Genomic DNA, 57671 nt, shown 5'->3' with positions numbered 1-57671 from the left:
CGAAAGCAACGTTTCGCGCTGGGCCGCAATCTTTTCCGGCAGGTCCGCCGCAGCCGCGATCTCGTCGCGAGCCTCTTTCAGGCGCCTGCTGAGGCTTTCGACCTGCGCTTCGGCGCTCGCTTGCCGCCCCTTCCAGCGCGCGATCTCGGCATTCGAATGCCGGATGCGTTCGGCACGGATTTGCTTGTCGCGATCGAGGCTGCCAAGCCGGATGCGGGACTCTGAAACATCGCGCCGTGCCTGCTCGGCTTCGGCTTGCGCGGCCTTCAGCTGCGGTTCGAGATCTTCGCCCTCGTTCATCGTCACAATGTGGGCTTCGATCTCGACATGGCGCGCCTGCGCCGTGGTCAGTTCTTCATCTGCGCGCGCTCGTTGCGCGACAACGGCGGCGAGTTTCGTCTCGCTCTCGCGCTGAAGTTTTTCCAGCGCCGTGAGCTGCTGGCGGACCTGAGCGAGTTCGTTCTGCTTTTCGCGATAAAGCTGACGCAGCCTCCGCTCTTCCGCTTCAGCCTGCTGCGCGGCTGCCGCCGCCGCGCGTTCGGCTTCAATCGTGTCTTTGGCTTCGTTGAGCACCGCCTGCGCACGGCGGTCGAGTTCCGCCAGCCGGTTCTTGTGCGCGAGGCGCTGGGCGGCAGGCGTCACGCCGTCCGACGCTGCAACAAAACCGTCCCACCGCCATAGATCGCCCTCCGGTGAGACGAGCCGCTGGCCGGGCTTCAAATGCGGCTGCAGGCGCGCACCGTCTTCACGCTCGACGACGCCGATCTGCCGCAGCCGCCGCGTCAGTTCCAGCGGTGCTTCGACATGCATATCGAGCGGCTCGGCGTCGGCGGGAAGTGCATGATCTTCCGCCGGCAGATCGAGACGGCGCCAGTGCACCGCCGCTTCCGGATCGATTGGCGCTTCGAGATCGTCACCGAGTGCGGCACCGAGCGCGGCTTCATATCCGGGCGATACGCGAATGAAATCGACGGCTGGCGGATAAACGTCTTCGTCTCCGCGCGCGAGCAGCTTGGCAATCGTCTCGCGTTCCGTTGAAAAAGCATTGGCCGCGAGACGCACACGTTGAGCTTCGTCGCGGCGCGCTTTCGCTTCGACCTGTGAAGTCTTGACGGTCTCCTCGGCGGTGAGCGCATCGGCCTCGATCTTGCTGATCTCTTGCGCCAGCGCCTGTCCGCGCTGTGCCATGTCGGCAACTTTTTCGCCGTCCGGCGCCTTCGCGGTAAGATCGGCGATCTGCGCATCGAATGCCGTGATCTGCCGCATGATTTTGGCGACGACGTCTTTGCGCTCGCCAAGGGCCGCTTCGAGGCTCCTGAGCTTGGCACGGGCTTCCGCCGCACGATGCGTGATGTCGGCGAAATGTGCATCTGCTGCGGTCTGCCGGGCTTCGGCTGCCGCGAAGCGGGCTTTCTCCGCCGTCTCTTCGTCGATCGCCTTGCTGTCGGCGTCCTGGATTGCTTTGAGGTCGGCTTCGAGATGGACGAGCGTTTCCTTGGCTTCGTGAATGAAGCCTGTTTCGCGCGTCAAATCCGTGTCGAGCTGTTTTGCCCGCGCTTCGAGTTCTCGAGCCCGCTCGGTGGCCCGAGTTGCTTCGCGTTCGAGATTTTCCTGCTCGATTTTGAAACGCGCCAACGCCGCGCCTTTCACGGCTTCTGCTTCCCTGAGCGCCGGCAACGCTTCGCCGAAACGAAGTTCATCGTTGAGGGACTTCGCTTCGGCTTCCGTCGCCGCACCGAGCCGCATCATGGCGTCGGCAAGTTGCGTCTCTTCGGCTTCAACGCTGTGCTGTGCGTCTTCCCACGTCAGATGCAGCGCCAGCGCTTCCTGCTGTCGGATCTCGGTTGAAAGCTCTTTATAGCGACGCGCTTGCCGCGCCTGCCGCTTCAGCGATTCCGTCTGCGATTGCAGTTGTCCCGCAACGTCGCTGACCCGCTCGATGTTGGCTTCGGCCGCCTTGAGCTTCAGCTCCGCCTCATGGCGGCGCGTGTGCAGACCCGCGATGCCTGCCGCATCTTCCAGAATGCGCCGCCGCTGTTCGGGCTTGGCATTGACGAGTTCGCCGATCTGCCCCTGCCGGACGAGCGCCGGCGAGCGCGATCCAGTCGCCGCGTCTTCGAACAGCACTTTGACGTCGCGCGCCCGTACTTCGCGTCCGTTGATGCGATAGGCTGAACCCGCCTCACGCTCGATCCGCCGCGTAATCTCGATGACGTCGCTGCCGTTAAACTCGGCCGGAGCCTTCCGTGCGCTGTTGTCGAGGAACATCGTGACTTCGGCGCTTTGCCGTTCCGGCCGTCCGCCGCTGCCGGAAAAAATGACGTCGTCCATTGCGGCGGCACGCATCGACTTATGCGAGCTTTCGCCCATCACCCAGCGAAGCGCTTCGAGAAGGTTCGACTTTCCGCAACCGTTGGGACCGACGACGCCCGTCAAACCCGGCTCGATCACGAGTTCGGTCGCGTCCACGAAGGACTTGAAGCCGAGAAGCCTGAGCCGGGTGATTTTCATGTCGGTCGCGTCAGTCCTCGATGCCGGTATTGCCGTGCCTCAGGACCGTCGCGACGCGCCCCTCAGGGACTTGCCGAGGCCGTCGGCGTATTCTGCGGCCGGGTCGCCTGTTCGACGTAATCGGCGATTTCGGCAATCGTCAGCTCTTTCTTGATGAGCTTGGTGCCGATGAAAAAATTCGGCGTTCCGATGATGCCGAGCTTGCGCCCACGATCCTTAACCCACTTCAACTTGGCGATCATGTCTTGATTCTGCAGACAAGCGTCAAACTGCGGGCGAGTCATCCCCACTTGTTTAGCGACCGCGTAGATGGCATCGAGCCGCACCTCTAGGCTTACCCAGGAAGGCTGCTGCTCAAGAAATTTCCCGTAGAGTTCCAGATACTTGTCAGGTGGCGCGCAACGCAGGGCAATGGTAGCGTTGCCGGAGCTTTTGCCGATCGGGAATTCCCGCAGAATATACCGCACGCGGCCTGTATCGATGAACCGCCGCTTGAGCTCCGGATATACCGTCAAATGGAAGTTCCGGCAGTGCGGGCACGTCAGCGAGGCGTATTGCACGATCGTGACCGGCGCATCCGGCCGCCCCCAGCTCATTTCCGGGAGCGGGCTCGGTGCCATGATGTCGGCAATCGTCGGGTTCTGGATAACCTGTCGCCCGGTGGTCGAAGCCGTGGCCGTCGGATCGCTAAACGGCGTCGGCATGCCGTCATCCGGCGTATCCGAGCTTGTCGATGGATAAGCACCGAGGCCGCTGCTATCGGACGAGATGCTTGCCGTCGCCGGTGACAGCGACGGCAGTGTCGAACCGCACCCTGCGAGCCAGCCGGTCAACAGCAGGGCGGCAGCAAGTTTGAGCGGTCGAGCGACAGACATTTGATTTCCCGGTTACTTCCCCGCCAGCAGCGGTTCGAGCACCTTATCAAATGCTTCCATCGTTGGCGCTTCTTGCAGCTTCTTGCCGTTGATAAAGAAGGTCGGTGTGGCATTGACGCCGAACGTCTCGCTGGCGCGCGACCGCTCGGCCGTGATCGCGTCAAGAAGTTTCTGATCTGTCAGACACTTATCGAAGCTCTCCTGCGTGAAGCCGGCCTGCTTGGCAATGTCGAACAGCTTCGGCACCGGGCTGCCTCCGGTGAACGCCCAATCCGACTGTTTTTCATAGAACGTCTCGATCATCGGCAGGGCTTTGTCTTTGCCTGCGCAGCGCGCCAGCATCGAAACGGCGGCGGCGAGATTATCGAGCGGGAAATCACGGAAGATGTACCGGACCTTACCCGTATCGATGTACTTCTTCTTGAAAGGCTCGAAGACTTCGTTGGTGAAGTGCGCGCAGTGTGGGCACGTCATCGACGCGTATTCGACGACCGTGACTTTGGCATCCGCCGAGCCGAGGGACAATTCGTCGAGCCCGTCCGGGGCCTTCATCAGTTCGGCGACCGGAACTTCTGCCGGGCCGTCTTTGCGCTGCGCGAAGCTCGGCTCGGCGCTCGTAAACGCAACGCCGACGACGGCCGCCAAAGCGAGCAGGCCTGGAATGATTTTTTTGAACGTGTTCAAGGTCCCAACTCCTCTGGGAATGCATCTCGCAACAGAATGGCGGTAAAAGAACGTCCGCCAGAAACCGTTCCGGCGCCCGAATAAGCCCAATCCCGGGTGAATAGCAACCGAACGGAGCGATCAACACTATGGGAAACTGGCCGTCTCAGCGCACGCTCGCCGCCGCGACACTTCTGCCGAGCGTCTGCAACGCCGTGTCGAAATCCCCCGACGCCGGGAGCACGGGTTCTTTTCGTTCGCTTTGAGCGATTAAGTCCTTGGCCGCAATCGGCTCTTCCATCCGCGGGACCTGCCGGATCTTGATCTGGGCAATGGCGCGATAACCGAAATACCGATTGATCCGGTCGATGATTTCCCCATGCCGGTAGGAAACATCCAGTGCAAACGCCGGGTCCGTCGCGACAATCAGCGTCGCGCCAGAGCTGCGGCCCTCGTCGTCGGCATCCACCGGCGCTTTGCCGCCCCGCGGCCATTTGATCGAGTCCGGTCGTGTCAGCCGGGCAAGGTCCTTCCCGACGATCGTCTCCCACGACGACATGATCTCGGCGCTGTGGAAGCCGAATTTCTGGAATACGGCCGATGTCACCTTGGGCACGAACGCGCCCACCGCTTTCGCAAACACACCTTTGGCCGGGCGCGTATCCGCCGGCAGCGCCTTCATCTGGGCTGTGGGTTCATAGTCTGACAACGGCGTTTCCCCCGCCTGGCGGTCTTGTGGTGACGTATAGGACAGATACCATTGTCGATGCGATTCGAGCTTCCCGCGCAACCGGAGACGCCAAGCGCATGGGCGCGGTCCAGGAAAATATCGCCGAGCGACGAAAGCAGCAGCAGCTTCCGCTGCGGCCCGCCGGTCCGTTGACGGTCAAGGCTCTTCTTGACTGGTACGCGGCCGAGAGGCGCGACCTGCCGTGGCGCTACGGCCCCCGCAAGGCCGCCGACCCTTATCGCGTCTGGCTATCGGAAATCATGCTGCAGCAGACGACGGTGAAGGCGGTCGTCCCGTATTTCCAGAAATTCGTCGCCCGCTGGCCGACCGTCACCGCCCTTGCGGCTGCCCCTCTCGAAGAGGTCCTGCAGCAATGGGCGGGCCTCGGCTACTATTCCCGCGCTCGCAACTTGAAAGCCTGCGCCGACGTGGTGGTACGCGATTACGACGGCGCGTTTCCCCGCGCTGAGATCGAGCTTCTGAAGCTCCCCGGTATTGGCCCCTATACCGCCGCGGCCATATCGGCGATCGCATTCGGCGAAAAAGCGACGCCGGTTGACGGCAACGTCGAGCGGGTGGTGTCGCGCCTGTTCGCTGTAAGGCAGCCCTTGCCCACCGCCAAGCCCGAGATCCGCAGGCTCGCTGCAACGCTTACGCCGCAGCGGCGGGCGGGAGACTTCGCCCAGGCGATGATGGATTTGGGTGCTGAAATCTGCACGCCGAAAAAACCTTCGTGCCTCGTCTGCCCGGTGCAGCAGGATTGCGCCGCGAGCGCTCAGAACCTCGCCGAGCTGCTGCCGCTGAAAGCCGCGAAAACGGCGCGCCCCTCACGCTACGGCATCGCGTTTCTTGTGCAGCGGGAGGACGGCGCAGTGCTGCTGCGCCAGCGTCCCGAGGCGGGCCTGCTCGGCGGCATGCTCGAAGTGCCCTCGACCGCGTGGGGAGACGCGCTGCCGACCAAGACGCAAGCGATGCGTTCGGCGCCCGTTTCGGCGTCATGGATGCCGGTGCCGGGTACAGTCGTGCACGTCTTCACCCACTTTCGTCTGGAACTCATCGTCTACCGCGCGCTCGTGTCGGTCGACGCCGGCTTCACGCTCTGGGCTGAGCCGGAGCGCTGCCGCTGGGTCCATCGTCGCGATCTTCACGGTCAAGCGCTGCCGAGCGTGATGAAAAAAATCATCGCGCACGGCCTTGCCGACAACTGAAGCGCCAGCCGCCTATATCAGGCGGAACTGGCTTTGCTGGTTGAGGGTGTCCAAGATCTCGGGCACTTCTGTCACCGGCCGCGCCTTGCTGTAGAGGAAGCCCTGGCCTTCGTCGCATCCGACGGCGCGGAGGAATTCCTGCTCGGATTCGGTTTCGATGCCTTCGGCCGTGATCGTCATGCCGAGGCTTGATCCCAGACCCATGATGGCGCGAATGATCGCCTGCGATTCATTGCCGAACCCGATGCCGCGAACGAACGATCCGTCGATCTTGATTTTGTCGAACGGGAACATCCGCAGATAGCTGAGCGACGAGTAGCCGGTGCCGAAGTCGTCCATCGAGATGCGGACGCCGAGACCTCTGATGGCATGCAGGATCGTCAGCACGCTTTCGGAATTTTCAAGCAGCAGCGCCTCGGTGATTTCGAGTTCCAGCCGGCCCGGTTCGAGACCCGATGAGCGCAGCGCATCCGACACCGCATTGAAGACGTTCCCGATGCGGAAGCGCTGGGGCGACATGTTCACCGCGAGCCGTGCCTTCTTCGGCCACCGGGCCGCATCGTGGCAGGCACGCTGCAGCACGAAATCGGTGATGGAGCCGATAAGCCCGCATTCTTCTGCAATCGGAATGAATTCCGACGGCGGGATATAGCCGCGCTCGGGGTGTGGCCAGCGCAGCAGCGCCTCGAAGCCGGACACCTCGCGCGAGCTTAGAGAAACGAGCGGCTGATAATGAATTTCGAGTCCGCCGTTGAGGAAGGCCTGGTGCAGGTCGGCTTCGATCTTGCGCCGCGCCTGAACGCGAACGTTCATCTCCGCTTCGAAATAGCGGTAGCAGCCTTTGCCATCTTCCTTCGCCTGATAGAGCGCAAGGTCGGCATTCTTCAACAGGACCTCGGCCTCCTCGCCATCGCTCGGGCAGAGCGCGATACCGACGCTCGCCGTGACGTTGATTGTGTGATCGTCGACTCTGAACGGCTCGCGCAGAACATCGATGATCCGCTGTGCAACTGAGCTCACCTCGACGGCATGATTGGCGTTGGCGAGCACGACGGCAAACTCATCGCCGCCCAATCGCGCAGCCATGTCGTCTTTGCGCAGCGTGCCTTGAATGCGTTCGCTCAACTGCTGCAGCAGCGAGTCGCCGGCGGCATGCCCCATCGAGTCGTTGATGATTTTGAAATTGTCCAAGTCGATGCAGAGCACGGCAACGCCGGTACCGGAGCGCTTCCTCAACATCAGCATGTCGTTGAGGCGCTTGCGCAGGAATACGCGATTGGCGAGGCCGGTCAGCGCATCATGGTGCGCAAGATAAGCAACCTTCGCTTCCGCCGCTTTACGCTCCGTAATGTCGATTGCCGCAAACAGGATCGCAGGCGTCTGCCCTTGCGTGATCGAGCTTGAATAGATGGCAACGTCGATCGACGTTTTGTCGGCTTTGAGATGACGCCAGGTTTGGCCTGCAAACTGCTCGGCCCTGCCGTCGTAAAGGCTATCTAGATTCTGATGATCGTCGGGATGATGAAGGTCGAACAGGGTTTTGGTGTGGAGATCCTCCAACGCAAACCCATAGTGTCGTAGCGCCGCTCTGTTGGCGCTGAGAATGACTTTGTCTTCCCGGCGCGCAACGAACATCGGCACGGGATTGGCTTCAAACAGCATCCGGAATGATGCTTCCCGCTCCTTGAGTTCGCTGATGTCGACGCGTAGGCCGACGACGCCGCCATCAGTCGTCAGTCGTTCGTCGATGAGAATGCAGCGCCCGTCGGAGATCCACTGTTCGTGCCGATCCTTCGGCTGAAACAGCCGTCGGACGCGTTCGGCGATCCACTGCTCTTCGCGGCCCCGTGCTTCCGGATAATCGCCCCGCGCGACGCCGATCCTCAGCGTGTCTTCGAGACGAACGCCGATTTCAAACAGGTCCGCGCTCTTTTTGTAGATGTCCGCATATTGCTGATTCCACAGAACGTATCGGCCGTCGCTGTCGAGAACCACAACGCCTTGCGGCAGCATGTCGATGGCTTCACGGAGCTGTCTGTTGGTGGCTTCGGCGCGTTCGAGCCGCTGCATCACGTCGTCGGCGTCCCGCTTTCGCCGCTTCGGCATCGCGGTCAGCCGGCGCCGTGTCCTGAGGCGTCCCGAGCTTGTCGAAACGTCCGGCGCCATAGAAATCGGAGACTTACGAAGAAGATCGTGAGCCATTGGTACCCCCACGCTAAAAATGTTGCGGAGGAGTATTTGCGCGGCCCGTTAATGGAGCTTCACCGCGTTCAGTAGAGAAAAACGCGGCGCTGCTCGTTATCTGGTCAGACTGTATGTGCGCTTGCCGAGGCTTGCAGCAAGCTGACTACTGAATAGTCACATTGAGGTTTTTGTCGATGAGTTTGGGAAATCTTCTGCCGAACTGACAGGCAGGACATTTCGTCGTGCATGGTTATGGATGTCTTAAATCGCGCGTATTTGCGCGGATCTGCGAGACGACGGCCGCCAACAGCGCCCGCCGTCGCCTCGCAAATGACTTCAGATCGCCATGCGGCCATTCAAGCCGAGCTGACGCTTAGCCTCGGAGCGGAGTGCGTCGATGGGCTTGAGTTTGCCTTCGACCTCGTAGTGCCAGAACGTCCAGCCGTTGCACGCCGACTTGCCTTGAACGATGGCGCCAAGCCGATGAATTGACGCCTGCTGTCCGGCATAAAACAGCGTGCCGTCGGCGCGGACTTCGGCGCGCACTTCGCGGCGCGGATCGAACAGCTTGCGGCCGGGTTCGAGAATGCCGAGTTCCAGGATCTGCCCGAACGGAATGCGCGGCTCGTTGCGCTTCGACGGGATCGCTTCGATCGCGTCGAGATCGAGCGGCCGCACCTTCGCGATCCGCTCGTCCGCCGCTTTCGCATAATCCATGTCGCGCTCGATACCGATGAACTTGCGGCCGAGCCGCTTGGCGACGGCGCCGGTCGTGCCGGTGCCGAAGAACGGATCGAGCACCGTATCGCCAGGCTTCGTCGAAGCGATCAGAATGCGATGAAGCAGCGCTTCCGGCTTTTGTGTCGGATGCGCCTTGCGGCCACCGTCGTCCTTCAGGCGCTCTGGGCCTGAGCAGATCGGAAACAGCCAATCGGACCGCATTTGAACGTCATCGTTCGATGCTTTCAGACTTTCGTAGTTGAACGTCACGCGCGATTTCTTATCGCGGCTCGCCCAGATCATTGTTTCATGCGCGTTGGTGAAGCGTTTGCCGCGGAAGTTCGGCATCGGGTTCACTTTGCGCCAGATAACGTCATTCTGAATCCAGAAGCCGAGGTCCTGGATCGCGACGCCGAGGCGGAAGATGTTGTGATAGGAGCCGATCACCCAGATCGCGCCATCCGGTTTCAGCACGCGGCGGCATTCGGCAAGCCAGGCGCGGCAAAAGGAATCATAGGCGGCGAAGTCGTCGAATTTGTCCCACTGATCGTCGACGCCGTCGACTTTCGTGTTGTTCGGTCTGAGGAGGTCGCCCGCAAGCTGCAAATTATACGGCGGGTCGGCGAAGATGAGATCGACGCTGGAGCTTTCGAGCTTCTTTAGCTCAGCAATGCAATCACCAATAAGAATCTTTCCGCTTTCCGAGCGGCCCTTGACGCGACGCGAACCCATGAACTCGAACCTGTACGCTACTATGAACTGAGCGCCCGCCATGAACTTACGCAACGGGCTGCCGAGCTTTGTACATCATGGGAATCGGGCTTGGATACGCTCAAAAGACGCGCAAGCGATTTATATTTTTTGATTCGATCTGCAACCTGATCCGTTTACGGAAAACATATCGTTCAGACGAGGGCGCCGAGGCCGAGCGCGAGCTGCACGGGCTTGAATGAGCGCCGGTGTAGCGGCGAAACACCGAGCTTGTTGATGGCAGCCTGATGTTCCGGCGTGCCGTAACCCTTGTGACGCTCGAAGCCGTATCCCGGATAATCGCGCGCCATCTGCACCATGATGCGGTCGCGCGTGACTTTCGCGATGATCGACGCCGCCGCAATGGACAGACACTTCGCGTCGCCTTTGACGATGGTTCGCGTCGTCATCGCGACCCGCGGCGCCTTATTGCCGTCAACCAGCACAAGCTTCGGTGCGTTGGCAAGTTGCCCGATGGCCTGCGCCATCGCCCACAGCGTTGCGGCAAGAATATTGTCGCGATCGATGCGATCGACCTCCGCGACGCCGACGCCGACGATGGCGACCTTCATAATGCGATTGAAGAGATAGGCGCGGGACTCTTCATCAAGCGCTTTGCTGTCGTCGATGTTCGCCGGAATTTTATCTGGATCAAGAATGACGGCCGCCGCAACGACCGGTCCCGCCCACGGGCCGCGCCCGGCTTCGTCAACGCCCGCGATCGGCCGAAACCCGAGCTGATGTTCGGCAGCTTCGAGTTCGAACGTCGGCTTGATGCGCGAATCGGCGATTTTCATTCGCCAGTTTGGTCATCGCGCAGATCAAGCTGTCAAAGCAGGGAGAGCTGTTGTCCACCGTTACCGGGACGCAGGAAGAGATCGGTTCGCAAGGCAACTCGTTCTCCGCCGAAACCGAGTCGCTTCTTGGCCAGCCGAAAGCGCAGCGCGATTTGCGTCGCATATGGTCCGCGCCCGACTTGGCGCACTCCGAAGTCCGGTGTGTAATCTCGCCCGCCGTGCATCGATCGCAAAAGCGAAATGACTCTGTCGGCACGGTTTGGAAATTCTTCCGCCAGCCATTCGCGAAAGAGATCTTTGATTTCGAGCGGCAGGCGCAGAAGCACATATCCAGCATTGCAGGCACCGGCCTCGCGCGCCGCTTCCAGGATGGGTTCGATCTCGTGGTCGGTCAACCCGGGAATGATCGGAGCGACCATGACTGTGACGGGTATCCCGGCGTCGGCGAGCTTCTTCACGGTTTCGAGACGCTTTGACGGCGTCGCAGCGCGCGGCTCCATCGCGCGTGCCACGCGGCGGTCGAGCGTCGTGATCGACACCGCGACGCGAGCGAGATTTTTCTCGGCCATCGGTGCCAGGAGGTCGATGTCGCGCGCCACCAGCGCCGACTTCGTGATGATGCCGACCGGATGGTTGGTCTGCGCCATCACCTCTAGGATCGAGCGCGTAATCCGCCGCTCCCGCTCGATGGGCTGATAAGGGTCGGTGTTGCCGCCGAGCGCAATTGTGTGCGGTCGGTAGCTCGGCTTCTTGAACTCACGCTCCAGCAGAGCGGCGGCGTTCGGCTTGGCATAGAGCTTCGTTTCGAAGTCGAGGCCCGCCGAATGTCCCAGATAGCAATGGCTCGGACGTGCGTAGCAATAGATGCAGCCATGCTCGCACCCCCGATACGGATTGATCGAGCTTTCAAACGAAACGTCCGGGCTGTCGTTGTGAGAGATGATCGACTTTGCGGCTTCTTCGATCACCTCGGTCTTGAAGGCGTCGAGATCGCCGAGGCTTTCCCAGCCGTCGTCGAAGGCTTCGTGGACCTCGGCTTCGAACCGTCCGGTTTTATTCGTCCGCGCGCCGCGCCCGCGCCGCCGCTCCGTATCGACGGCATGCGGGGCGGGAAGCGGGTTTTGATGGTCTCGGTCGGGCGCCATTGTTCGCGGTCGTTGCTGAGGATGTTCAGCCAATAGCATACGGCGCGGAACAAATAAAGAACATGCGGAGAGCGAACCGTGCCATGGCGATTGGTTAAGCCCCGCGACGTGGCGCGCCTTGCCGTGCGCGGATTGACGTGTCAGGAAAAGAGAATGATCTCAGTAATCATTCCCGCTCGGAATGCTGAACATACGTTACCGGCGACGCTATCTGCCCTGGTTCCGGCGGCAGTGGACGGACTCGTTAAGCAGGTCATCGTCGTCGATGGCGGGTCGACCGACAAGACTGCTGAGGTAGCCGATCAGGCTGGGGCCGATATCGTCAAGAGCGCGCCCGGACGCGGCGGCCAGTTGGCCCAAGGCGCTGAAATTGCCCGCTTTCCTTGGCTCCTTTTTTTGAATGCAGATACCGTCTTGGAAGACGGCTGGGAACGCAGCGCAACGTCGTTCATGCGCCGGGTCGATTTCGGCGAACGGTCGATGGCCGCGGGCGCCTTCACGTTCCGCCTCGATGACAAGGGTCTGGCACCGCGGCTGCTCGAACTGGTCGTTCAGTTGCGCTGCAAGCTCCTGCGCGTACCGTATGGCGATCAGGGCCTGCTGATCCCGCGCCGCCTGTTCGATGACGTCGGCGGCTACCGCAATTTGCCGATCATGGAAGATCTGGACTTGGCGCGCCGTATCGGACGCCGCCGCCTCACGATTCTCGATGCCAATGCCGTGACGTCGGCGGAGCGTTATCGGCGCGACGGGTATCTCTCGCGATCGTTCCGCAACCAGATCTGTCACATGCTGTATGGCGCAGGCATTCCGGTCAGCATGATCGCGCGCCTTCAGGGCAAGGTCGAAACCGGCGCTTAAGCGCGCCCGTCTCACGCCGACGTGCGATGCTCTTCGAGCCGCGGCAGGATTTCGATGAAATTGCACGGCCTGTGGCGCATATCGAGCTGGAGCTTCAGGATGCCTTCCCAGGCGTCTTTGCATGCGCCCGTCGAGCCGGGCAGACAGAAAATATAGGTCCCGCGCGCCACGCCCCCGCACGCGCGCGACTGGATCGTCGACGTGCCGACCTTCTGATACGACAGCATGTGAAACAGGATCGCGAACCCTTCGATCTCCTTCTCAAACAACGGCTTCACCGCTTCCGGCGTAACATCCCGTCCCGTGAACCCGGTGCCGCCCGTGGTGATGACGCAATCGACGGACGCGTCATTGATCCATCCCTCCACGATGCCGCGGATCTGCGCCTTGTCATCTTTCGCAAGCTTGCGGTCCGCGAGTTCGTGGCCCGCTTCGCCAATGGCGCGCTCGAGATAGGCGCCAGATGTATCTTCCGCGAGCGTGCGGGAATCCGACATCGTCAGGATTGCGATGCGGATTGGAACGAATTGGCGTTCGGCGTCGATGCCGGCCATGGCAAGCCTCGTTGTGTTGTCTAAAGCTTCGACTTGATTTGTAGCAGATCCATCCACGCGAGCTGCTTGGCGGCAGGCGTTCGCAGCAGATACGCCGGATGCAACGTGGCGATAGCCGGGATTTTTCGCTCCCCGACTTTAACCTCGCACCACTTGCCCCGAAGCCGCATGATGCCTTCCGTTGCGCCAATCACTTCCTTCGCCGCCGCGCCGCCCACGGCGACCAGCATCTTGGGCGCGACAAGCTCGATCTGCCGTTCGAGAAACGGCCGGCAGGAGAGCGCTTCCTGTGGCGTCGGCGTGCGGTTTCCCGGCGGCCGCCAATAGACGATATTGGTGATGTGCACGTCACCTTCAGACAGCCCGATTGCGGCAAGCATCTTGTCGAGCAATTGCCCCGCACGCCCGACGAACGGCTTACCTGCCAAATCCTCGTCGCGTCCGGGTGCTTCGCCGATGAACATAATGTCGGCCTGCGGCGCGCCGCGATAGAAGCACAGCTTCGTTGCCGTCGATTTGAGGCCGCAGCCGTCGAAAGCCTGCAGCGCTGCTTCCAGCCCTTCAAGCGATGTCACGGCGCGCGCGATGCGGCGGGCGCCCGTTTCAGCTTCGCTGGCGCCGAGCGGCGTCGCGGCGCGTGGTCGGCTCGGATCGAGCCCCGGCGCACTTTGCGCGGGCCCTGGTCGCGCCGATTGTGACGGTGCTGCCGGACGGGCGGTCGGCGCGGCCTTTTCACGCTCCGGCGCGTCGCGTTCCGGCCACGAAAAACCGGCCCCTGGCGCCTCGTCTCCGCGCGCCAGCCAGTCGTGCGCCGTTTCGCCAACGGCCGCATCGACGCCCATGGCTTGAAACCAATCGAGCAGCGCCAGCATTTCGTCTTTATCGTAAGAGTTCGTCATTGGGGCCGACAATAAAGATGCGCGCCGTCAATTGCACGCATCGGCAACAGACTGTGGCGCGTTATTGGTCAACTTGACGCTTTCCCTCCCGCAACCTAATCGAAACCGATGGACTTTCGAACATCCAAAAGAGGTGATGATGGCCGTTGACGCCGCCGACCTGCCGGCCCGCGAGGCAATGGACTTCGACGTAGTGATCGTGGGCGCTGGCCCTGCCGGGCTGGCCGCAGCGATCCGCTTGAAGCAGAAAGCGGCCGAAACAGGGTCTGATATCTCCGTCGTGGTGGTCGAGAAAGGCTCCGAGATCGGTGCCCATATTCTGTCCGGCGCCGTCATCGACCCGATTGGTCTCAATCGTCTCATCCCCGATTGGAAAGAGCGCGGCGCGCCCGTTGAAACGCCCGTTACGGAAGACGTGTTCTTGGTCCTTGGTCCCGCGGGCAAATTGCGCCTGCCGAACTGGCCGATGCCGCCGCTGATGCACAACCACGGCAACTACATCGTCAGCCTCGGTGCACTGTGCAAATGGCTTGGCGATCAGGCGGCGGAACTGGGCGTCGAGATCTATCCGGGCTTTGCTGCGAGCGAAGTGCTCTATGATGAGAAAGGCGCTGTCGTCGGCATCGCGACGGGCGATATGGGCGTCGGCCGGGATGGTGAGCCGAAGGACAGTTTCGTGCGCGGCATGGAACTGCGCGGCAAGTACACCTTGATCGCGGAAGGCGCGCGCGGATCGCTGGCCAAGGACCTCATCCGCCATTTCGACCTCGCCAACGATCATGAGCCACAGAAGTACGGCATCGGCCTAAAGGAACTGTGGCAGGTCGCGCCGGAGAAACATCGGCCGGGCTACGTTCAGCACTCGTTCGGCTGGCCCCTCGACAACAAGACCGGTGGCGGATCTTTCCTTTATCACTACGGCGAAAATCTCGTCGCGGTCGGCTTCGTCGTTCACTTGAACTATGCGAACCCTTACCTCTCGCCGTATGAAGAGTTCCAGCGCTTCAAGACACATCCCGCCATTCGCGAAACATTCGAAGGTGGCAAGCGGATCGGCTATGGCGCGCGCGCAATTACGGAAGGCGGCTGGCAATCGCTGCCCGATCTCGTCTTTCCGGGCGGCGCGCTTCTGGGCTGTGCAGCCGGCATGGTCAACCTGCCGCGCATCAAAGGCAGCCACAACGCGATCCTGTCCGGCATCGCTGCAGCAGATGCCGTCACGGCCGCGATCGCGGCAGGCCGCGCACATGACAAACTCGATGCCTACGAGACCGAGGTCCGCACTGGCGACATCGCGCGCGATCTGAAGCGCGTACGCAATATGAAGCCGTTCTGGTCCCGCTTTGGAACGGTGCTCGGCGTGCTGCTGGGCGGCACGGATCTTTGGCTCAACACCATCATTTCCGGCGTCGGCCTCGGCTTCACGTTAAAGCACGGCAAGAACGACGCTTTGGCGACAGGCAAGGCCAAGAATTTCAAGCCGATCGCCTATCCCAAGCCCGACGGCAGATTGACCTTCGATCGGCTGACGAACGTATCATTCTCGGCGACCAATCACGAAGAAGATCAGCCGGTTCACTTGAAGCTTCTCGATCCGACCGTGCCGATTGCAGTCAATCTGCCAGAATACGCAGAGCCCGCGCAGCGCTATTGCCCTGCCGCCGTTTATGAGATCGTACAAGGAGATGGCGGCGAGCCGCGATTCCAGATCAACGCGCAGAATTGCGTCCATTGCAAAACCTGCGACATCAAAGACCCAAGCCAAAATATCAATTGGACGTGCCCCGAAGGTGGCGGCGGGCCAAATTACGCCGGAATGTGACGATGTAGTTCAAATGCTGGTAATCCTGCGTCCGAAAATTCGGCGCCGTTCCAGCATGCGGGGGCTTAATTGCTGCGCTGGCTGAGCGTTATGCCGATAGGCGTTGACGGTTGATAACAGTTAGCAATTTCGGCTCATGTCTTATTTTTCACGTAAAGCTTGTCGCCAAGCTTGCGATATCTTTGCTAGGCTCGCCGCCGCAGGAATCGAATTGGCTTCCGGCAGCAAAGGGAAAAAGTCGATGCGGGGACTCCTCGGGCGTGGGCTGAGTGTATGCCTAGTAGCGGTCGCTCTGACGGTTGCCGGGTTTTTCAGCGAGGCTCCGGCCCGCTCGCAAGACCAGGAACCTGGTCAGGACGAAGTTTCAAATTCCATTCTCGGCAACTACCTCGCGGGACGTTTCGCGCGCGCAGCGCAGGACACCGAAGAAGCCGCTGAATTTTACGGCCGCGCCCTTGAGCGTGATCCGGACAACGAGGTGCTGCTCGAGCAGGCCTTCCAGATGGAAACGATGTCCGGCGACTGGCCGAAGGCCATTCCGCTTGCGGAGCAACTCTCTGCCTCGCAGGGCTCGCATCGCATGTCGCAGTTCCTTCTCGGCGTCACTGCGTTCAAGGCCGGTGACTACAAGAAAGCCGAGGAGCGTTTCGCAGCAGCATCCGAAAACCCGATTGGCGAACTCACCAGCGCAATTGCCATCGGCTGGACGCGTCTCGCCGCCGGAGATACGGACGGCGCGTTGAAGGCGCTCGATCTTCCCAAGCAGCCGGACTGGGCGCAGTTCTATCTGCGCTATCACCGTGCGCTGATCGCCGATATCGCCGGCCGCAAAGCTATCGCGCGCGCATCGTATGAAAAGGTTTTCCGTCAGGACAGCCGCACGCTCAGAACGTCGCTGGCCTATGCTCAGTCGGCGGCCCATTACGGCGACTTCAAAACGGCGCGCATGGTCATCAATAAACAGCTCGCCAAGAGCCAGGGCGACCCACATCCCCTCGCCAAGGAGATGCTGGATACGATCAAGCAGAAAAAGAAACCGCCGTTTCTCATCGCCAATGCGACCGACGGCCTATCGGAAGTCTTCTATGGCCTGGGCGAAGCCCTGGCCGGTGAGGGCGGAGTGAGCCTGGGCACGATTTATCTGCAGCTCGCGCTCGACGCCAAGCCCGATCACATCTTTGCACTCGCTGCGCTCGCCAACGCGCAGGAAGCTGTGAAGCGCTACGACGAGGCGCTGCAAACGTACGACAAGATCCCCAAAGGCACGCCGCTGCAGAGCGCGATCGACATTCGCCGTGCGTTCGATCTGAACTCGCTCGACAAGACGGACGAGGCCAAGGCAATTTTGGTCAAGCTGTCCGAGGAAAATCCGAAAGACGTTCGGCCATTGGAAGCGCTCGGCAATATCATGCGTGCGCGCAAGGATTATGCCGGCGCCGTCACGTATTTCACCAAGGCGCTCAAGGTCATCAACAAATCCGACCCGCGCAACTGGGGCTACTTCTATGCCCGCGGCACGTCCTATGAGCGGCTGAAGAACTGGCCCGCCGCCGAAGCGGATCTGAAGCGTGCTTTAGCGCTCGCTCCCGACCAGCCTCTCGTTCTGAACTATCTCGGCTACTCCTGGGTCGATCAGGGTAAAAACCTGAAAGAGGGCACGCGCCTGATCGAGAAGGCCGTGCAACTCAAGCCGGACGATGGCTACATCGTCGATAGTCTTGGCTGGGCGCACTACAAGCAAGGCAACTTCAAGGAAGCCGTCCGCTATCTGGAGCGCGCCGTTGAGATCAAGCCGGAGGATCCGACCCTGAACGATCATCTGGGCGATGCCTTCTGGAAGGTCGGCCGCGAGCGCGAAGCGCGCTTCCAGTGGGCGCAGGCTTTGTCGCTCGACCCGGAGCCGGAGGACGTCGATAAGATCAAAGCCAAGCTTGAACGCGGTCTGGATTCGAAGGGCGAAGCCAACGCGTCCGGCAAGACGCGTCAGGTTCAAACCGAGACATCGCGCCGACGCAGCGAAAACAAGACAGGAACTTCCGGCCGAGCAGTTGAGTAGTAACTGCGCGTCAATATTAATCGTAGAAGACGGGCGCTTGAGCGCCCGTTTTCGTATCGTGGAATGCATGTCGAAATTGGAATTCGCACCAGCCAAGATCAATCTAACGCTTGAAGTCTTAGGGCGCCGTTCTGATGGCTATCATGAGCTGCGCAGCCTCGTCGCCTTTGCGGCCGACGTCGGCGATCGCCTGACGCGCGAAGCTGGCCCCACGTCTAAAACCGAAATTACCGGACCGTTCGCAGCTGGCCTCGGCGATGGCAATCTTGTCGATGAGGCCGCCGCGGCGATCTCGCGCTTAGTGCCGGATTTCGTCGCCGGTCGTCTGACATTGGAGAAAAATCTCCCTGTCGCGAGTGGCATTGGTGGCGGATCGGCAGACGCGGCCGCGGCGCTGCGCCTTCTCAGTGCCAGCCGTTCCGACTTGGTATCGCGTGATCTTACTGACATCGCCCGCGCACTTGGCGCAGACGTTCCGGTCTGTCTGAAAAGCCAAAGCGCCGTGATGACGGGAACTGGCGAAAACATCGCCGATATCGTCCTGCCGGCCGAGCTTTACGCCGTGCTCGCCAATCCTCTCGTTGAGGTGCCCGCTAAGAAGACGGCCGAAGTTTTTCGCCTTCTCAATGCCGGGCCATTGCCCGCAGATCTGGCGCCGGAAAATCCGCCGATGTTCTCAAGCATCGGCGACGTGATCCGTTACGCGGCTTTGCGCGGCAACTCACTCGAAGCGCCTGCGCGCCGGCTTTTTCCCGAAATCATCAACGTGCTGTCGGAACTCGCGAAGCTGCCGCGGTCGCGGGTCGCGCAATTGTCCGGCGCTGGTCCGACGTGTTTCGCTCTGTTCGAATCCGAATCCGCGGCGCAGACGGGCGCGCGTATGCTCAAGACGCGCCAGCCAAACTGGTGGGTCGCAGCCTCAAGGTTGACTTGAGGCCACTGGCCGCCGCGTTCGAGCACCGATCAGTGTGAACGGCCGATACAGAACTCGATGACTTGTTCGAGCGCGTCTTTTTCGCGGCTTTCCGGGAAGATCGCCAGCGCGTCACGCGCAATTGCGCCATACGAACGCGCCCGCTCGAACGTCGCCTCGATCGCCTTGTGACGGCGCATCAGGCTGATCGCATGCTCCAGATCGCCGTCGGTGATGTTGCCCTCGGCAATCGTCCGGTTCCAGAATTGTCGCTCATCGTTCGATCCCCGCCGGAACGACAGGATGACGGGCAGCGTGATCTTGCCTTCGCGGAAATCGTCGCCGACCGACTTGCCGAGCCGCGTGCTGTCGCCCGCGTAGTCGAGCGCATCATCGACGAGCTGGAACGCCAGCCCGAGATTTTTGCCGTATGATCGCAGCGCCGCCTGCTCTTCGGTTGGTCGCTGCGTCAGCGCCGCGCCGGACTCCGCCGCCGCCGAGAAGAGCGCCGCCGTCTTGGAATTGATGATCGTGAGGTAGTCGTCTTCCGTCGTCGACGTATTCTTCGCCGCCGCAAGCTGCATCACTTCGCCTTCGGCAATCGTCGCCGCGGCATTCGACATGATGCGCAACACCGAAAGCGATCCGACGTCGACGAACATCTTGAAGGCCTGGCCGAGCAGAAAATCGCCGACGAGCACGCTCGCCTGGTTGCCCCAGATCATTCGCGCGGTTTTGCGTCCGCGCCGCGTCGCACTTTCGTCAACGACGTCGTCATGCAGCAGCGTTGCGGTGTGCATGAATTCGACAGCCGACGCCGTGCGGATGTGGCCGTTGCCCGTGTAGCCGCACAGTTTCGCCGCCGCGAGCGCCAGCATCGGCCGCAGCCGCTTGCCGCCGCTGTCGATCAGGTGGTGCGCGAGTTCCGGGATCATGTCGACATCGGACACGGCCTTGTCGAGGATGATGCGATTGATCGCTTCCATGTCATCGGCCACGAGATCGAGAAGCGGCTGCAGCTTCTGGCTCGTTTCGCGGACGTCTTCGAGCGGTATTACGCGACCCAAGGTGGCCCCCAATGTTCTAGACCATGCTAATATAGGCAGTCGTCTTTAGACCGTCACGCGGCATCGGGCGTGGCAAAAATTATCGTTCATTTTGGGAATTGCCATGCGCGAGTTAATTTTGACGAACGACCTTGTGCTTATCAGTTATGTCGAGGCTCTGCTCGCAGGCCAGGGCATCGAAGCGGTCATATTTGATCGAAATATGAGCTTGATGGAAGGGTCAATCGGAGCATTCCCGCGACGTCTTGTCGTCACGGACGACGATTGGAACAAGGCAAGTCGGGTTCTGAGGGAGGCCGGACTTGGTGAATGGGTCGTGGACCATGAGCGTGCTTGAGACAGATCTGCCGCAAAGCGAAAACGTCAGTGAGGACCTGTTTCTTGGCGATGCGTTGACTGTGCATCAGCCGCGAAGCGGTTATCGCGCTGGGACCGACGCGGTACTACTGGCCGCCACCTTGGCTCCGGAATTGGTTGGTGAAGAGACGGTTTTGGACGTCGGCTCGGGGGTCGGCGTCGTCGGGCTGTGCGTGGCGGCACGTTGTCCCGGCGCCAGGGTCGTTCTGCTCGAACGCGAGCCAAAACTCGCGGCGCTTGCCCGCCACAATGTTGACCACAACAACTTGAGCGCACGCGTATCGGTTGTCGAAACGGATATTTCGCGCGCAACAGGTGCGTTGGATGCCGCCGGAATTGCGTCCGAAACATTCGCCTTTGTGCTCGCCAACCCGCCCTACCACGAAGCCGGACGCAGCACCGCGGCGGGAAACCATCTTCGCGCCGCCTCCCATCAGATGCCGCAGGACGCACTGGAAATTTGGGCGCGGTTCATGAACCGAATGGCCGCTCCTGGAGGCCGCGCCGCGATGATCCATAAAGTGGAGGCACTCCCGCGCATTCTCTCGGCTTTCGAAGGCCGGTTTGGCGGCGTGAACATCTTGCCCATTTATGCGCGCACGGACGAACCGGCCATCCGTGTGATCGTTTCCGGCATCAAAGGCAGCCGCGCTCCGATCTCGATCAAACCAGGACTCATATTGCATGGACCCGATCAGGCGTTCCTGCCTGAAATCGAAGCCGTTTTTCGCCACGGCGCAGCGCTGCCGTCGCAAATTGGCGGCCGATAGCCACTGGCAGCAGGTCCGTGATTGCACTAGACAATCCGCTCTTCATGTCGCGCAAACCAATCCTCCCAAAGTCGCCCGCAGGAGTTTGAATTTATGTGGCCGTTTTCGCGCACGCCCGTCGTTCCAGTTCTTCGCTTCAGTGGCCCGATCGGCATGGCGACGCCGCTACGGCCTGGACTGTCGCTTGCGAGCTATGCCGCCGCCATCGACAAGGCGTTCTCGCTGTCGAAGCTTCCCGGCGTTGCGGTGGTCATCAATTCGCCGGGCGGATCGCCGGTGCAGTCCAACCTGATCTTCAAGCGTCTTCGTCAGTTGGCTGCCGAAAAAGACAAGAAAATCTATGTTTTCTGCGAAGACGTAGCGGCATCGGGCGGATATTTTCTCGCCATTGCGGGTGATGAAATCTATGCCGACCCATCCTCGATCGTGGGCTCCATCGGCGTCGTATCGCGCAGCTTCGGCTTCGTCGAGCTGATCGACCGGATGGGTGTCGAACGCCGCGTCTACACGGCCGGAGCCAATAAAAACCAGCTCGATCCTTTCCTGCCCGAGGATCAAGATGACATCGCGCGCCTGAAAGCCATCCAGAAGGACGTGCACGACGTCTTCATCGGCCTCGTCAAGGAACGCCGCGTAGGCAAGCTCAAAGCCCCAGATGACGAGCTTTTTTCCGGCGCCTTCTGGTCGGCGGCCAAAGCGGTTGAATTTGGCCTCATCGACGGCATAACAGACATCCGTTCGAAGATGCACGAGGTGTTCGGAAGCAAGGTGCGGCTCAAGGTCGTCGAGCCGGACCGTGCAGGGCTTTTGTCGCGCCTCCGCCGTGTGCCTGGCGCATCCGGCCTAGGCGATGGCGGTCTTGCTTTTGCCGACGATCTGGTGTCGGCTATCGAGGCGCGCACGCTCTGGTCGCGCTTTGGGATTTAGGGCCCGGAGGGCCGAGCAATGCCCCCAGTCATATTTCTAGCCGTTGTCGGTGCTGCCGGTCTGGCCGGATACCGTTTGCTATCTGCCCTGGCCCGCCAAGGCCAGGCCGTACGCAAGCAGGAAGCCCGCATGCGCCGCGCCACCGCGCCAGTCCGCGACCTCGGCAATCTCGAATGGGATGAAACGGCCGGCGTTTATCGTCCCCGCCAGCAGCGCGACAATTGAAGGCCCTGTCGCCTCCACTATCGCGTTTCCGTCCCTCGGCGTGGCACCGCAGCATTCTCGGCGCCGTGCCGTCCGTGTCCGTCTTTCGACCGGCAAGCCCGTAAAATCGCCTCAGCGATGCGTGACAAGGGGCCCTTAACGCGTATATTGCGGCCGAAAATTCAGCCGGAATGAGCCAAAAGACATGCCCCAGACGTCGGTTGCAACGAAAGCCGGACGCCTTCCCGCGTTGCGCCCTAAAGCTGCCTTCCAGGACCTGATCCTGACCCTGCAAAGCTTCTGGAGCGCCGAAGGCTGCGTCATCCTCCAGCCCTACGACATGGAAGTTGGCGCCGGCACCTTTCACCCGGCAACGACATTGCGCTCGCTCGGGCCGAAACCCTGGTCCGCGGCGTACGTCCAGCCTTCGCGCCGTCCGAAAGACGGCCGATATGGCGAAAATCCCAACCGGCTCCAGCACTATTACCAGTTCCAGGTCATCATGAAGCCGTCGCCTGCGAATATGCAGGAGCTCTACCTCGCGAGCCTCGACGCCATCGGCATCGACACTGCGCTGAACGACATTCGCTTTGTCGAGGACGACTGGGAAAGCCCGACGCTCGGCGCCTGGGGTCTCGGCTGGGAAGTCTGGTGCAACGGCATGGAAGTTTCGCAGTTCACATACTTCCAGCAGGTCGGCGGCTTCGACTGCAATCCCGTAGCAGGTGAAATCACCTACGGACTTGAGCGCCTCGCCATGTACGTTCAGGGCGTCGACCGCGTCTTCGATCTGAACTTCAACGGCCGCGATGACGAAAAGCGCCTGACCTACGGCGATGTCTTCCTGCAGGCCGAGCGCGAGTACTCCCGCTACAACTTCGAGCACGCCAACACCGAGGCGCTGCTCCGCCATTTCAAAGACGCCGAAGCCGAATGCGTGGCCTTGCTTGAGGCCGGCGCCAAGAATGGTGAGGAGCACTTGCTCGCGCTCCCCGCCTACGACCAGTGCATCAAGGCGAGCCACATCTTCAACCTGCTCGACGCTCGCGGCGTGATCTCGGTCACGGAGCGTCAGAGCTACATCCTGCGCGTCCGCGAGTTGGCGAAAGCCTGCTGCGGCGCCTGGCTAAAGACAGAAGGAGGACGCGCATGAACGACACCACGCTTGGGATAATCGCTTTAGCCGTGCCGCTGATCATTATCGGCTTCTTCGCTCTTCGACGGCTGCCTTGGGTTTTCGCATTTTTCGTTGCGCTCGTTGCCGTTGGCATCGGCTATCTGCACACGACTGGCGCAATAAAGGATATCGGCCACCAGGTGCGCCTAGCGCTGCCCGCTGGCATGATCCCGGAGCACAAAAAAGCTGAAGAAGCCGAGCCCGCCGAAGGCGGGGCGATGAAGGCGCTCCCGCCACCGGCCGAGCCTGCTCCAACGCCACCCGCGCCGCCTGCGTCTTCGGCTCCTGAAAGCACGCCACCAGATGGCGGTGCCATGAAGGCGCTTCCGCAGTCGACCGAGCCCGCAACGCCAGCACCGGAAGCGACGCCGTCAACGCCGTCGACGACGGAACCGGCGCCTGCTGTACCGGAAACTGCACCCGCTCCGGAAAGCAAACCGGAAGAATCCACGACGCCGCCAGCAGCTCCTGCTCCGGCGCCGACGAACCCATAACGCAACCGCTCTCCCCGTTGCGGCTTCGCGGCGGGGAGAGACACAGGGTGAGGGGGCGAAAGCAGCACCCTGCAATTCCACCCCTCACCCCACTCTTTCCTGTATGACTGGGAAAGAGCCAGTCTCGCGAGATCGATCCTGAATGTCTGAACTTCTACTTGAGCTTCTGTCGGAGGAGATTCCGGCGCGCATGCAATTGCGTGCGGCGGATGATTTGAAGCGCCTCGTCGTTGAAGGCCTGAAAGCACGCGGCCTCGACGTCGGCGAAGCGCGCGCCTTTTCGACGCCGCGCCGCCTGGCGCTCGTTATCGAGAACGTTCCTCACGGCTCGCCCGCCATTTCTGATGAAAAGAAAGGCCCGCGCGTCGGCGCGCCTGAGCAGGCTGTTCAAGGTTTTCTGAAGTCCGCCGGTCTCGCGTCGATCTCCGATGCGACCGTCGTCAAGGATGAGAAGAAAGGCGACTACTACGTCGCCAAGATCGAAAAGCCCGGCCGCGCCGCGCCCGAAATCATCGCCGAAACGGTGACGGACGTTGCCGCAAAATTCCCCTGGCCGAAGTCGATGCGCTGGGGCTCCTCGACCTTCCAGTGGGTGCGCCCATTGCAGTCGATCCTCTGCCTGCTCGGCGGCAAGGTCGTGCCGTTCGAGATCAACGGGATCGCTTCAGGTCACGAGACGCGCGGCCATCGCTTCCTCGGTCCCGGACCGTTCAAGGTCAAAAGCTTCGCCGACTATCAGGAGAAGCTCGAGAGCCATCACGTCATTCTCGATCCGGCAAAACGCGCTGCGGCTATCTCCGAGCAGGCGCACGCGCTTGCGAAAGAAGCGAAGCTCGAACTCGTCGAAGACGATGCGCTGATGGCCGAGAACGCCGGCCTCACCGAATGGCCGGTCGTGCTGATGGGCTCATTCGAAAAAGCGTTTCTTGAAGTGCCCGGCGAAGTTCTGATCACGTCTATGAAGACGCATCAGAAGTGCTTCTCGGTGCGCGATCCGAAGTCGAAGAAGCTCGCGAACAAATTCCTGCTCGTCTCGAACCTCGTCGCAAAAGACGGCGGCGCGCAGATCGTCTCGGGCAACGAGAAGGTCATTCGCGCGCGCTTGTCGGATGCGAAGTTCTTCTGGGAGCAGGACCTGAAACATCCCCTCGGCGAGATGGCAGGTAAGCTCGCTCACATCACGTTCCACGAGAAGCTCGGCAGCCAGAAAGATCGCGTCGAGCGCATCGAGCAGTTGGCGTTTGAACTCGCTGGCGCATGCGACGCCGACCCGCAAGACGCGCGCCGCGCCGCGGGTCTGTGCAAAGCCGATCTCGTGTCGGAAATGGTCGGCGAATTCCCCGAGCTTCAGGGCCTGATGGGCCGCTACTACGCCGAGCACGTCGGTACCAAACCCGAGATCGCCCGCGCGTTGGAGCTGCACTATAAGCCGAAAGGCCCGACCGATACGGTGCCGCGCGAGGATCAGGGCGACGCCGTCGCGGTTGCCGTCGCGCTCGCCGACAAGCTCGATACGCTCGTCGGCTTCTGGGCCATCGGCGAAAAACCAACCGGCTCCGGCGACCCCTATCAGCTCCGCCGCGCCGCCCTCGGCGTCATCCGCATCGTGCTGGAGAATGATCTTCGGCTCGCCCTCCGAGGTATATTGGCGAAGCACGCAGCATGGATTTTTGACTGCATAGAGGTGATTAAATTACGAAAAAAGCAAACCGTTGCTGCCTCGTTGCGCCCTACAGGCGTCAGCGCGGAGGACGCGCGGGCGATCCAAGACTTAATTGCGACTGAACATAATAAGCCTTTCACGCCCGAAGAAATCCCTGGAGTTTATCGGCAGGTGATAGGGACCGCTGATGACCTCCTCTCCTTCTTCGCCGACCGCCTCAAAGTCTTCCTCAAAGATCAAGGCAAGCGCCACGACCTGATCGACGCCGTGTTCTCGCTCGGCGGCCAGGATGACCTCGCCCTTATCGTAAAACGCGTCGAAGCCCTCGACGCATTTTTGAAAACCGACGACGGCACAAACCTGCTCGCGGGCGTCAAGCGCGCCGCAAACATCCTCTCGATCGAAGAGAAGAAGGACAAAAAATCCTACGCCGGTCCATACGACTTGGCGCTTCTCAAAGAGAAGGAAGAGATCGCGCTCGCGGCCGCCATCGAAGCGGTGAAGCAGGACACGACGTCGGCCATCCAGGTGGAAAATTTCGCTGGCGCCATGCGCGCGCTGTCGGAACTTCGCGCGCCGGTCGATGCGTTCTTCGAGAAGATCCTCGTCAACGCCGACGATAAGCAGGTCCGCGAAAACCGTCTGCGCCTCTTGTCGGAAATCCGCGCAGCGACGCTCACCGTCGCCGACTTCTCAAAAATCAGCGGCTGACATCCCATCGCAAGCGCTTCAAAAAAGTCCTCGGGTTTAAGCCCGAGGATCAGGATTACGAGGCGTGGAGGAACAACAAACTCAATGCGCGGAAATCATTGCGACCTTCGCGGGCGCGAACGGCTTCACATCGGTCTGTGAAACCGGCTGCGCCTCCGACGTAAAGAAGCCAGGGCCGTTCATGATGTGAAGCCAATGCACTGTGACGTTCGCGGCGTAAGCGAAGGTAATGATTGCAATAACGACCGCCGCGGAAAGCATCGTGACGTACGCAAGATACTCAGAAACGACCAACTTCGCGCTCGCAACACGGGCGCGCGGCGCATTCGTGCGATTGAGGGGATGGTAGACGAATTTCTGGTCCATGATCGTTCTCGCTTGCGCAGTACGCGGGGGAAATGGGGGGAGCACTTAGCCTGCGCGTTCCATTGAACTTCTGGATCGTGAAATGGGTTCCGAAATTCGTTTCGTCCAGATGTGGATAGGCGCGGCGATTTCGCAAAATCGCCCATCTTTTTCGAATCGCACTGAAAAATTGGGGTGCTAGCTGCTTGGCCTACGCCTCCGCGGCGGCCGAAGCTTCTTCATAGGCTTCCGTGGCCTCCAGCCAGGCATCCTCGGCGGCCTGCAGGTCGCGGGCGAACTGGCCGCGCTGCTGGGCGGCCGCCTGCGCTTTTTGCGGGTTGGAGGAATAAATCTCCGCGTCGCCCAGGAGCGCATCAAGCGCCGCAATCTCCTTCGCCAGCTTATCGACGTGCTTTTCGGCCGCCTGCATGGCTTTCTTGAGCGGCGCCAACTCGGCCCGCTTTTCGGCGGCGGCCCGGCGTTGATCCGTACGCGACGTCCGCGCATCGCTTCCGTTTTCGTCGCGCCGTTCTGACGTTCGCGCCCCACGCTCTTCGAGCAGCAACGCGCGATAGCTTTCCATGTCGCCGTCGTAAGGCTTCACCGTGCCGTTGCGCACCAGCCAAAGCCGGTCGGCCGTCGCCTCGATCAAATGCCGGTCGTGGCTGATGAGGACGACAGCGCCGTTGTATTCCATCAGCGCGTGAATGAGCGCTTCGCGGCTATCGACATCGAGATGGTTCGTCGGCTCGTCGAGAATGAGAACGTGCGGTCCATGGAATGCTGTCAGCGCCAACAGCAGCCGCGCTTTCTCGCCGCCCGAAAGCTTTCCGCACGCCGTATCGGCTTTGGCGGCGCTGAAGCCGAACGTGCCGAGCTTGGTGCGCCGCTGCGCTTCCGTCGCCTCCGGCATCAGTTTGACCATGTAGTCGTACGGCGTCGCGTTCGGCAGCAGGTCGTCGAGCTGATGCTGCGCGAAATAGCCGACGTCGATTTTCTGCGCGCCGAAAACCTCGCCCGACAACGGCTTCAGCCGCCCCGCGATCAGTTTCGCGAGCGTCGATTTACCGTTGCCGTTCTGGCCCAGCAGCGCGATGCGGTCGTCGTTGTCGATGCGCAAGTCGATGCCCGACAAAATCGGATGATCGGCTTCATAGCCCGCGCTCGCTTTTTCGATCCGCAGCAGCGGACTGGCGATGATCTTCTGCGGATCGGGAAAATGAAACGGCACGACGCGATCATCGACCTGCGCCGCGATCGGCTGCATCTTGGCGAGCGCCTTGACACGGCTCTGCGCCTGCGCGGCTTTGCTCGCCTTCGCCTTGAAGCGGTCGATGAATGCCTGCAAATGCTTGCGCTGCTCGTCCTGCTTCTTCTTGAGCTTCATTTCGAGACGCTGCCGCTCGCGGCGCGTTTCCTCGAAATCGTCGTAGCCGCCCGCATAAAGCGTCAGCTTACCCTTGTCCAAATGCAGGATCTCGGTCACCGCGCTGTTCAACAGATCCCGGTCGTGGCTGACGATCAGCACCGTGTGCGGATAGCTCTTCAGATGGTTTTCGAGCCAGAGCGTGCCTTCAAGATCGAGATAGTTCGTCGGCTCGTCGAGCAGCAGGATGTCGGGCTTCAGGAACAGGATCGCACCGAGCGCAACGCGCATGCGCCAGCCGCCGGAAAATTCCCGGCACGCGCGCCGCTGCGCCTCTTCGTCGAAACCGAGGCCCGATAGAATGCGCGCCGCCCGCGCCGGTGCCGAGTGCGCGTCGATGTCGGTCAACCGCATTTGAATTTCCGCGATGCGTTCCGGATCGGTCGCGGTCTCCGCCTCGGCCAGCAGGCTCGCGCGCTCGGTATCGGCCGACAGCACCCAGTCGATCAGGCTCTCGTCGCCGCCCGGCGCTTCCTGCGCCACATGACCGAGCCGCGCATTCTTCGGAATGGAAATCGAGCCGTCGTCGGGCGCGATCTCGCCTTTCAGCAAACGCAGCAGCGTGGATTTGCCCGCGCCGTTGCGGCCGACGAGCCCGACTTTGTGGCCTGACGGAATGGCGGCTGTCGCCTGATCCAGGATCGGCCGGCCTTCGATGCGATAGGTGAGATCGTTGATATGCAGCATGGCATCGCGATAGCCGGTCCGCCGCCCGCTGTCACCGGGTCAGAGCGTAACGCCGAAGCGGGCGAGCGCTGCCGTCATCACCAGATAGGCCGCGAACGTCAGCGCCGAGGCGATGGCGAGGCTTAACCAAAAGCCGAATCCCTGCCCGAGCAACATCGGCAGCGCCAGAAACAGCACGAGAGACGGCAGCACATACCAAAAGATGCTCGTCGAAAGGCTCGCGATCTTGGCCGTATCGCCGGTCTCGCCGTAGAGCCAAATGAAAGCCAGCAGCGACGTCAACGGCAGCGAGGCAACGATGCCGCCAAAGACCGTCGAGCGCTTCGCGATTTCGGAGATTGCGACAACCAAACCCGCGGTCAAAAAAACTTTGAGCGCGGTGTAAAGCATCAGCCGGACACCACAGGCTTCAGCGTTTCGTAGAGCAGGCGGTCGCGGACAGCTTTATCCTGCACGGCCAAGTGCGCGATGAACCATTCCTGCACCATCTTGCACACTTGCTCCGGCTCGCGCTTCGCGAGCAGCGTCGGATTGGAGAACACCTGCAGGTCTTCTTCCTTCCAGCCGAGCTTGCCGAGTTCCTTGATCAGGATGTCGTAGTCGCTCTTGACCGCCGAGTCGTGCTTGACCGGATTTTTCGATCCCTCGGAGATGGCCTCGAAAATCGCGTCGGTTTGGGCGTTAAGCGCCGTCGCGGTCTCTGGATGTTCCATTGTCTGGATCACCGCCGGGCTCATCTCGCCCTTTGAGATAAAGCCGAAGCAGGCGCTGACGCTTTGCGCCCTGAGCGCCTTGAGATGATTGAGGAACGCTTCCGCGATCGCTTGCAGCTTCTCTGGGCTTGCCTCAAGGGCCTTTTCCGCATTCTGGCGGCGAAGCGTAACGAGACCCTGCGCTAAGAGCGTCGCGACATCGCTATCGGGCTTGTTGTCAGCAACGAGCTTGTTGGCCGATGAGATTTCGTTCGAATACCAATCCGGGTATTCGCGCTTGATGAGTGCCCACACCGGAACGGTCTGCAGGCGCAGATCGAGCGGCGAGCCATCAACGGCAGGCGGCGAAGGTGGGGTCGGCGATTGTGGCTCGACCGCGGCAACTTGTGTCTGCGAGGACGGCGGCGGAGAAGAAGACGCGTCCGTCGCGGATGGTGAGACCGACGACGTCGTCGTTGCGTCGGCCGGCGGCGCGGACGAAATCACGTCGTTCGTCGGTGTTGCGGACGGAGCGCTTTCATTGGACGCAGTCTGCGTCGTATCAGTGGCTGCGGGTTGGGCCGATTGATCGGCGGAAGCCGCCGCCGTCGTCGCAGTCGACGATGGATCGGATGGCGCAGCGACGACCGGCGCATTGTCCGCGGTCGTGCCATTCGAGCCGCCGACCATACCCATGATGGCGCCCCGATAATTCGTGAATGCGAACGCGCCGCCGCCAATGACCATGATCGCGACGCCGGCAAGCGCCAGCCGTTTGATGAGATTGCTGCGGTCGGGCCGAGGTGCCGCGTCGCTCTCATAGTCGATGCCACGCTGATCATGTTGCGCTGTTGCTTGCCCGTAGGACACCGCCTGTGGCTGAGCGGCTGGCGCGGACGGCGAAGCAGCGATCTGCTTCGGCTCTTGTCCGAGCGCCTCGAATGCCGTCGGAAATACGTTCGGCGCCGATTGCCATTCCGGCATTCCGGGCCGCCAGATCAGATCGCTGATACGCAGATAGTTATGCGCGACGAATGTGCGCATTTCGATATCGGTCAACGGCCCGTGCTGCTTACCGTCGCGGGCGATATACCACTGAATGTCGTTGGCCTGTGCCGTCATCATCGCTTCTTCGCACACGTAGGCATCGCTGCCTAACCCCCAGACCGTGCGCTCTTCGCCGGCCCACACTGTTCATACGTAGTTGCGCGCGTCAATCGGGCGATTATGCGGTAAAACTCCACTTTCGCGTGTGACGTGCAACCGAATGCTCTGCGGGGCGACGGTCCAGCGCTTGCTGGCGGCGGTGCGCGTCGCTATAAGCCCGCGGAACCCACATAAAATCCGTAAAGCGAGACAGACTTATGGCCATCGAACGCACGTTTTCCATCATCAAACCCGACGCCACGCGCCGCAATCTTACCGGTAAGATCAACGCCGTGATCGAAGATGCGGGTCTGCGCATCGTGGCTCAGAAGCGCGTCCGCTGGACCCGCGCCCAGGCCGAGAAGTTCTATGAAGAACACAAGGCACGGCCTTTTTACGGCGAACTCGTGGATTTCATGACCTCCGGCCCGATCGTTCTGCAGGCGCTGGAAGGCGAAAACGCCATCGCAAAGTATCGTGAAGTGATGGGCGCGACCGACCCGAAGGAAGCCGCCGAGGGCACCATTCGGAAGCTTTTCGCAGAGTCGAAGGGCTCCAATTCGACGCACGGATCTGACAGCCCGGCAGCCGCCGAGCGCGAAATTGCCTTGAATTTCCGCCTCGACGAGATCGTTGGTTAAAAATCTTGGCCGGAGCGCCGCGTGCGCTCCGGCCTCTGCAATGCCAAGGAAAATGGCGATGATTTCGCCGTCCTACCTCCGCACAATGGCCCGCTACAACAGTTGGCAGAACGCCAGCGTCTACCGGGCCTGCGAACAACTGACGGACGCCCAGCGGAAAGATAATCGCGGTGCGTTCTTCAGCTCGATCCACGCCACGCTGAACCATATTCTCTGGGCTGATCAGATGTGGCTGTCGCGGTTCGATGCAGCTTCGCCGCCAGCCAAGCCCGCTCTTTCCGATAGCACAACATTATTCGAGGACTGGGACGCTCTGAAAGCCGAGCGCCAGCGCTTCGACCGCGTCATTGAAGATTGGACCGATCGCTTCGAAGCATCCGGCTGTGAAGGCGATTTGACCTGGTATTCAGGTTCGGCCGGGCGCGAGATGACCCGTCCGAAAGCCCTGATCCTCATGCACATCTTCAATCACCAGACCCATCATCGCGGTCAGGTGAATGCGGTGCTGACAGGCTTCGGCATCAATCCCGGCGTGACGGATCTGCCGTTTTCGCCCGATTCCACCTAGACGGCGTCGGCGATAACGCCGCCGTTTCCGCCCAGTTCCCGCTCGAACGTCTCCTCATCGATCGCGCCTTCGGACTTGGCGATCACGATGGTCGCGATGCCATTGCCGATCAGGTTCATGAGCGCCCGGCCTTCCGACATGAAGCGGTCGATCCCGAGGATCAGCGCCAGTGACGCAACCGGAATATGCGATGTCGTGCTGAGCGTCGCGGCCAATGTGATGAAGCCCGATCCCGTAACGCCTGCAGCGCCTTTCGACGTGAGAAGCAATACGCCGAGGATCGACACCTCATGCCAGATCGTGAGCTCGGTGTTCGTCGCCTGTGCCAGGAAAATCGCGGCCATCGTCAGGTAAATGCAGGTGCCGTCGAGATTGAACGAATACCCGGTCGGTACGACAAGCCCGACCACGCTTTCCTCGCAGCCGGCCTTGCGCATCTTGGCAATGAGGCGCGGCAGGACGCTCTCCGACGATGACGTTCCCAGAACGATCAGCAACTCGTCCTTGATGTAGGCGAGATAGCGCAGGATCGAAAAGCCTGACAGCCGCGCGATTACGCCCAGCACGCCAAAGAGAAAAATCAGACACGTTAGATAGAAGGCGAACATCAGAAAGGCGAGGCTCGACAGCTTGTCGATGCCGTATCGCCCGACCGTGAAGGCCATCGCTCCGAACGCACCAATGGGTGCCAGCTTCATGATGAAGCCGACCATCTTGAACAGCACGTCGCCGATCTGTGCGACCAGATCAAGCATGGGTTTGCCGCGCGGCCCAAGCGATTGCAGCCCGAACGCAAAGAGCATGGCGACCAGCAAAACCTGCAGGATATTGCCGTCGACGAAGCCGCTGAGAAACGTGTTCGGAATGATGTCGAGAATGAAGCCGACCGCCGACTCTTCCTTCGATTTCGCAACGAAGCTTGCGACGGCCTTCGCATCGAGCGACGCGATATCGACGTTCATGCCGGCACCGGGCTTCAGAACGTTGACGACGACCAGACCGATGACGAGCGCCAGCGTCGTGAGGACCTCGAAGTAGATGAGGGCTTTAATGCCGACCCGTCCGACCTTTTTCAGGTCGCCCATCGACGCGATGCCGTGCACGACCGTAACGAAGATGATCGGCCCGATCAGCATCTTGATGAGTTTGACGAAGCCGTCGCCCAGCGGCTTCATGGCCTCGCCTGCGGACGGATAGAGATGCCCAAGACCAACGCCCAGAGCGATCGCCGTCAGGACCTGGAAGTAGAGATGGGTATAGAACGGCTTCCCTCGTGGCTCCGCGAGAATGGTTTCGTGGTCTTGATGCATGAGGGATGTGCGCGCCTTGTTCGATTGAGTGGCGGCACACTAACGATGACATTCCGGGCGCGATAGTTTCCGGCCGCAGGAATTTCTCGTTCGATGGTTGAATGCGAAAGCCGGTGGCAAAGGCAAATGTGGAATTCGCCGCGAGGGTCGCGCCGAATGCGGCGGAACTGACCCTCGTGGCGCTTCGTCCGGTTGCCAAAGATGCACACCGACGCATCCGCAGGCCGGACGGTGGACGGCGCTCAGGCGGCCGCGACCCAACTTCCCGCGACGAACCCGAAGGCAACGGCATCGGGGTTGCGGCGTGCAGTTTCTATCAATTTCTCGGGCGCTTCCACGTCTAGCGCAACCGCGACGTTCTTTTCTTTCGATCTGCGCGGTTTTGCACCCGTCAACAAGAAGACGGGCTTGCCAAGTACGACGGTTCTCACGGACTCCATGGTGAGGGCCTCCTGGAGTTTGGAACGTAGGCGTTTCGGCTGTGTCTGGACGACACGGGGGGCAGTGACATCCAGAATGTGCTATTAATTCATTAACGTGCAGAGACTATGACAGCATTAACCAGTGCAGGAAACCCGGCACTCTCGCGTATGCGAGCCGCTCTACAACTCGAATTTGCACTTTCCTGAGCACTTTGCGGGCGTAAAAGCCTGTATCGCGGCGCGATATTGCCTGTGGAAAACATTGCGAATGGTATTCACGAACAAGGAATCAAATTGAGTAACGCGATGTTACGCGCACGACTTGAGTGCAAATCCGGCTGAAAAGTTCTGAAAAAGAAATGGCCGGGACGATTTCCCGGCCATTCTGCATCTCAACGTCAATTCGCTGGCAACAAGCGTCAGCTCAGCTCGTGGATTTTGAATTTCAAGCCGCCCTTCGGCGTCAGCGTCACCGTCGCGTTGAGCCCAGCCGGATCCTTGCCGACATACTCGGGCCGGAAGCGACGCAGAAGACGCGACAGCGCCAGCGTGTTCTCGACTTGGCTCATCGCGCCGCCGATGCACGAACGCTTGCCGGCACCGAACGGCAGATAGCTGTACTTCACCTGCTTCTTGGCGTTGCCCGCCATCCAGCGCTCAGGCTGGAAGGATTCGGGTTCGGGCCAGAATTTCGGATTGTGGTGCGCGCCGTAGCTGAAGATCGACACGCGGTCACCTGGGTTGATCTTCACGCCGCCGATTTCGTCTTCGGCCGCTGCGATGCGGATGAGGCTCCAGACCGGCGGATAGATGCGCATCGTTTCCTGGATGACAGCGCGCGTATAGGCGAGGCCGGAATAATCCGCCGCCGTCGGTTCGCGATCGCCGTAGACCTGCTCGCCTTCGCGACGAATCCGTTCGGCCATTTCCGGCCGCCGCGATGTCTCGTAAAGCGCCCACGCCAGCGTCAAAGCCGTCGTCTCGGTGCCGGCCCACAGATACTGTTTCAGCTCGTCGATGGCCTGCTGCTGGTCGAATTCCGGAACGGAAGGATCGGCAACCGTCTCCTCGATCATCTTCAGCAGCGTCCGCTCGCGCATTTCGCGCGGATCGGCGCCCATGACGGCCGGGGGCACGCTCGCCCACACTTCCATCGCCTTTGCGGGATCTTCGTCGGTCAACTCGAAGACCTCACCCGCCTGTTTGCGCAGACGAATGTCACGATGGTTCATGACGTCGGTATAGGTCTTCACGCACTTGAACACGACGTGCGGATTGAACGGCATATCGCGGTCAAACAGCGCCTTGCAGATCATGTCCGCAGCAAGAGTCCACGTCTGTTCGACCATCTCGACCGTCTCGCCGCTTTTCGCAAGGTCGGCCCAGAGCGCCATCTTCGTATCGATCGCGCGCAGGAAGTACGGAATGTACTCGGCGAACATGTCGGGGTGGAACGCGGGCTGCTGCGGCATCCGGATCTTCTGCCAGAGCGCACCGTCGTTCGTGATCATCGACTTGCCGAAGATCGGCTTCAGGCCGTCGAAGTATTTGATGTAGTTGTCGGCTTTAGTGACCAGCACGTGCTTGAAATATTCGGGCTCTGAAATAAGCACGACACGTTGATTGGCCATATTGACCGGCAGGACAGGACCGTAACGGTCCATCATCTGCATGAGGATGCGCATCGGGTTATCCGGATCGCCGCGCAGTAGCGGCGTCAGGTTGAACCAGATGCTAGATTCGTCGCCGAGACCCAGGGTGTGGCTGGGGGTCGTTTCCATAGGCATTCTCCATTCGGGACCGGAGGAGCGGTGCGCGTATCAGCCTTGCGGGCGCTTCGTGCGCCCATAGGGCTCGCGCTGCACTTCGGTCGCCGGATCTCCCTCTCCGGAAGCCATAGAAATACCACGGTTTGGGGGGTGCCTGTCCATGCGACGGCCAGTGCAAGGTAACCAGCAAATGACGCTGTGGATCAGATCACTGGAGAGTACAGAGGGTTTGTTTGGCTAACTTCCGAAGATATAACAATTTTCTCCCCTTCGCAGCATACCTGCCCTGCGGCGACAAGTCTTAACGCTGCCGGGTAAACTCGGTGTTCCACTTTGAGGATCTTGGCCGCGAGTGTCTCCGCGGTATCACTCGATAGGACTGGAACTGCCGCCTGCGCGATGATTGGACCGGCATCCATCTCCGGCCGGACATAATGAACCGTGCAGCCCGCGATCTTCACGCCAGCCGCAATCGCCTGCTCGTGCGTGTGCAGGCCCTTGAAGCTCGGCAGCAGCGACGGATGGATGTTGATCATCCGATTCTGCCAATGCGCGACGAATTCGGGCGTCATCAGCCGCATGAAGCCCGCAAGCGCGACAAGCTCGACATGGTGCGTATCAAGCGCCGACTGGAGCGCCCGCTCGAACGCCGCGCGCGACCCGTAGCCCTTGTGGTCGATGATGACCGTCGGCAGCCCCTGCTCCACTGCCCACGCGACACCCGCGGCATCAGGCCGGTTCGAAGCGACAAGCACGATCTCGGCCGGATAGTCGGGGGCGCGTGCAGCGGCCACCAGCGACTGCATGTTCGAGCCGCGGCCGGAGATCAAAATGGCGGTGCGTTTCTTGGTGCTCATGGCCGCCCGGAATAGCAGAGCAGGCTTCGGTGCGCGAGTGCATCTGAGGTGAGACATGAACGCCACGAGCCGCAGGGTTTGTTAGCCATGGTTGACGACCGTTGTTGCAGCAGGGTGTCACCTTACGCATTCTGAAAGGGATCGGGGGCCACGATCGCAGAAATGGGCGACTGATACGTCAGCGGCGCTTCTGCCGCGCGGCGGTCAGTTATCTGCAAAATCGGGTCGAAATGGCACGCCGGATTTCATTGCTTACCGTTGGAACGCTGGGCGACGTCGGGCCGATGGTTGCCCTCGGCTTGGCGCTCAAAGAGGCTGGCTACGAAGTCAGCGTCGCAGCTCCCGAAGACTTCATGGACTACGTCCGCAGCAAGGGGCTCGAAGCGCGCCGCTGCGGCACGGATTTTTCGAAGTTCATGAAAGAGGGCGAGATGGCGGAGATCGCCGGCGCCCATACGCTCGTCACGGTCAAGAAATGGCTGAGCCCCGGCCCCGACATGCGATCGCTGTTCGAGAGCATCCTTCTCGATTCCGTCGCGGCCACGGCGGATGCCGATGCCATGATCTTCCATCCCGTCATCTCGGTCGCCGGTGAAATCGCCGAAGCACGAAACATCCCCGCCGTCATGGCCGGTCTCGGCTCCGTTTCGCCGTCGGCCGAAAACCTGTTGTCGGTCATTCCCGGAACCGGCATCCCAGCCTGGAACCGGTACGGCTACAAGACGCTCGGACTGCAGCGGCTGGCCTATCGGCGTGTCATCGGCGAGATCCGCAAGTCGCTGGGCCTTGGCCGGTCGTTCTGGATGAAGCATCCCCATCGCGTCCACGGCAAGCGTGCATCCGTCCTCTACCCCGTCAGCCCCGTTCTGCAGCCGCGCGCGAGCACGGAAGGCGACGAGATCTACTTCACAGGTTACTGGTTCCGCGATGAGGCGGCGAATTGGCGTCCATCCGGCAAGCTCGCGGAGTTTCTGGCCGCCGGACCGCGTCCGATCTACGTCGGCTTCGGCAGCATGCCCGCGCTTGGCCTTGAACGCACCGAGATGATCTTGCGCGCCTGCGAGGCGGCCGGACAGCGTGTGATCCTCGGCAAGGGGCGCGGCGAGTTCGATCGCGTGCCATTGTCCGCCAACTTCCATCTGATCGACCAGTTCGTGCCGCACGATAAACTGTTCCGCGAAGTCGGCGCCGTCATCCATCATGGCGGCCTCGGCACGACGACGTCGGCCTTGCGTGCCGGACGTCCAAGCTTCGTCGGTCCCTTCATGATGGATCAAAAATACTGGGGCCATCGGATCTTCCAGCTCGGCGCCGGGCCGGACCAGCTCCCGATCCAGGACTGGACGCTTGAGGCGCTGACAGCCCGCATCCGCGACGTGGCGACCAATCCATCATATGCGCTGAGGGCCGCCGAGATCGGCCGAGCCATGGAGCAGGAAGACGGCGCCGCCAACGCCGTCGAGATTATCAAGAAGCTCCTCGGCGGGCCGGCAGGCGACGCCGCGCACACCGGCGCTTCGCAGGTCGTCGCCGCTTAAAGTGCGCAACGAAGACGTCAACGGATAAATGCGAGATCGCCCGCAATCGGCAGTGAACTTCGTTTTCGATGCGCACCGCGATGACGCCATGTTAGCGCAACAGTCAGGCCAAATTCTCCTCGTATAGGCGCGAGCGTCAAAGAACGAGGAGAAAACATGCTCAGCTCAAGGATCATCCTGGCTGCTATCATCATCGCAGGAACTGCCGGGACCGCCACATCTCAGACCATTCGGCTGGATGATCGCGGCTTCAGCTTCCGCTTCGGCAAGGACGATCGCCGCGGCGATGTCGAAGGCAAACGGGCGAGTTGCGAAGTCTATGCCCGCATCGCGCAGGTTCAGGCTGATGCCAATATCCGCTATCGTTGTGGTTTCCGCGGTCCGCAATGGGATACTGATACCCGCAACCATTTTCGCTGGTGCAGATGGGCTCGGCGCGCCGACTTGGCACGCGATCAGCTCTTCCGGTCTCAGGGACTTCAGGATTGCTTCAATCGTCTGGGCGACTTTGACGACCGTCGCTGATCGCACGGCACATCAGGATAACGGAAGGCCGGAGCATTGCTCCGGCTTTTTTGTTTGCACCGCGCGAGAAACGATCAGCTGATCGGGCGCGCCGTCGCCCGCGGCTTGATATGTAGGTGTTTCGCCGCGTGTGCTTTGACAAGACGCTTGCCAAGCCCTGCTGCCCGTCGCGCCTGATAGATGTTGGCGAGGAAAAGATTGGCGACGCGCGACCAGTCGTGCTGCATGGCCTGCACGCGTACCTGATCGCGTTCGAGCTTCAACGCCGCAAGTGCCGCCGCCCGCAGGTCTTCATCGAGGCAGCCGGTCACGCCGGGCGTCACGACGTCGATCGGCCCGGTCACCGGATAGGCCGCAACGCCGAGGCCTGAAGCCATGGCTTCGAGCAGCACCAGGCCGAACGTGTCGGTGCGGCTCGGAAACACGAACACGTCGGCGTTTGAATATTCCTGCGCCAGGTCTTCGCCCGTCTTAGCGCCCTTGAAGACGACATCGGGATACCGGCTCCGCAGAAGTCCGAGGATCGGCCCGTCACCGACAACGACCTTTCGGCCCGGCAGATCGAGATTGAGGAACGCCTCGACATTCTTTTCGCGCGAGACGCGGCCGACGTAGAGAAACGTCGGTCCGGCTTCGGCGGCGGCGTCATCAGCGTCGCCCATTTTCGCGCGCGGCTTGAATTGCGCAGTATCGACGCCGCGCGACCACAGCATCAGCCGCCGGAACCCGCGTCCCGACAATTCCGTCTTCAGCGATCGCGTTGCGACGAACATGCCGATGCCGGGCCGGTGAAACCAACGCTGAAACGCGTAGCTGATCCACGCCGGCAGGCCGGTGTAGGCCTCGATGTATTCCGGAAACCGCGTATGGAACGACGTCGTGAAGCGAATGCCCTTGCGCAGGCAGACGCCGCGCGTAGCAAGCCCGATCGGCCCTTCCGTCGCGATATGCACGTGATCGTAATTGCCCTCTTTCAGCAGCGCGGCAACCTGAGACCGCCGCGCCAGCGCCAACCGGATCTCGCGATAGCCGGGACACGGCAGCGTCGCGAAATCCAACGGCGATAGGATCGTGACCATGTGGCCCGCGGCTTCAAGCTCGCGCTTCAGGTTCTCGTAGGTACGCACCACACCGTTGACCTGCGGCTTCCAGGCGTCGGTGGCGATGAATATTCGCATCACGCTACCTCGATGTTGGGGCGCCGCGCCGATGACAGACAGGAAGCGGCGCGATCCGCAAGGTCGCCGGGCGGGCCAGAGAGCATGACGAGAAGCAGGTCCGAATCTATCTAGCGGCGTATTTTAATCCGCTTCTGACCTCAGCATTTTTCGATTGTGTGACAGTTGGCGGGAATTGCACGAACAATCTGCAATTTAACCTCTACGAAGCCTCAAGACTTGCATCGTGCAACGTCAGTCGCGCTGAGCTGGGCGATCCGGCGCCACGTCATATAGGCGCGGATATCGGTAAACTGCCCGTCGGCGAGACGGGCGATCGGCGGCGCGTCCTCATCCCGATGGATGATCTCGGCCATGATCCAGCGGTCGGAAAATTGCTCGTCCGCCAGCCCGTCGAATGCCGGACGCGGCACGCGATATTTGATCTCGATGATTTCGCCCACAGCGAGGTCTGAGGTACGGCCAGCCATGTGGGTGCTCCTGTATAGTTTACGGAGCGGCGTGAGTAGACGCGGAATTTTTCAGTTCCGTGGCAGTTCGCTGACCGCCGGATTGCAAGTCGTTAATGCGCGACGCGAGTAACAGCGCAATTCCGGGATTTTCCCCGTCGGCGCTTCAGCTTGCCGCGTTTTCATCTCTGGCCGACAAAAGTCTGGTACGCCCGGGTCTTGGGTCCTGATATGCCGGGCCCGAGACCAAGCCGGATCTCGGGAGGAATTGGAATGACGAAGTGTTTGGGCCTCGTGGCCGTCTTGGCGGCATTGGGCTTCGCGACCCAGGCGTCAGCGAACCAGGATGTCCAAACGCTCGCCAGCGATCCCGCCAACTGGGCGATCCAATCGGGAGACTACAGCGGCCACCGCTATTCGAAGCTCGATCAGATCAACGCCTCGAACGTCGGCGACCTTCGCGTCGCGTGGACGTTCTCGACCGGCGTGTTGCGCGGCCACGAAGGCGGCCCGTTGGTCATCGGCGATGTCATGTACCTCGTGACGCCGTTTCCGAACGTCGTGATGGCGCTCGACCTCGCGCATGAGCAGAAGATTCTCTGGAAGTACCAGCCCAAGCAGGACCCGTTCGCCGCTGCCGTGATGTGTTGCGACACGGTCGACCGCGGCGTGCAGTATGCCGAGGGCAAAATCCTCGTGCATACGGCCGATACTTCGCTCATCGCGCTTGACGCCAAGACCGGCATGGAAATCTGGAAGGTCAAGGAAGACGATCCGAAGAATGGCGCGTCAGGAACCGGTGCGCCGCTCGTCGTGAAAGACAAGGTGATCGTCGGTGTCTCGGGCGGCGAGTTTGGCGTCCGCTGCTACATCACCGCCTACGATTTGAATTCCGGCCATCGCGTCTGGCGCGCCTATTCGATGGGACCGGACGCCGACATGCTGATCGACCCCGACAAAACGACATCGCTCGGCAAGCCGGTCGGCAAGGATTCCTCGCTCAAGACTTGGAACGGCGACCAGTGGAAGATCGGCGGCGGACCGGTCTGGGGCTACATGGCCTACGATCCGGCTCTCAATCTGATTTACTACGGCTCCGGCAATCCTTCGACATGGAACCCAGTGCAGCGCGCAGGGCCCGGAGGTAAGCGCATCGACCAGAAATGGTCGCAGACGATTTTCGCCCGTGACGCCGACACCGGCATCGCCAAGTGGGTCTATCAGATGACCCCGTTCGATGAGTGGGACTATGACGGCGTCAATGAACCTATCTTGACCGACCTCGATATTGATGGCGTCAAGCGCAAGGCGCTGACCCACTTCGACCGTAACGGCTTCAGCTACACGTTGGATCGCGTCACCGGTGAGCTGCTCGTCGCAGAAAAATTCGAGCCGGACGTCAATTGGGCGACGAAGGTCGTGACGGACAAGAACGATTCACAATACGGACGCCCGCTCATCAATAAAAAGTTCTCGCCCTTCGAGACGGGAACGGACGATGTGACGAAAGGCATTTGCCCGTCGTCGATGGGCGCGAAGAACCAGCAGCCCGCCGCCTATTCACCGCTGACGAACCTGTTCTACGTTCCGGTGACGCGCCTCTGCATGGATATGGAAGCCTTCAAGGTGTCGTATCAGGTCGGCCAACCGTACGTCGGCGCGACGTTGACGATGTTTCCCGCGCCCGGCGCCAACGGCGACACTGGCGCCTTCATCGCCTGGGACGGCGCCAAAGGCAAAACCGTGTGGTCGAAGCCGGAACGCTTCGCCGTGTGGTCGGGCGCTCTGACAACTGCCGGCGGCATCGTCTTTTACGGCACGCTCGAAGGCTATCTGAAAGCGGTGGACCAGAAGACCGGCAAGGAACTTTTCAAGTTCAAGACGCCGTCCGGCATCGTCGGCAATCCGATGACCTACATGCACGACGGCAAGCAATATGTCGCCGTCCTCTCAGGCGTCGGTGGATGGGCGGGCATCGGCCTCGCCGCCGGATTGACCGATCCGGAAGACGGTTCCGGCGCAGTCGGCGGCTTTGCTTCTCTATCGAGCTATACAGGTCTCGGCGGCACACTGACGGTGTTCGCGCTGCCGTGAAAGGCGGCTCAAGCCTCGGCGATCCATCGGCTCCACGATCAGGAAAACCGCAGCTTGCCGTCGTACTTCACGGCCCAGGCTTCGCCCTTACCTTTGGCTTCCGATTTTTCACCCGTCGGCGGAATAACGTCGCCGATGACGACAGGCTCTTCACCCGCCGATGTCAGCGCCGCGATCACATCGTCGGCGCGCGCCTTCGACACGATTGCGATCATGCCGATGCCGCAGTTGAACGTGCGCAGCAGCTCCGCGTCCGGAATGTTGCCCGTCTTCGCCAGCCATTCGAACACCGCCGGCGCTGTGAATGACGACAGGTCGATCCGCGCCGCAACGTCCTTCGGCATGACCCGTGGCACGTTCTCCGAAAGTCCGCCGCCGGTGATGTGCGACAGCGCCTTGATCGCGCCCTTCAAGCCCGAGCCGCCCGTCACCCGGATCGCATTGATGAGCGGTTTGACGTAGATCCGCGTCGGCGTCAGCAGCGCTTCCGACAACGTCTCGTTTTGCGAATGGGCAAACGGCGCGGGCGCGTCCCAGTCGAGCTTGGCGTGTTCGACGAGCTTGCGCACGAGGCTGTAGCCGTTCGAATGCACGCCCGACGATTTAAGGCCGATTAGAATATCGCCGACGCCGACATCGGCGCGGGGCAGAATTTCGTCGCGTTCGACCGCACCGACCGAGAACCCTGCGAGATCATAGTCGCCGCCTTTGTAGACGCCGGGCATCTCCGCCGTCTCACCACCGATCAGCGCGCATCCGGCAAGCCGGCAACCTTCCGCTATTCCCGCGATGACATCGCGCGCGACGTTCACGTCGAGCTTCCCGACCGCGAAATAATCGAGAAAGAAAAGCGGCTCGGCACCCTGCACGACGAGATCGTTCACGCACATCGCGACGAGGTCGATGCCGATGGTCGCGTGCCGTCCCGTGTCGATCGCGATCTTGAGCTTCGTACCGACGCCGTCGTTTGCAGCGACCAGGATCGGATCGCGAAAGCCGGTGCGCTTCAGATCGAAGAGGCCGCCGAACCCGCCGAGGTCAACGTCGGCGCCCGGACGGCTTGTGGCCTTCGCCAGCGGTTTGATAGCTGCGACAAGCGCATTTCCTGCGTCAATATCGACACCCGCGTCGGCGTAGGTGATGGGTTTTTGCGAATTTTCGTCAGCCGCGGACATCAATCCTCGTGGTCGTTTGGAATGCCGGATGCAACAGGGTGAGCGGTCGTGCAAGCATCGCAGCGGGGAAAGGTTCGGTTAAACTCACTTTTGCCCCATTGCCAACCCGTCATGGGGGTCGTAGCAGCGACTGGACCTGAGAGCAAACGAAGCACTGATCTCTGGGTTCCACGGGATGTCGCAGCGCTGGTCTTGCCGGCTTGAGTGGCCCTGCAACACGACAAATATGGGGGATTAACGGTGCTTGCGAGCCGCTGCCTCGCCATTGCTGTTCTGATTTCGTCCGTTCTGGCAGGCTTTGATGTCGCGCCTGCCCGCGCCAATGCCGACGCGCCGTACACGGTCGGGAACTACCCTGTCGAGGCGACGGCCGCCAATGCGGTTGCCGCCAAGGAGCAGGCTATGAGCGAGGGCCAGCAGGCCGCGTTTCGCTCGCTGTTGAAGCGCTTGGTTCCTGTAACCGCGTATAAGCAGTTGGATCGGCTCCGCGACGTGAAGGCAGGCGATCTCATCTCAGGCATTTCGGTGCGTTCGGAACGCAATTCCTCGACGACCTACTATGCCGGCCTCGATTTCTCGTTTCAGCCGGACGGCGTGCGTTCACTTCTGACGCAGCAGGGTATCCCCTTCGTCGATCAGCAGGCCCCGCCGGTGACGGTCGTAACGGTGCTCTTGCAGGGCACCCCGCCAACGGCGAGCAACGACAGAGGCCTGTGGCACCGCGCTTGGTCGAGCCTCGATCTCACGCACACAATTACGCCTGTCGTCATGAAGGATTTAAAGCCCTCGATCCAGACCGACACGATAACCGCGCTGATGTCCGGCCAGGACAGCGCGCTGCAGAAGCTCAAAGCCGAGTACGGTGAGGGCCTAGTCGTTCTCGCCATTGCCGAGCCGGACATGGCGGCCAAGCGGCTCAACGTAACGATCGCGGGCAGTGACGCCGTCGGCGGACTTTTGTTGAAGCGGGTGTATCGCATTAACGACGGTGATCTCGATTACGCCTCGCAGTTGGCGGCTGTCATCTCGCTCGGCATCTTGGAAGGACGCTGGAAGGCGGTCAAAGCCGGCGTCCTCGACACGGCCGCTGCGCCGCCTTCGAATATGCCTGTCTGGGCCGCCTCGACGACCGGCAGCGGAGAAGACGTGAGGTTGACCGTGGTCTTCGGCAATTCCGATCAGTGGGACGAGATGCGTGGGCAACTTCTCGATACGCCCGGCGTCGATGCCCTGAATATCGGGTCTGTGTCGGACCGAAGCGCCGACGTGTCACTTAAATATCCCGGCGGCGCTGCAAGTCTTGCGAACGCGCTGGGCGCTCGTGGGTTAAGCCTCGCCAACACATCCTCCGGTTGGGTTCTTCGCCCAAGTTATTGAAAAGCATAGAAAATATAAAACTCTGACCTGCCGCAGATCGCGTCGTCACCCGCCAAACGATGCGTGTTCCTCCCTTTTGTTTTACCGCACTGCAAAGGAGGTTGTTCTCGACGAGACAAACGTCGAGAGGGTAGGTTCGCGCCGCCCGGATATCGAGACGGCCGGGTTGCAGGGAGAGACGGGGACAATAACGGCGTGAGCATTCCAAATTTAATTACGCTCGGTCGGGTTATCCTCGTACCTGTGGTCTTCTGGCTTTTGCTGACCGGCGAGCTGCAAGCGGCATTTCTGGCATTCGTCGTCGCCGGTATTTCCGATGCGGTCGATGGCTTCTTGGCCAAGCGCTTTAATTGGGAAACCGAGCTTGGCGCTTATCTCGATCCGCTAGCGGATAAATTGCTGATCGTCTGCATCTTCGTGGCGCTGGGCGTGACGGGCCGCCTGCCATCGTGGCTCGTGATCCTGGTCGTATCGCGCGACGTGCTGATCGTCATCGCCGTCGTCCTGTCTTGGCTTCTCGACCACCCGACGCCGATGAAGCCACTCGCCATCAGCAAGATGAACACTGTTGCTCAAATCGTGCTAGCCGGAACCGTGCTTGCCGATGAAGCGTTCGGTCTGAGGCTGAAAGGGCCGGTACAACTACTAACCCTGCTCGCCGCCGCCACCACGGTTGCCTCCCTCGTTGCTTATTTGCGCGTCTGGCTGCGGCACATGACGGTATACGAAACTCCCGGCTCGAAAAGCTGAGCATTTAAGGCCATGCTGTTTCGGGGTGCTTCGGCAATTGGGTGAGGATCGGGACCTATGCATTTTGAGCGGCACGCGCTGTTCTGGACGGCGACGGCGTTGCTGTTTGCCTATATCGTGCAGCTCATCGCTCCGGCATTGCTGCCGTTCGCCATCGGTCTGACGCTCGCCTACTTTCTGAGTCCCGTCGTCGATGCGATGGGCCGCATCGGTATTCCGCGCTGGATCGCGACGATCCTGCTGCTCGCGTTTTCGACTTTGCTGATCATTTTAGCGCTTGTCTTCGTCGTCCCCATTCTCTTTCAGCAGGCAGCGGGTTTCATCGAGTCTGCGCCAGGAGCAATAGACCGCCTGAAGTCACTGATTGAGACCACTGCGCGCGACCATCTCGGACCCCGCTATCCTGAGGCTGAGGCAACGGTTCGCAACGCTCTGGACAGCCTCAGCAAGGCCGTTCCATCATTGCTCGCAAGTTTTGCGGGAAGCATCTGGACTCAAGGCACCGCCGCATACAACTTTTTTACGGTCGTCCTCATCACGCCGGTGGTGTTCTTCTATGTGTTGCTCGACTGGCCCAGCATCGTCGCGAAAATCGATTCCTGGCTGCCCCGCGACGGAGCCGATGAGATTCGTGGACTCGCCACTGAAATCGATTCACGCATCTCGGCTTTCATCCGCGGCCAAGGCGTCGTTTGCATTCTGCTCGCAATCTACTACGCGGGCGCCTACAGCGTGGCTGGACTGAATTACGGCCTTCTCGTCGGCGTGGCGACAGGGCTCGCGTCCTTCATTCCTGTATTCGGATGGTCGATTGGCGCAATAACGGCCATGCTGCTTGCGATAGTTCAGTATTGGCCCGAGTTCACGCCCATCCTGGTCGTCGTCGGCATCCTACTCGTCGGACAGGCGCTCGAGTCTGCGATCCTGAGTCCCTACATCATCGGCTCCGAAGTCGGGCTTCATCCTGTCTGGGTAATTTTTGCGCTGTTGACCTTCAGCTATCTGTTCGGATTTTTAGGTCTTCTCGTTGCCGTGCCGGTTTCCGCCGCAATCGGCGTGCTCGTACGTTTCGCGCTCCGAAAGTATCTCGACTCCTCTGTCTATCAGGGAGAGGTCGAAGCGGCGCCAAAGGATCCGCAGCAACCCTAATCCATGACCACGACGCCACAGCAGCTTGTCTTTGAACTTCCGCACCGCGCGGCAATGGGACTTGAAGATTTTCTCGTCTCAGAGTCGAACGCGGCCGCGGTGAGCCTTGTCGATCGTTGGCCCGATTGGCCCATCGGCGCGGCGGTCATCGCGGGGGCCAAGGGCAGCGGGAAAACCCATCTTGCGAACGTCTGGCTGACGCGCGCCGGCGCGACGGCGGTCGAGGCGTCCCAGATCTCGCGCGAAACCGTTCCCAAGGTTGCGGCAGCCGGCGCGGTTCTGATTGAGGACATCCAGAACGCCGCTGACGAAGCTGCGCTGTTTCACCTCTTGAACCTTGTGCGCGAGCAGCGGCTGCAGATCCTGCTGACGACGGATACTGCGCCGGGCGATCTCTCGATCACCCTGCCGGACTTCCGCTCCCGTCTGAAAGCTCTGCCGCTCGCGACCATCGATCCGCCGGACGATGCGCTGTTGCGCGCCGTCCTCGTCAAGCTCTTCGCCGACCGGCAGTTGAGCGTCGAGCCGCAACTCGTCGATTACGTGCTCGTTCGCATGGAGCGATCGATGCTGGCGGCAGAACGGTTCGTGTCGGCGGCTGACCGCCGGGCGCTCGCCCTGCAGCGGCGGCTGACGCGCGCGATTGCCGCTGCCACGCTCGACGCACTGGGCTATTGAATCAGCTTAAGAATCGGCTGTCACCCACCCATTCGTCATTTGGGTGTAAACCTACTATATGGATTTCTTGAACCGGATTTCGGAGCATTTCCCCATCATGGCGACCGTGAAAAGCAGAAGCAGCAAGGCAAACGTTCCAGACGTGCCCGAGGGGCCGGACCGCTTCTACAATCGCGAGCTGTCGTGGCTCCAGTTCAATCGCCGTGTTCTTGAAGAAGCGGGCAATCGGCAGCACCCGCTTCTCGAACGGTTGCGCTTCCTATCGATCGCCGCTGCCAACCTCGATGAATTCTACATGGTGCGCGCGGCCGGCGTGTATGGCCAGATCCGCGCCGGTGTCACGACGCTGTCACAAGACGGTATGACGCCGATGCAGCAGCTCGCCGCCATCAATAAGTTTGTAACAGGCCTCGTTGCCGACGAGCAGTTGAATTGGCGAACCATCAAAGACGAGCTTAGCGCAGCCGGGCTGCATGTTCTTCAGCCGAAAGATTTGACGGATGGCGAACGCGCCTGGTTGGAAAAGCTCTTTCTGAGTCACATCTTTCCGATCCTGACGCCCATCGCCGCCGATCCTGCGCATCCGTTTCCGTTCATCCTCAACAAGGCCATGACAATCGCGGTGGAAATGGTGCGCCCGGTCGACGGCAAGACCATGAACGGCCTGATCCCCATTCCCGGTCAGCTCGAACGTTTCATTCGTCTCGAAACACATCCCGACAAGCCGCACGACGTGCGTTTCATTCAGCTCGAAAACGTCATCGGCATGCATTTGTCTGAACTGTTCTCAGGCTTCGAAATCAAGAGCCAGGGCACGTTCCGCGTGCTGCGCGACAGCGATATCGAATTCCAAGAAGAAGCCGAAGACCTTGTCCGATCCTACGAAAGCCAGTTGAAGCGCCGCCGCCGCGGCAACGTCATCCGGCTCGAGATCGATTCACGCATGCCGGAAAAGCTTCGCAAGTTCGTCATCGATGAACTCGAAGTGCGCGATGAAAGCGTTTTCGTGAAGGAAGGTATTCTGGCGCTCGCCGATACCACCCAGCTCATTGTGTCCGACCGACCGGAATTGCTGTTCAAGCCGTTCACGATCCGCTTTCCCGAACGCATTCGCGAATTTTCCGGCGACTGTTTCGCTGCGATCCGCAACAAGGACATCCTCGTTCATCATCCCTACGAAAGCTTCGACGTCGTCGTGCAGTACCTGCGCCAGGCCGTTGCCGATCCGAACGTCATGGCGATCAAATGGACGCTCTATCGCACCTCGCGCGACAGCCCGATCATTCAGGCGCTGAAGGAAGCCGTGGAAGCCGGTAAGTCGGTAACGGCCGTTGTTGAGCTCAAGGCGCGCTTTGACGAAGCGGCGAACATCCGCTGGGCGCGCGATCTCGAAAGTGCAGGCGTCCACGTCGTCTACGGCTTCACGGAATTGAAGACCCACGCCAAGCTCGGCTTCGTTGTCCGCCGCGAAGGTACCGACCTCACGACCTACTGCCACATCGGCACCGGCAACTACCATCCGCAAACGGCGCGTGTGTATACGGATCTTTCCCTCTTCACGACCGACCCGATGGTCGCACGCGATGTCACGCGCATTCTGAACTTCGTCACGGGCTACGGTGAGCCTGTGGAACTAGAATGCATGGCCGCGAGCCCGCACGGCATTCGCAACCGCATCATGACGCACATTGCCGAAGAGATCAGGAATGCGAAGGCGGGCAAACCGTCCGGCATCTGGTGGAAAATGAACGCGCTCGTCGATCAGCAGATCATTTCTTCCCTTTATGATGCCAGCAACGCCGGTGTGCCGATCGATCTCGTCGTGCGCGGCATTTGCTGCCTGCGTCCGGGGATTCCGGGGCTATCGAGCAACATCCGCGTAAAAAGCATCGTCGGACGGTTCCTCGAGCACTCGCGCATTTATTGTTTTGCCAATGGAGAGGCCTTGCCTTCCCCCAAGGCCGCCGTCTACATCAGCTCCGCCGATATGATGCCTCGAAATCTTGACCGGCGCGTCGAAGCCTTGGCGCCGATTAAAAATCCGACAGTCCACGAGCAAGTGCTGAACCAGATCATGGTTGCGAACCTGAAAGACAACCAGCAGAGCTGGCGGATCAATTCCGACGGCAGCGCGACTCGGATGGAACCGGGTCCGGGGGAGGAAGCCTTCAATGCCCATAAGTACTTCATGACCAATCCTTCGCTTTCGGGCCGCGGACAGTCTCTGAAAGAGAGCTTCCCGCAACGTTTCCGCCAGCCTGGTTAGGCCCGGAGCTTGAATGACACGGTGGAAAGAAATCTCGGGCGCGAATGAGCGCACCGCAGAAATGGAGCCTATCGCCGTTGTCGACATCGGCTCCAACTCCGTGCGCCTTGTCGTCTATGAAGGCGCGGTGCGAGCACCGACGCCGGTCTTCAACGAAAAGATCCTTTGCGGTCTCGGGCGCTCGGTCGCAACGACCGGCAGTCTCGCGGCCGATGCCGTCGAACGCGCCATCGCGGCCCTGTCGCGCTTCCGCGTGATCGCGCATATCCTAAGCGTCAAGAACATCATGGTGATCGCCACCGCGGCCGTTCGCGACGCTCAGAATGGCCATGACTTCATCACCCGCGGCGAAAAGGCGATCGGCGCGAAGATCGAAGTCCTCTCCGGCGAAACGGAAGCCCGCCTCGCCGCCCAGGGCATCATGATGGGTTTCATCGATGCCGACGGCGTCGCGGGCGATCTGGGCGGCGGCAGCCTCGAATTGATCGATCTGGAGCAGGATCGCCTCAAGGAAGCCGCGACCTTGCCGCTCGGCGGTCTGCGCTTGATCGACACCACCGGCAACAAGATCGAACGCGCGACCGATATCATCGACAATGCGCTGGCAAGTTTGCCCTGGCTCAGAAACGGCACGGGGCGCACGTTCTATGCCGTCGGCGGCACGTGGCGCGCGCTCGCGAAAATGCAGATGGACCGTGTCGATTATCCGTTGCGCGTCATGCAGGGTTATCGGTTGACCACGCGCGAAGCGCTCGACCTGTGCGAGCAGTTCCGCAAGGTCAAGAAGCCGCTCGATCTGCCCGGCATCACCGGCGTCGCCCGGGCCCGCCGCGAAGTCCTGCCGTTCGGTGCTCTCGTGCTGGAGCGCCTGTTGCGGCAGATGGAGCCGCGCCAAGTCGTATTCTCCGTGTTCGGTATCCGTGAGGGCTTGATCTACGGACTTCTGCCGCCCTACGAGAAAGCACGCGATCCGCTGATCAGTTTCTGTGAGGATTACGCCGCGCTCCGCTCCCGTTCGGTCGAGCACGCTTACGAGCTTTGCGCCTGGACCGACCAACTCTTCTCCGATCCAACCCTCGAAGAAACGGCTGATGAACGACGCCTGAGACACGCAGCCTGTCTGTTGTCGGATGCCGGCTGGCGGGCCCATCCCGACTATCGTGGCGAGCAGAGCATCAACACCATCGCCCATGCCGGTCTGGGCGGCGTGGACCACCAGGGGCGGATATTTCTGGCCCTCTCGGTTTTTCACCGCCACGAGACATCCGAGGATAGCAGCGCTGGGCTTTCCGACCGGCTGCGCAGTCTTGTTAGTAAACGCGTGCAGCGCCGCGCCCGGATTCTTGGCGCGGCGATCCGGGCTGCCCATATGCTCTCGATCGGCATGGCGGGCGTCATCGACCAGACGCCCCTCAGCTTTGAAGACGGCGCGCTTGTCCTGACCCTGCCCCCGGTTTATGCGGCCCTGGACGGGGAAAGGCTGCGGCGGCGATTCGGAGCACTCGCCGAATTGGTCGGCAAGCGGGCGGAAATCCGATTTAGCGGTTGAGAGGCAGTACGCCTCGCTTGCGTCGCAACAATTTCTGATAATCTCGGATTAAAGTTCGCAGGATGAAGACAGCCTCCATGGCGGAAGATCTTTACGATATTCTCGGCGTATCGCGCGGGGCGTCAGAGGATGAAATACGCAGTGCATTTCGCAAGCTCGCGAAAGCCAGCCATCCTGACGTCAATCCCGGCAATGCTGGCGCGGCCGAGCGCTTCAAGAAAATCACCGCCGCGAACGACATCCTGAGCGATCCGGAAAAGCGCCGCCAGTACGATGCGGGCGAAATCGACGCCAAAGGCGATCCACGCCGCCCGCAATGGAGCCGGGCCGGAGCCGGTGCCGGGCGTCACAGCCCGTTCGGCGCCCGCGGTTTCGAGGGCCGGGCAGGGGCGGGTGGCGGTTTCGATGACTTCAGCTTCTCCGACATTTTTTCAGACGTCTTCGGCGCCGCCGGCACACGCGCCCGCCGCGATGCGCAGGGAGCGGCTCCCCGCGGCAACGATGTCCGCTATTCGCTAGAGGTCGATTTTCTCGACGCAGTTCAAGGCACCAAGAAGCGCGTCACGCTGCCTGACGGCGGCACGCTGGATCTCAACGTTCCCGAAGGCGTGGTCGACGGCCAGGTTCTGCGGCTCAAAGGTAAGGGTGCGCCCGGTGCCATCGGTGGCGAGGCTGGCGACGCTCTGGTCGAAATCAAGGTTCGCCCGCATCCCGATTTCCGCCGCGAGGGTGATGATCTGCTGCTTGAGCTGCCGATCACGATCGACGAAGCGGTTCTCGGCGGCCGTGTCGAAGTTCCGACGGCCACGGGCCGCGTGCAGTTGACGCTTCCCAAGGGCACGAGTTCCGGTAAGACGTTTCGCCTGAAGGGCAAGGGGGCGCGCGGCAAGAACGGCCACGTCGGCGATCAGCTCGTCACCGTCAAGATTGTCATGCCATCCGAGATCGACGACAGCCTCTCATACTTCTTCTCCGAATGGCGCCAGACCCACAGCTACGATCCGGGCCGGAAGTAGCCAGTCCTTATCGTCATCCCGGCGGAGGCCGGGATCCAGTAAAACTGCAATATCTGTCCTGTCGAGGCTTGTCTGGGTGCCGACCTTCGTCGGCATGACGGTGGCGTGTGTCCACGATTGGCGGCCGTACGGAATGCGAGTCGCCAATCGCGATTACAAACTCTACCTTGCAGCAGGTACCGCGCGCACTTCGCCGTTGACGAGGGTCAGCGCAAGCTCGCCGCGCTTAAGCTTAAGCGCAGCATCCCCGAACAGCGTCCGCCGCCAACCCTGCAGGGCCAGAATGTCGGCTTCATCTGACGTCGCGAGCTGTTCGAGATCATCGCTGTCGGCGATGATGCGCGGCGCCACGCCATGCTCGGCAGCGGCCGCCTTCAGCAGTACCTTTAAAAGCTCCAGCGTCGCGCTCGCTTCGGCCGAAAGCGCTTCGTTGCGCTCGATCTTCGGCAGCGTCTTCGGATCGCGCGCCAGACCCACCTTCACGACATCGATGATTTCCTTCGCCCGCTGCGAGCGCGCAAAACCGTCCGAAAGCGTACGCAATTGGCCAAGCGCATCGGCGCTGGCAGGCAACTGATTGGCGATATCGTAAAGCGCATCGTCGCGCAGCACGCGGCCGCGCGGCACATCGAGCTGTTGCGCCATCCGTTCGCGCCACGCCGCAAGCTCGATCAGCACGGCGAGCGACTTGCGCCCCTTCACGCGCAGCTTCAGCCGCTGCCAGGCATTTTCCGGTTTCGCATCGTAGGTGGAAGGGCTGATGAGCACTTCCATCTCTTCCTGCAGCCACGGCGTCCGGCCGGTCTTCTCCAGCATCTGCTTGAGACGCACATAAACGTCACGCAGGTGCGTGACGTCGGCGAGCGCATAGTCGAGCTGCTTGTCGGACAGGGGCCGGCGGCTCCAGTCCGTGAAGCGGGAACTTTTGTCGAGATCGACGCCCGTCGTCTTCTTGACGAGGTTCACATAGCTGATGCTGTCGCCGTAGCCGCACACCATCGCGGCGACCTGACTGTCGAACACCGGCGTCGGCACGACCTGCGACTTCAGATAGACGATTTCGATATCCTGCCGCGCGGCGTGAAACACTTTCACGACCGACTCGTTCGCCATCAAATTATAGAATGGCGTCAGGTCGATGCCGGGGCTCAACGGGTCGACGACCGCCTCGGCTTCCGGCCCCGCGAGCTGGATAAGGCACAGCAATGGCCAGAACGTCTGCTCGCGCAGAAATTCGGTGTCAACGGCAACATATTCACTTTTCGCCAGCACATCGCAGAGTGCCGACAGTTCGGACGTGGTCGTGATCATTCGCATCAGGGCAACGCCTATAGCGCATGGATTTGTTGTTGTCGCCATCAGCTTGGTCGCGGCGTGAACAGGCTTTTGGACGCCGGCGGCCTCTAAGGGTGGTCCGGAAATCCCCAGTATGAAATCCCTGGATTTACCGGGCCCGCACGCCCGAATATCCGTGCGGAGGGGCGGCCGGAAACTCTGTCGGGCGGTAACCTTGACTTTCCGCCGCCCACATGCGCTTTTCCGCGGCGATTTTCACCCACATGACCAAAGGGTTTTCCGGCCATGGCCGAGGCTAAGCTGCATCGTTATCGCTCGCACACCTGCGGCGCGCTCCGGAAGAGCGACGTCGGCTCCGACGTACGTCTTTCGGGCTGGGTGCACCGCGTGCGCGATCACGGCGGCGTTCTGTTTATTGACCTGCGCGATCATTACGGCCTGACCCAGGTGGTGGCCGATCCCGACAGCCCGGCGTTCAAGGTGGCCGAAACCCTGCGTTCAGAGTGGGTCGTCCGCGTCGACGGCAAGGTCCGCGACCGGCCGGAAGGCACCACAAACGCCGAACTGCCGACCGGCGAGGTCGAGCTTTACGCCACTGAAATCGAAGTGCTTTCCGCGGCGAAAGAGCTTCCCGTCCCGGTCTTCGGCGAGCCCGATTACCCGGAAGACCTGCGCCTGCAATATCGCTTCCTCGATCTGCGCCGCGAGACGCTGCACGGCATCATCATGAAGCGGCTCGACATCACGCGCTCGATTCGCCGCCGCATGCATGACGTAGGCTTCAACGAATTCCCGACGCCGATCCTGACCGCATCGAGCCCCGAAGGCGCGCGCGACTTCCTCGTGCCGAGCCGCATCCATCCGGGCAAGTTCTACGCGCTGCCGCAGGCCCCGCAGCAGTACAAGCAACTTTTGATGGTCTCGGGCTTCGACCGCTACTTCCAGATCGCGCCCTGTTTCCGCGACGAAGACCCGCGCGCCGACCGGCTGCCCGGCGAGTTCTACCAGCTTGACGTCGAGATGAGCTTCGTCGAGCAGGAAGACGTGTTCCAGACGATGGAGCCAGTCATCACGGGGCTGTTCGAGGAATTCGCCAACGGCAAGCCGGTCACGAAAGGCTGGCCGCGCATTCCTTACGATACGGCCATCGCCAAGTACGGCTCCGACAAGCCGGACCTGCGCAACCCGATCGAGATGGCCGATGTCACCGAACACTTCCGTGGCTCGGGCTTCAAAGTCTTTGCGGGCATGCTTGAGAAGGATCCGAAAGCACGCATCTGGGCGATCCCCGCGCCGACCGGCGGCAGCCGCGCGTTCTGCGACCGCATGAACTCCTGGGCGCAGGCCGAAGGCCAGCCGGGCCTAGGCTACATCTTCTGGCGTGACCCGATCGCCGATGAAATTCGCGAGAAGATTGCGAACTGTCAGCAACTAGCTGACCAATTTAATTCGCGCAGGCAACCCGGAAAAGCTGCCGAGATGCTTGAGTCTATGAAACAGGCTGAAGCTGATCTGCTGCAACATCAAGTCAAAGTCAAATTAGCGCCAAGCGCGTTCTTGGAGGCTGCTGGTCCTATCGCGAAGGCAATCGGAGCGGAAAGAACTTTAAATATCCAGACACAATTTGGCCTTGGCGGGCGCGACGCTGTCTTCTTCGTCGGTGGCAACCCGGCGAACTTCTACAAGTTTGCAGGCGCCGCGCGTGATCGCGCTGGTCATGAATTGAAACTGATCGACGAGAACCGCTTCGCGCTCGCCTGGATCGTCGACTTCCCGTTCTACGAATGGAACGAGGAAGACAAGAAGATCGACTTCTCGCACAACCCGTTCTCGATGCCGAAGGGTGGACGCGAAGCGTTGGAAGCTGCCGAGAAGTCCGGCCGCGATGCGCTTCTCGCGCTCAAGGCGAACCAGTACGACATCGTCTGCAACGGCTACGAGATTGCCTCGGGCTCGGTCCGTAACCATGTCCCCGAGACGATGGTGAAAGCGTTCGAGATCACCGGGCTTTCGAAGGCCGATGTCGAGGCGCGCTTCGGTGGTCTCTACCGCGCGTTCCAATACGGCGCGCCGCCGCACGGCGGCATGGCGGCAGGCATCGAACGTATCGTCATGCTGTTGACAGGCGGCAAGACAGTCCGTGAGGTCGCGCTTTTCCCGATGAACCAGCAGGCGGCTGATCTTCTGATGGGCGCGCCGAGCGAAGCCTCGCCCAAGCAACTGCGCGAACTCTCCATCCGTGTCGTCACGCCGGAAAAGAAGGGCTAGAGCTCTTTGTCATCCTCGGCTTTGCACCGAGGATGACAATCAACGTCTCGCCTTCTCTGACGTCATCCCGGCGCAGGCCGGGATCCAGCCAACTCGCACCATCCGTCATGCCAAAGGCCGCCTGGATGCCGACCTTCATCGGCATGACGATAATAGTGTGTGCGATTGGCGGCCGGCTCCCCACAGGGGAGTCGCCAATCGCCAACAAAAAAAGCGCCTTTCGCTTGAAAGGCGCTTGAGTTTTATCCGGACTGCTGGGCTTGAAATCCGGTGGGGTAATCGCCGAGATTAGTTCGTCAGGCCCTGCGCCTGCGGCAGCAGCACCGACACGATGACTGTTCTGCCATCCTTGACGGCATTGCCGACCCACTGGCCTTGCTCACCGCGATAAAGCGGCGAAATGCCCGTATAACCCTGATGCGCTAACTGCACGCGCGCCTGCTCGGCGTTTGCCGCGTTTGCGAGTTCGGCACTGAAAGCAGCCGCGGACGCGCCGTTGTTCGTCGCTGCTTCGTCGGCATAAGCCGGAAGCGCCATGCCGGTCAGCGCCAATCCAATTAACATTATGCGAGTCATGTAAGCTCCATTAAACTGCGCGGCGCACATGCCGCCTGTGATGAATCTGAGATAGACACTCAACCCGTTCACCGCCACACAACTCCCCGTGCGTCCGATCGCGAATGTCGTGAACAAGATGTGATCGACGGCCCGTTCGGTTGCATCGAATGATTGAAATGAGAGGCGAAACGCAATGAAACTGCTGTTCCTCGGCGCCGGCGCGACTGGCGGCTATTTCGGCGGCTATTTGGCGAAGGCTGGTGTCGACGTGACGTTTCTCGTCCGCCCGAAGCGCCGTGAGCAGTTGGCGCGCGACGGTCTCAAGATCGAAAGCGTGGACGGGCGTCTCGATATCCCCGTCAAAGCCATAACCCGCGACGAGATCGTCGCGCCGTATGATGCAGTCATCCTCAGCGCGAAAGCCTACGACCTCGACAGCGCGATAGAGGCGATCCGCCCGGCGGTCGCGGACAAGACACTGATTTTGCCGGTGCTCAACGGAATGAAGCATCTCGATACGCTCGATGCTGCGTTCGGCGCTGCGCGCGTGCTCGGCGGTCTTACCCATATCAGCGTGACGCTGACCGAAGACGGGATTATCCGCCAGTTTGGGCAATTGTCGACGCTGACGATGGGCGCGCGCTTCGCCGGGCAGAAGGCGGCGGCGACGGCGCTTTACGAGACACTCGCTCGCGGCATCGAAGCACGCCATGCCGACGACATCATCTTGGCGATGTGGGAGAAGTGGTACTTCCTCGCCGCCTTCGCAGCATCGACGTGTCTGATGCGCGCCGGCGTCGGCGACATCGTGCGCGCCGCGCACGGAGCAGAGTTTACGCTGAATGTGCTGAACGAATGCACCGCCATTGCCGGCGCGAACGGTTATCCGCCTCAGCCTGAGATGATGGAATTTTCGCGGACTTTCCTGACCGATCCGGCTTCGACATTGTCGGCTTCGATGCTGCGCGATATCCAGCGCGGTGGGCAAATCGAGGCGGACCAGATCGTCGGCGACATGATCCGCCGCGGCAGGGCGCATGGCGTCGCGACGCCGCTTCTCGATCTCGCTTATCTCCATTTGCAGGCTTATGAGAACCGCTGTGCGGCCGTTAAGCCCGGTTGATCGCTATAGAGCCCGTAGGATTACGACTTGTTAATCCGGCTGCAGCTTCTGCCTTGTTTCCAATTCGCCGTTGCGAGACTAATACGGAAATCATCTTCAGCCTGGAGATCCGGCATGATCCGTATGCTCGCCGCCGCTGTGTTCGCGCTGTTCGCTCTGACAGCAACGGCGGACGCGCGTGCTCCTGCACACGCTGACGAATGGAACGGCGCTGAGATTAATTGGCGCGACGCACGGTCCGGCATTTATGAATCGGCGCACACGGGCCGTCCTGTCATCATGGTATTTCACGCCACATGGTGCTCCGTCTGCAAACGGTTCCGCCAGGTCTTCAAGGACCCGGCCGTGGTTGCAGCTTCGCGCGATTTTGTGATGATCCTGGTCGATGCCGACCAGGAAAAAGAGGTCAATGGCGCCTTCCAGCCGGACGGTTCTTACGTCCCGCGCACGCTCTTTCTTGATTCGGATGGCAACGTCTCCGACAAGCTCATCGGAACCGATCCGCAGTATCCCCATTCCGTCAACGTCGACAGTCCGGCTGAACTGCTGGCGCTGATGAAGAAAGCGCACAGCGTCTACAACATTGCGCCTGCTGCGACCGACCCACAGCCATCCAGCGAAAGCCCGATCTGATAATTCTTCGGAACTTTTCCTCAGCGTGTTGCGCTCGCCCCTCTGACCCGCCATAAGGTCCAGCGACGCGGACGTGGTGGAACCGGTAGACACACAGGACTTAAAATCCTGAGATGGTAACGTCGTGA

The 57671-nt window shown here is 61.0% G+C and carries 51 protein-coding genes and 1 tRNA gene (2 of these 52 only partly in view); 27 read left to right on the top strand and 25 right to left on the bottom strand.

Going from position 1 to position 57671, the window contains the following annotated elements; translation table 11 throughout:
- The 4 genes from smc to RLW41_RS07260 form a co-directional block, all read right to left on the bottom strand.
- Positions 1-2511, bottom strand: the 5' portion of a protein-coding gene (gene smc, locus RLW41_RS07275; RefSeq protein WP_409561225.1) for a chromosome segregation protein SMC. It extends 951 nt beyond the left edge of the window; only the first 2511 of its 3462 coding nucleotides appear in the window; its start codon is at positions 2509-2511; its stop codon lies off the left edge, out of view.
- A gap of 62 nt (positions 2512-2573) precedes the next feature.
- Positions 2574-3386 carry a DsbA family protein gene (locus RLW41_RS07270; RefSeq protein ID WP_409561224.1) on the bottom strand — a complete coding sequence of 271 codons (813 nt, stop codon included), beginning with the start codon at positions 3384-3386 and terminating at the stop codon, positions 2574-2576.
- A gap of 12 nt (positions 3387-3398) precedes the next feature.
- Positions 3399-4070 (bottom strand): DsbA family protein, encoded by a 672-nt coding sequence (locus tag RLW41_RS07265; RefSeq protein WP_409561223.1) that lies wholly within the window; start codon positions 4068-4070, stop codon positions 3399-3401.
- Positions 4071-4215: 145 nt separating this feature from the next.
- Positions 4216-4758, bottom strand: a complete 543-nt coding sequence (locus RLW41_RS07260; protein WP_414464073.1) for a DUF721 domain-containing protein — start codon at positions 4756-4758, stop codon at positions 4216-4218.
- A 98-nt stretch (positions 4759-4856) separates the two neighbouring features.
- On the opposite strand from RLW41_RS07260, the gene mutY reads away from it, so the two are divergent.
- The gene (gene mutY, locus RLW41_RS07255) at positions 4857-5987 is read left to right on the top strand and encodes an A/G-specific adenine glycosylase (protein ID WP_414464575.1); all 1131 of its coding nucleotides are present in this window, start codon (positions 4857-4859) and stop codon (positions 5985-5987) included.
- 12 nt (positions 5988-5999) lie between these two features.
- Here mutY and RLW41_RS07250 read toward each other — a convergent pair whose 3' ends face one another.
- The 4 genes from RLW41_RS07250 to RLW41_RS07235 all read right to left on the bottom strand — a co-directional run bounded on the left by RLW41_RS07250 (position 6000) and on the right by RLW41_RS07235 (position 11583).
- Positions 6000-8189, bottom strand: a complete 2190-nt coding sequence (locus RLW41_RS07250; RefSeq protein ID WP_414464072.1) for a putative bifunctional diguanylate cyclase/phosphodiesterase — start codon at positions 8187-8189, stop codon at positions 6000-6002.
- Positions 8190-8507: 318 nt separating this feature from the next.
- The gene (locus RLW41_RS07245) at positions 8508-9623 is read right to left on the bottom strand and encodes a site-specific DNA-methyltransferase (RefSeq protein WP_414464071.1); all 1116 of its coding nucleotides are present in this window, start codon (positions 9621-9623) and stop codon (positions 8508-8510) included.
- 173 nt (positions 9624-9796) lie between these two features.
- Positions 9797-10438 carry a ribonuclease HII gene (locus tag RLW41_RS07240; RefSeq protein WP_414464070.1) on the bottom strand — a complete coding sequence of 214 codons (642 nt, stop codon included), beginning with the start codon at positions 10436-10438 and terminating at the stop codon, positions 9797-9799.
- Positions 10439-10470: 32 nt separating this feature from the next.
- On the bottom strand, positions 10471-11583 hold the full coding sequence (locus tag RLW41_RS07235; protein WP_414464069.1) for a PA0069 family radical SAM protein: 1113 nt from the start codon (positions 11581-11583) through the stop codon (positions 10471-10473).
- A gap of 153 nt (positions 11584-11736) precedes the next feature.
- On the opposite strand from RLW41_RS07235, the gene RLW41_RS07230 reads away from it, so the two are divergent.
- Complete coding sequence (locus RLW41_RS07230) at positions 11737-12444, top strand: TIGR04283 family arsenosugar biosynthesis glycosyltransferase (protein ID WP_013949750.1); 708 nt, start codon at positions 11737-11739, stop codon at positions 12442-12444.
- An 11-nt stretch (positions 12445-12455) separates the two neighbouring features.
- On the opposite strand, the gene moaB is transcribed toward RLW41_RS07230, so the two are convergent.
- Both moaB and RLW41_RS07220 read right to left on the bottom strand, forming a co-directional pair.
- Positions 12456-12998, bottom strand: coding sequence for a molybdenum cofactor biosynthesis protein B (gene moaB / locus RLW41_RS07225; RefSeq protein ID WP_414464068.1), 543 nt, complete (start codon positions 12996-12998; stop codon positions 12456-12458).
- A 20-nt stretch (positions 12999-13018) separates the two neighbouring features.
- Entirely contained in the window at positions 13019-13897 is an 879-nt protein-coding gene (locus RLW41_RS07220) for a uracil-DNA glycosylase (protein ID WP_414464067.1), read from the bottom strand.
- Positions 13898-14036: 139 nt separating this feature from the next.
- Here RLW41_RS07220 and RLW41_RS07215 point away from each other — a divergent pair, with 139 nt between their 5' ends.
- The 3 genes from RLW41_RS07215 (at position 14037) to RLW41_RS07205 (ending at position 18709) form a co-directional block, all read left to right on the top strand.
- On the top strand, positions 14037-15719 hold the full coding sequence (locus RLW41_RS07215) for an electron transfer flavoprotein-ubiquinone oxidoreductase (RefSeq protein WP_414464574.1): 1683 nt from the start codon (positions 14037-14039) through the stop codon (positions 15717-15719).
- A 241-nt stretch (positions 15720-15960) separates the two neighbouring features.
- Positions 15961-17775 (top strand): tetratricopeptide repeat protein, encoded by a 1815-nt coding sequence (locus RLW41_RS07210; protein ID WP_414464066.1) that lies wholly within the window; start codon positions 15961-15963, stop codon positions 17773-17775.
- Positions 17776-17812: 37 nt separating this feature from the next.
- Entirely contained in the window at positions 17813-18709 is an 897-nt protein-coding gene (locus tag RLW41_RS07205; protein WP_414464065.1) for a 4-(cytidine 5'-diphospho)-2-C-methyl-D-erythritol kinase, read from the top strand.
- Positions 18710-18738: 29 nt separating this feature from the next.
- Here RLW41_RS07205 and RLW41_RS07200 read toward each other — a convergent pair whose 3' ends face one another.
- On the bottom strand, positions 18739-19755 hold the full coding sequence (locus tag RLW41_RS07200; RefSeq protein WP_013949744.1) for a polyprenyl synthetase family protein: 1017 nt from the start codon (positions 19753-19755) through the stop codon (positions 18739-18741).
- Between the two features lie 103 nt (positions 19756-19858).
- Here RLW41_RS07200 and RLW41_RS07195 point away from each other — a divergent pair, with 103 nt between their 5' ends.
- The 7 genes from RLW41_RS07195 (at position 19859) to glyS (ending at position 26058) form a co-directional block, all read left to right on the top strand.
- On the top strand, positions 19859-20092 hold the full coding sequence (locus tag RLW41_RS07195) for a DUF2007 domain-containing protein (protein WP_024276492.1): 234 nt from the start codon (positions 19859-19861) through the stop codon (positions 20090-20092).
- A complete protein-coding gene (locus tag RLW41_RS07190; protein WP_024276491.1) occupies positions 20079-20882 on the top strand; it encodes a tRNA1(Val) (adenine(37)-N6)-methyltransferase in 804 nt (267 codons plus the stop codon). The genes RLW41_RS07195 and RLW41_RS07190 overlap by 14 nt, the downstream gene beginning before the upstream one ends.
- Positions 20883-20975: 93 nt before the next feature.
- The gene (locus RLW41_RS07185; protein WP_414464064.1) at positions 20976-21809 is read left to right on the top strand and encodes a S49 family peptidase; all 834 of its coding nucleotides are present in this window, start codon (positions 20976-20978) and stop codon (positions 21807-21809) included.
- Between the two features lie 18 nt (positions 21810-21827).
- Positions 21828-22034, top strand: a complete 207-nt coding sequence (locus tag RLW41_RS07180) for a hypothetical protein (RefSeq protein WP_414464063.1) — start codon at positions 21828-21830, stop codon at positions 22032-22034.
- Positions 22035-22218: 184 nt separating this feature from the next.
- Positions 22219-23166, top strand: a complete 948-nt coding sequence (locus RLW41_RS07175) for a glycine--tRNA ligase subunit alpha (RefSeq protein ID WP_414464062.1) — start codon at positions 22219-22221, stop codon at positions 23164-23166.
- Positions 23163-23684, top strand: a complete 522-nt coding sequence (locus RLW41_RS07170) for a hypothetical protein (protein WP_414464061.1) — start codon at positions 23163-23165, stop codon at positions 23682-23684. The genes RLW41_RS07175 and RLW41_RS07170 overlap by 4 nt, the downstream gene beginning before the upstream one ends.
- A 142-nt stretch (positions 23685-23826) precedes the next feature.
- A complete protein-coding gene (glyS, locus tag RLW41_RS07165; protein ID WP_414464060.1) occupies positions 23827-26058 on the top strand; it encodes a glycine--tRNA ligase subunit beta in 2232 nt (743 codons plus the stop codon).
- A gap of 81 nt (positions 26059-26139) precedes the next feature.
- Here glyS and RLW41_RS07160 read toward each other — a convergent pair whose 3' ends face one another.
- From RLW41_RS07160 to RLW41_RS07145, 4 genes are all read right to left on the bottom strand, one after another.
- Positions 26140-26424 (bottom strand): hypothetical protein, encoded by a 285-nt coding sequence (locus RLW41_RS07160; protein ID WP_409561205.1) that lies wholly within the window; start codon positions 26422-26424, stop codon positions 26140-26142.
- A 190-nt stretch (positions 26425-26614) separates the two neighbouring features.
- Entirely contained in the window at positions 26615-28516 is a 1902-nt protein-coding gene (locus RLW41_RS07155; RefSeq protein WP_414464059.1) for an ABC-F family ATP-binding cassette domain-containing protein, read from the bottom strand.
- 39 nt (positions 28517-28555) lie between these two features.
- Positions 28556-28906, bottom strand: coding sequence for a DUF3147 family protein (locus RLW41_RS07150; RefSeq protein WP_409561203.1), 351 nt, complete (start codon positions 28904-28906; stop codon positions 28556-28558).
- The gene (locus RLW41_RS07145) at positions 28906-30333 is read right to left on the bottom strand and encodes a DUF4339 domain-containing protein (RefSeq protein WP_414464058.1); all 1428 of its coding nucleotides are present in this window, start codon (positions 30331-30333) and stop codon (positions 28906-28908) included. Before RLW41_RS07145 ends, RLW41_RS07150 begins: the two co-directional genes overlap by 1 nt.
- A 239-nt stretch (positions 30334-30572) precedes the next feature.
- On the opposite strand from RLW41_RS07145, the gene ndk reads away from it, so the two are divergent.
- The gene (ndk, locus tag RLW41_RS07140) at positions 30573-30995 is read left to right on the top strand and encodes a nucleoside-diphosphate kinase (protein WP_409561201.1); all 423 of its coding nucleotides are present in this window, start codon (positions 30573-30575) and stop codon (positions 30993-30995) included.
- A 58-nt stretch (positions 30996-31053) separates the two neighbouring features.
- A complete protein-coding gene (locus tag RLW41_RS07135; protein WP_414464057.1) occupies positions 31054-31563 on the top strand; it encodes a DinB family protein in 510 nt (169 codons plus the stop codon).
- Here the strand turns inward: RLW41_RS07135 and RLW41_RS07130 are convergent.
- The 4 genes from RLW41_RS07130 to purN all read right to left on the bottom strand — a co-directional run bounded on the left by RLW41_RS07130 (position 31560) and on the right by purN (position 35921).
- Positions 31560-32873, bottom strand: a complete 1314-nt coding sequence (locus RLW41_RS07130; protein ID WP_414464056.1) for a dicarboxylate/amino acid:cation symporter — start codon at positions 32871-32873, stop codon at positions 31560-31562. The two genes, RLW41_RS07135 and RLW41_RS07130, sit on opposite strands and share 4 nt — an antisense overlap.
- A gap of 242 nt (positions 32874-33115) precedes the next feature.
- Positions 33116-33313, bottom strand: a complete 198-nt coding sequence (locus tag RLW41_RS07125) for a hypothetical protein (protein ID WP_013949728.1) — start codon at positions 33311-33313, stop codon at positions 33116-33118.
- A 401-nt stretch (positions 33314-33714) separates the two neighbouring features.
- Positions 33715-35076 carry a cytochrome P450 gene (locus RLW41_RS07120; protein WP_409561197.1) on the bottom strand — a complete coding sequence of 454 codons (1362 nt, stop codon included), beginning with the start codon at positions 35074-35076 and terminating at the stop codon, positions 33715-33717.
- A gap of 191 nt (positions 35077-35267) precedes the next feature.
- Positions 35268-35921 (bottom strand): phosphoribosylglycinamide formyltransferase, encoded by a 654-nt coding sequence (purN, locus tag RLW41_RS07115; protein ID WP_414464055.1) that lies wholly within the window; start codon positions 35919-35921, stop codon positions 35268-35270.
- A 230-nt stretch (positions 35922-36151) separates the two neighbouring features.
- On the opposite strand from purN, the gene RLW41_RS07110 reads away from it, so the two are divergent.
- On the top strand, positions 36152-37459 hold the full coding sequence (locus tag RLW41_RS07110) for a glycosyltransferase (protein WP_414464054.1): 1308 nt from the start codon (positions 36152-36154) through the stop codon (positions 37457-37459).
- Between the two features lie 165 nt (positions 37460-37624).
- Here RLW41_RS07110 and RLW41_RS07105 read toward each other — a convergent pair whose 3' ends face one another.
- The 3 genes from RLW41_RS07105 to RLW41_RS07095 form a co-directional block, all read right to left on the bottom strand.
- Positions 37625-37990 (bottom strand): hypothetical protein, encoded by a 366-nt coding sequence (locus RLW41_RS07105; RefSeq protein ID WP_414464053.1) that lies wholly within the window; start codon positions 37988-37990, stop codon positions 37625-37627.
- A 68-nt stretch (positions 37991-38058) separates the two neighbouring features.
- Complete coding sequence (locus RLW41_RS07100; RefSeq protein ID WP_414464052.1) at positions 38059-39162, bottom strand: glycosyltransferase family 4 protein; 1104 nt, start codon at positions 39160-39162, stop codon at positions 38059-38061.
- Between the two features lie 212 nt (positions 39163-39374).
- A complete protein-coding gene (locus tag RLW41_RS07095) occupies positions 39375-39632 on the bottom strand; it encodes a hypothetical protein (RefSeq protein ID WP_414464051.1) in 258 nt (85 codons plus the stop codon).
- Positions 39633-39884: 252 nt separating this feature from the next.
- Between RLW41_RS07095 and RLW41_RS07090 the strand changes: the two genes are divergently transcribed.
- A complete protein-coding gene (locus tag RLW41_RS07090) occupies positions 39885-41705 on the top strand; it encodes a methanol/ethanol family PQQ-dependent dehydrogenase (protein ID WP_414464050.1) in 1821 nt (606 codons plus the stop codon).
- Between the two features lie 38 nt (positions 41706-41743).
- Here RLW41_RS07090 and purM read toward each other — a convergent pair whose 3' ends face one another.
- A complete protein-coding gene (purM, locus tag RLW41_RS07085; protein ID WP_414464049.1) occupies positions 41744-42880 on the bottom strand; it encodes a phosphoribosylformylglycinamidine cyclo-ligase in 1137 nt (378 codons plus the stop codon).
- A gap of 240 nt (positions 42881-43120) precedes the next feature.
- Between purM and RLW41_RS07080 the strand changes: the two genes are divergently transcribed.
- The 7 genes from RLW41_RS07080 to RLW41_RS07050 all read left to right on the top strand — a co-directional run bounded on the left by RLW41_RS07080 (position 43121) and on the right by RLW41_RS07050 (position 51665).
- Positions 43121-44257 (top strand): DUF2066 domain-containing protein, encoded by a 1137-nt coding sequence (locus RLW41_RS07080; protein WP_414464048.1) that lies wholly within the window; start codon positions 43121-43123, stop codon positions 44255-44257.
- A 195-nt stretch (positions 44258-44452) separates the two neighbouring features.
- Positions 44453-45007, top strand: a complete 555-nt coding sequence (locus RLW41_RS07075; RefSeq protein WP_013949717.1) for a CDP-alcohol phosphatidyltransferase family protein — start codon at positions 44453-44455, stop codon at positions 45005-45007.
- Between the two features lie 57 nt (positions 45008-45064).
- Complete coding sequence (locus RLW41_RS07070; protein WP_414464047.1) at positions 45065-46156, top strand: AI-2E family transporter; 1092 nt, start codon at positions 45065-45067, stop codon at positions 46154-46156.
- 3 nt (positions 46157-46159) lie between these two features.
- Positions 46160-46834: a DnaA ATPase domain-containing protein gene (locus RLW41_RS07065; RefSeq protein WP_409561187.1), complete on the top strand. Its 675-nt coding sequence runs from the start codon at positions 46160-46162 to the stop codon at positions 46832-46834.
- A 97-nt stretch (positions 46835-46931) separates the two neighbouring features.
- Positions 46932-49100, top strand: a complete 2169-nt coding sequence (locus RLW41_RS07060; protein WP_414464046.1) for an RNA degradosome polyphosphate kinase — start codon at positions 46932-46934, stop codon at positions 49098-49100.
- A gap of 13 nt (positions 49101-49113) precedes the next feature.
- Positions 49114-50649 (top strand): exopolyphosphatase, encoded by a 1536-nt coding sequence (locus tag RLW41_RS07055; protein ID WP_414464045.1) that lies wholly within the window; start codon positions 49114-49116, stop codon positions 50647-50649.
- A gap of 77 nt (positions 50650-50726) precedes the next feature.
- On the top strand, positions 50727-51665 hold the full coding sequence (locus RLW41_RS07050; protein WP_414464044.1) for a DnaJ C-terminal domain-containing protein: 939 nt from the start codon (positions 50727-50729) through the stop codon (positions 51663-51665).
- Positions 51666-51827: 162 nt separating this feature from the next.
- Here RLW41_RS07050 and rnd read toward each other — a convergent pair whose 3' ends face one another.
- On the bottom strand, positions 51828-52982 hold the full coding sequence (gene rnd, locus RLW41_RS07045) for a ribonuclease D (protein WP_414464043.1): 1155 nt from the start codon (positions 52980-52982) through the stop codon (positions 51828-51830).
- 279 nt (positions 52983-53261) lie between these two features.
- Here rnd and aspS point away from each other — a divergent pair, with 279 nt between their 5' ends.
- On the top strand, positions 53262-55229 hold the full coding sequence (gene aspS / locus RLW41_RS07040; protein ID WP_414464573.1) for an aspartate--tRNA ligase: 1968 nt from the start codon (positions 53262-53264) through the stop codon (positions 55227-55229).
- 288 nt (positions 55230-55517) lie between these two features.
- Here the strand turns inward: aspS and RLW41_RS07035 are convergent, their stop codons facing one another.
- Positions 55518-55805 carry a hypothetical protein gene (locus tag RLW41_RS07035; RefSeq protein ID WP_409561184.1) on the bottom strand — a complete coding sequence of 96 codons (288 nt, stop codon included), beginning with the start codon at positions 55803-55805 and terminating at the stop codon, positions 55518-55520.
- 175 nt (positions 55806-55980) lie between these two features.
- Between RLW41_RS07035 and RLW41_RS07030 the strand changes: the two genes are divergently transcribed.
- From RLW41_RS07030 to RLW41_RS07020, 3 genes are all read left to right on the top strand, one after another.
- On the top strand, positions 55981-56910 hold the full coding sequence (locus RLW41_RS07030) for a ketopantoate reductase family protein (RefSeq protein WP_414464042.1): 930 nt from the start codon (positions 55981-55983) through the stop codon (positions 56908-56910).
- A 114-nt stretch (positions 56911-57024) separates the two neighbouring features.
- On the top strand, positions 57025-57543 hold the full coding sequence (locus RLW41_RS07025) for a thioredoxin family protein (RefSeq protein ID WP_409561182.1): 519 nt from the start codon (positions 57025-57027) through the stop codon (positions 57541-57543).
- Positions 57544-57610: 67 nt separating this feature from the next.
- Positions 57611-57671 (top strand) — tRNA-Leu (locus RLW41_RS07020) (it continues 26 nt past the right edge of the window).

This window comes from Hyphomicrobium sp. DY-1, assembly GCF_047497105.1.
GTDB lineage: Bacteria > Pseudomonadota > Alphaproteobacteria > Rhizobiales > Hyphomicrobiaceae > Hyphomicrobium_B.
The sequence above is the reverse complement of the archived record's forward strand: the minus strand, read 5'-3'. Positions and strand labels throughout refer to the sequence as shown.

Bases quoted from the DNA above. Each gene is read 5' to 3' on its own strand.
- RLW41_RS07220 (WP_414464067.1), bottom strand. From the start codon at position 13,897: ATGACGAACTCTTACGATAAAGACGAAATGCTGGCGCTGCTCGATTGG.
- RLW41_RS07185 (WP_414464064.1), top strand. From the start codon at position 20,976: ATGTGGCCGTTTTCGCGCACGCCCGTCGTTCCAGTTCTTCGCTTCAGT.
- RLW41_RS07270 (WP_409561224.1), bottom strand. From the start codon at position 3,386: ATGTCTGTCGCTCGACCGCTCAAACTTGCTGCCGCCCTGCTGTTGACC.
- purM (WP_414464049.1), bottom strand. From the start codon at position 42,880: ATGTCCGCGGCTGACGAAAATTCGCAAAAACCCATCACCTACGCCGAC.
- RLW41_RS07050 (WP_414464044.1), top strand. From the start codon at position 50,727: ATGGCGGAAGATCTTTACGATATTCTCGGCGTATCGCGCGGGGCGTCA.
- RLW41_RS07245 (WP_414464071.1), bottom strand. From the start codon at position 9,623: ATGGGTTCGCGTCGCGTCAAGGGCCGCTCGGAAAGCGGAAAGATTCTT.
- RLW41_RS07090 (WP_414464050.1), top strand. From the start codon at position 39,885: ATGACGAAGTGTTTGGGCCTCGTGGCCGTCTTGGCGGCATTGGGCTTC.
- RLW41_RS07125 (WP_013949728.1), bottom strand. From the start codon at position 33,313: ATGGAGTCCGTGAGAACCGTCGTACTTGGCAAGCCCGTCTTCTTGTTG.
- RLW41_RS07100 (WP_414464052.1), bottom strand. From the start codon at position 39,162: ATGCGAATATTCATCGCCACCGACGCCTGGAAGCCGCAGGTCAACGGT.
- RLW41_RS07070 (WP_414464047.1), top strand. From the start codon at position 45,065: ATGCATTTTGAGCGGCACGCGCTGTTCTGGACGGCGACGGCGTTGCTG.
- RLW41_RS07215 (WP_414464574.1), top strand. From the start codon at position 14,037: ATGGCCGTTGACGCCGCCGACCTGCCGGCCCGCGAGGCAATGGACTTC.
- RLW41_RS07240 (WP_414464070.1), bottom strand. From the start codon at position 10,438: ATGAAAATCGCCGATTCGCGCATCAAGCCGACGTTCGAACTCGAAGCT.
- RLW41_RS07180 (WP_414464063.1), top strand. From the start codon at position 21,828: ATGCCCCCAGTCATATTTCTAGCCGTTGTCGGTGCTGCCGGTCTGGCC.
- RLW41_RS07120 (WP_409561197.1), bottom strand. From the start codon at position 35,076: ATGGAAACGACCCCCAGCCACACCCTGGGTCTCGGCGACGAATCTAGC.
- RLW41_RS07250 (WP_414464072.1), bottom strand. From the start codon at position 8,189: ATGGCTCACGATCTTCTTCGTAAGTCTCCGATTTCTATGGCGCCGGAC.
- RLW41_RS07160 (WP_409561205.1), bottom strand. From the start codon at position 26,424: ATGGACCAGAAATTCGTCTACCATCCCCTCAATCGCACGAATGCGCCG.
- RLW41_RS07060 (WP_414464046.1), top strand. From the start codon at position 46,932: ATGGCGACCGTGAAAAGCAGAAGCAGCAAGGCAAACGTTCCAGACGTG.
- RLW41_RS07055 (WP_414464045.1), top strand. From the start codon at position 49,114: ATGACACGGTGGAAAGAAATCTCGGGCGCGAATGAGCGCACCGCAGAA.
- RLW41_RS07230 (WP_013949750.1), top strand. From the start codon at position 11,737: ATGATCTCAGTAATCATTCCCGCTCGGAATGCTGAACATACGTTACCG.
- rnd (WP_414464043.1), bottom strand. From the start codon at position 52,982: ATGCGAATGATCACGACCACGTCCGAACTGTCGGCACTCTGCGATGTG.
- RLW41_RS07025 (WP_409561182.1), top strand. From the start codon at position 57,025: ATGATCCGTATGCTCGCCGCCGCTGTGTTCGCGCTGTTCGCTCTGACA.
- RLW41_RS07110 (WP_414464054.1), top strand. From the start codon at position 36,152: ATGGCACGCCGGATTTCATTGCTTACCGTTGGAACGCTGGGCGACGTC.
- RLW41_RS07095 (WP_414464051.1), bottom strand. From the start codon at position 39,632: ATGGCTGGCCGTACCTCAGACCTCGCTGTGGGCGAAATCATCGAGATC.
- RLW41_RS07210 (WP_414464066.1), top strand. From the start codon at position 15,961: ATGCGGGGACTCCTCGGGCGTGGGCTGAGTGTATGCCTAGTAGCGGTC.
- RLW41_RS07135 (WP_414464057.1), top strand. From the start codon at position 31,054: ATGATTTCGCCGTCCTACCTCCGCACAATGGCCCGCTACAACAGTTGG.
- RLW41_RS07145 (WP_414464058.1), bottom strand. From the start codon at position 30,333: ATGATGACGGCACAGGCCAACGACATTCAGTGGTATATCGCCCGCGAC.
- RLW41_RS07155 (WP_414464059.1), bottom strand. From the start codon at position 28,516: ATGCTGCATATCAACGATCTCACCTATCGCATCGAAGGCCGGCCGATC.
- purN (WP_414464055.1), bottom strand. From the start codon at position 35,921: ATGAGCACCAAGAAACGCACCGCCATTTTGATCTCCGGCCGCGGCTCG.
- RLW41_RS07130 (WP_414464056.1), bottom strand. From the start codon at position 32,873: ATGCATCAAGACCACGAAACCATTCTCGCGGAGCCACGAGGGAAGCCG.
- glyS (WP_414464060.1), top strand. From the start codon at position 23,827: ATGTCTGAACTTCTACTTGAGCTTCTGTCGGAGGAGATTCCGGCGCGC.
- RLW41_RS07150 (WP_409561203.1), bottom strand. From the start codon at position 28,906: ATGCTTTACACCGCGCTCAAAGTTTTTTTGACCGCGGGTTTGGTTGTC.
- ndk (WP_409561201.1), top strand. From the start codon at position 30,573: ATGGCCATCGAACGCACGTTTTCCATCATCAAACCCGACGCCACGCGC.
- RLW41_RS07030 (WP_414464042.1), top strand. From the start codon at position 55,981: ATGAAACTGCTGTTCCTCGGCGCCGGCGCGACTGGCGGCTATTTCGGC.
- RLW41_RS07065 (WP_409561187.1), top strand. From the start codon at position 46,160: ATGACCACGACGCCACAGCAGCTTGTCTTTGAACTTCCGCACCGCGCG.
- moaB (WP_414464068.1), bottom strand. From the start codon at position 12,998: ATGGCCGGCATCGACGCCGAACGCCAATTCGTTCCAATCCGCATCGCA.
- RLW41_RS07170 (WP_414464061.1), top strand. From the start codon at position 23,163: ATGAACGACACCACGCTTGGGATAATCGCTTTAGCCGTGCCGCTGATC.
- RLW41_RS07195 (WP_024276492.1), top strand. From the start codon at position 19,859: ATGCGCGAGTTAATTTTGACGAACGACCTTGTGCTTATCAGTTATGTC.
- RLW41_RS07190 (WP_024276491.1), top strand. From the start codon at position 20,079: ATGAGCGTGCTTGAGACAGATCTGCCGCAAAGCGAAAACGTCAGTGAG.
- mutY (WP_414464575.1), top strand. From the start codon at position 4,857: ATGGGCGCGGTCCAGGAAAATATCGCCGAGCGACGAAAGCAGCAGCAG.
- RLW41_RS07235 (WP_414464069.1), bottom strand. From the start codon at position 11,583: ATGGCGCCCGACCGAGACCATCAAAACCCGCTTCCCGCCCCGCATGCC.
- RLW41_RS07175 (WP_414464062.1), top strand. From the start codon at position 22,219: ATGCCCCAGACGTCGGTTGCAACGAAAGCCGGACGCCTTCCCGCGTTG.
- RLW41_RS07035 (WP_409561184.1), bottom strand. From the start codon at position 55,805: ATGACTCGCATAATGTTAATTGGATTGGCGCTGACCGGCATGGCGCTT.